Below are 57,177 nucleotides of genomic sequence, written 5' to 3'. Positions count from 1 at the left end.
CGACAACCCCGACGACATCGCCTGTTTCATCGCCGAACCGATCCAGGGTGAGGGCGGCGACCATCACCTCAGACCGGAATTTCTGCAGGCGATGCAGGAGTTGTGCCACGAAAACGACGCCCTCTTCATTCTCGACGAGGTGCAAACCGGGTGCGGAATCACCGGAACTGCCTGGGCTTACCAACAATTGGGTCTGCATCCGGATGTGGTGGCTTTCGGCAAGAAAACGCAGGTGTGCGGCATCATGGCTGGTGGTCGCGTGGATGAGGTGCGCGACAACGTGTTTCACGTCAGTTCCCGGATCAATTCGACGTGGGGTGGCAACCTCACTGACATGGTTCGTGCCCGGCGAATACTCGAAGTCATCGAGCAGGACCGACTGATCGACCGGGCGCGATTCACGGGTGCGCATCTCCTTGCCCGGTTGACCGAAGTCTGCGAACAGTACGCGGCGGCGACGGAGCCGCGAGGTCGTGGGCTGATGTGCGCGATCACGTTGGCAGACAGCGACCTTCGCGATCGCGTCGTGCAGCGACTACGAGAAGACGAGCACGTGATGATTCTGCCCACCGGGAAGAGGGGAATCCGATTCCGGCCCGCGTTGACCGTGACCACCGGAGAGCTGGACGACGCAGTCGATGCAGTCGAGCGCGTACTTGCTCGCGAGACTTAGGGTCTCTGCATCTCGCCCCACACCCGGTCCGGTGTCATCGGAGTGGAGTACATCCGAACTCCACACGCATTCGCGATTGCGTTTGCCAACGCCGGTGCCACCGGATTGAAGGGTGCTTCACTCATCGATTTTGCGCCGAAAGGCCCCAGCTTGTCGTACGTGTCCGCAAACAGTACTTCGGTGATCGGCAGATCCCCGATCTGTGGAACGTGGTAATTGCGCAGCTGCGGATTGATCACCCGGCCTTCCTCGATGACGATTTCCTCCGACAGTGCAGCGCCCAGGGCTTGTCCCACACCACCTTCCACCTGCCCTCGGAGCTGGGCCGGGTTCATGACGGTTCCGGCGTCGGCGGCCTGAACGGACTGTAGAATTTTCACCCGGCCGGTGTACGTGTCGACGGCGACGCGAAAACCGTGGACGTTGAAGGAGACCGAGCGGGGTGTTCCGTCGTGACGGCCGTCCGCGGTGAGCGGGCCGCCTTCGAGCAGTGTCGGGAAATCGATGCAACCGAGCGAGGATTCGACCCCGTTCGGCGAAAGATCGCGGACCTGCGCTCCGTGCCCGCTCACTCGTACAGCGCGGGTCAGTATCCGCTCACGGAGGCGTTCGCAGGCGATCAGGAGAGCCTTTCCGGCAACTACCGTTCCCGTCGACCCGAACGCTCCGGTGTCGTATCCACCGGCGTCGGTGTCGGATTGAACAATCCTGATGCGATCCACTGTCGTCCGCAATTCCGTGGCAGCGATCTGTTGATGAACCGTGGTGGTTCCGTTGCCGAACTCGGCGGTCCCGATGTTCACGACGTACCGACCGTCGGCCTCGAGTGTGACGGAGGTGTCGGAGAAGTGACCGCGCGGCGGAATCGTCGCAATCATCGCAATCGCCATGCCCTGGCCGGTCTTCCAACGGGACCCGGTCGGTGCCTGTTCTCCGCGTCCGCTCGAGAGCGCACCGTCGACGAGGTCGATGCACTGGTCCAGCCCGTAGCTGCCGAACTCGAGATCGCCGTCTTCGATGTGCCAGTCGACGAAGTCGTCTCCAGGCAGGACGACGTTGCGCCGCCGAAAATCGAAGGGGTCCATGCCGAGACGCTCCGCGAGCTGATCCATGGCCGACTCGACGGCGAAGATGATCTGACCGAGTCCATAACCACGGAAGGCCCCGGACGGAACGTTGTTCGTGTAAACCGCCTCGGCGTCGACGCGTTTTGTCGCAGCGCGATAGACCGCCATGGATTCGGCGCAACCGTGGAACATGACTCCGATCGAATGGTTCCCGTACGCCCCGGCGTCGGAAAGGACGTCGATGGCGAGCGCGGTGAGGGTGCCGTCGGCGTCGGCGCCGGCACGTACCGAGACCCGCATCGGGTGCCGCGACGGTGCGAGGGTGAACTGATCGCTTCGACTGAACTCGTAGGTCACGGGTCTGCCGGTTCGCAGGACGGCCAGTGCGACCAGATCCTCGGTGAGTAGTTCCTGCTTCCCGCCGAAACCTCCGCCCACCCGCTTGGCGAACACGCGGATGCGGCTGCGGTCGAGGTCGAAGATGTGGGCCAACTCGTCCCGAACCAGGAACGGCACCTGCGTGCTACTTCTGATGACGAGGCGGTCATCCTCGTCGAGCCATCCCACTGCGCCGTGGGTTTCCAATGCCACGTGCTGGACCCGTGCGGTTTGCCAGGTGCCCTCGACGACGGCAGCCGCATCCTGCAGCGCGCGATCCAGGTCACCGACACCATCGTGAAGTGCTGCAACCACATTGCGGGAGGCCGCGGCGATCCGGGAACTCTCGTCCTTGTCACCGTGCAGGAGCGGAGCGCCGGGGGAGCGCGCACGGTCGGGTTCGAAAACCGCGTCGACGACCTCGTAATCCACCTCGATCAGGGCGAGGGCACGCCAAGCCTGCTCAGGGGTTTCGGCGATGACCGCGGCGACGCGTTGGCCGCGGAAACGGAGAGTGCGATCGAACACCCGTGTGTCGTCGGGATCGTCGTTGCGGTCCTCGTGCCGAGCAGTCGAGAACAACACGTCCGGACTGTCACGGAAGGTGAGTACCGTCACGACGCCTGGCGCCGCTTCGGCTGCTGCCGTGTCGATCCCGGTGATGTGCGCGTGTGCGTGCGGACTCCCGAGCACCGCGGTGTGAAGCAAGCCGTTCGGCATCTCGCCCGGGGCGAAGTCCATCGTGAACTGCTCGGTACCCGTGACGATTCGAGTGGAAGCCGGCGCGGCGATCGAACGGCCTTGGGCCGAGCCCAACGCGGCCGTCTCCGTGTTCGCAGTACCCGCCAGGGCGTCACGAATCGATCTGTACCCAGTGCAGCGGCACAGGTTGCCCTTCATCGAGCAGGTGAGATCGGTCTTCTGCTCCGGAGACAGTGCCGATGCCGTGACCACCATTCCTGCTGTGCAGAAACCACATTGGAAGCCGCCCGCATCCACGAAGGCCTGTTGAGTGGGATGCAGACTCTCCGGTGTACCGAGACCGGCTGCGGTGACGATCTCGCGGCCGTCGACGCGATGGGCTGGAAAGATGCACGAGTGGGTCGGGTGCCCGTCCACGAGCACCGAGCACGCCCCACAGTCCCCGGCGTCGCACCCCTTCTTGACGGAGTTCGTTCCATGCTCGCGGAGGAGGGTTCTCAGGCACTGCCCAGGGCGGGGTTGGTCGTCGCGGGGAACTCCGTCCACCGAGTACTTCATTCCAGTTCACCTCGGATTTCTTCGGCGAGGAGCGCAGCCATCGCCTGCCGCCATGGCGCAGTTCCATGAACATCGGTGAAGTAGGCGTCTTCCGGAATCCTGATGCGCAACGCATTCGCGAGTGCAGCGGTGTCGGGGAGCTTGTCGAATTTCAGAGCGTACGGACGCCGGGTGGCAGCGGTGACCGCCAGGGTGAAACCGTCGACGCCGCACCGGCCGGCCACGGCGACGGCCGAGCGCCCGAGCGACGTCTGCGCCAGTTTCCGCATCGCGGTACGTGCGGTCAGTGCATGTGCGGGAATCCGGATACTGCGGATGATCTCGCCGGGGCCGAGGACGTTTCGAGAATCGTCGATGACGAATTCGACTACGGGTAACGAGTATTCGGTTCCGTCCGGGCGCCAGATCGTCAGATCGGCATCGAGGGCAGTGCACAGCGTCGTCATGGCGCCGGCCGGGAAGGACAGTGCGATGTTACCGCCGACTGTCGCGTATCGCAGCACTTTCCACGATGCGAGCAATGCGTCGGCGCACTGCCGGAAGAGCGGTGCGGCGGTCCACGACGCGGGTAGTTCGGCGCGGCAGAGTTCCTCGATGGTGCAGGTGGCCGCGATCTCGATACCGTGATCGCTGACCTCGACGGCTTCCCAGTCGAGGCCCGACAGGTCGACGAGCGTGGTCAGGTGTGGCTGCGGTTCCGAGTAGAGCCAGGTGCCACCGCCGATGAACCCGATTCCGGGTGATGCGCAGGGGATCTCGGCTCGGCTTCGCGGCACCAGTACTTCGTCGACACTGTGCAGATCCATCGCGCCGTCACGCCTTTCCGAGGAGGTCGCGGTGTGCTCGTGCGACATCCGAGGCCACGACATCCTCGTCGACGGTGGTGACTCGGCCGTCGGCAATGACGATTCGACCGTTCACGAGCAGTAACTTCAACGGGGGAGTCGAGCCGAGTACGAGCGCCGCCACCGGATCGGTGATGCCGGCATGGGCGACGGTGTCGAGCTTCCACACCGCCAGGTCGGCAAGCTTCCCGACCTCGATCGATCCGATCTCGCTCTCTCGGCCCAGAACTCGTGCGCCGCCGACAGTGCCAAGTTCCAATGCTTTTCGCACGGTCATCGCCTGCGGGCCGCCCTTGGCACGAGCGAACAGAAGTGCGTGACGCGACTCCTCGATCAGGCTGCACGCTTCGTTGCTCGCCGCACCGTCCACACCGAGGCCCACGGTGACCTCGCCGTTCACCAGATCCACGGCACGGGCAATACCGGCTCCCAGTCGCGCATTGGAGGTCGGGCAGTGCGCCGCCGCAGTTCCGGTTCGCGCCATCGTCTCGATACCGGCGTCGTCGAGATGGACTGCGTGTGCGTACCAGACGTCCGGGCCCACCCAGCCGACGCGTTCCATGTATTCGACAGGTGTGCAACCGAAGAGCTCTTTGCAGAAGCTTTCCTCGTCCAACGTCTCGGCCAGATGCGTGTGCATCCGAACACCTGCTTCACGCGCCAGCGTCGCGGACTCGCGGAGTAACGACTCCGTCACAGAGAAGGGTGAGCAGGGTGCAACCGCGATCTGCAGCATCGATCCGGGACTCGGGTCGTGCCAGCGATCGACGACGGCCTGCGTTCCGGTCAGGATGTCATCGAGGTTCTCCACGACGTGATCCGGTGGTAGACCGCCGGAACTCTGGCCGAGATCCATCGACCCACGGCACGGATGGAATCGGAGACCGACCTGTGCGGCAGCATTGATCTCGGCCTCGAAAACGTCCCCGGCATCGCGGGGAACGACGTAGTGGTGGTCGGTGGTGGTCGTGCACCCGGTCTTTGCCAGCCAGGTGAGCCCGCCCGTGGCCGCCACGTGTACGGCGTCGGCGTCGATACCCGCCCAGACGGGGTACAGGGTGGTCAGCCACTCGAAAAGCGTCGAGTCCGCGGCCAGGCCTCGGGTGATCCATTGGTAGAGATGATGATGTGTGTTGACCAGACCCGGCGTGATCAGGCAACCACTCCCGTCGACCACCTGCGCACCCGGGTATTCGGGTGGCTTTCCGGCGCCGACGTCGATGATCTTGTTGCCCGAGATCACCACATAGCCGTCGGAGTACTCGGAGCGGTCACCGTCCATCGTGACCACATGGGCGCCTGCGACGACGAGTGTTGCCCCTGGGGCTGATTCGGTCACGACAACCAACCGGCATAGGTGGTCCAGGACGGTCCCGCGTCCGGCGCGTCGGATCGGCTGACCGCAGCTTGGATCAGCCCGTAGGGACGATCCGCAGCGTGGAACACCTCGTTGTCGTTCTCCACACCGAAGCGGCCGAGTGCATATTCGAAATGATGCTTGTTGGGTGCCGAGAGTCGAACCTCCGCAATGATCGGGAATTCCTCGAGAATTGCCTTACCGATGTGGAAGAGCGTCTGCTGCAGGGCAAGTGAATGTACCTGTGCGAACTGTTTGACGATCTGTGCCTTGATGCCCACGTAGACCGATTCCCAATCGACGTCGGTGGTGACGAAGCGCCACTGGGCGACCAACGTCGTTGCCATGACCCGGTCGTCGGTCGGCTCGAGAACCGTGTACGGATCTTCGAGAAAACCCGAGAACTCACTACCGGTCGATTTGAGGATCACCAGGTCCTTCAAGCCGCCGATCACCCATGTCCCGGTATCGGAGATGGTGATCGACGCCGTTCGAACTTCCTGACCCTTCCGGATCCAGGTGTAGTCGTGCTCGCTCCCGTCGACAACCGCACGCTCCCAGGCATATTCCTCGATCTCGATCCGTGCGCCACTGACTGGTTCGATGTCGTCGACGAAATGACGGGCGAGTTCGAGTCCGTACGTCTCGATCGAGATCAGACCCTTTTCCTTGGCATAGGAATAGGCCGTTTGCTTCTGCGTGTCGGTCGGCAGAACTTTCGACTGATCGCCGGTGAGGTACGCGTCGGCGAAATCTCCACGCAGGCAGGTGGAGACGTTGATGTCGTGGATCTCGTGACGAGGAGTATCGCGATAGATTCGGACTACCCGATTTTCCGCTTTGCCGTACTGGTGGCCCGAGAGTTCGATGGATCCGCTCAACCGGTCGGTGTTCGTACTGCCAGTCGTCATGTTGCCGGTTGTGATGTTTTCGGTAGTCACGTGTTCAGCTCCCGCGATAGGTGGAATAAGCAAAGGGCGACAGCAACAATGGGACGTGATAGCCCCGTGCGGTGTCGTCCACCCGGAAGGTCACTGTCACTTCCGGGTAGAAGTTCTCTTGTCCGTTGGTCTCGAAATACGTTCCGGTGTCGAAAGTCAGGGTGTAGTGACCGGCGGTCAGGCCGCCCGGAGCAAGTTCGGGGATGCGGCCGTCGGAATCGGTCTCGGCAGTGGTGATCGTGGTGCCGCCTCGATCACGAAGTTCGACGCGAATCCCCGCCGCGGGATTGCCCGTCGTCGCGTCGAGAACGTGCGTGCTCAGGGACTTGCTCATGCTGCGCCTCCGGCGAGTGAATCGATCAGACGGGCAAGTCTGATCCGATTGATGGCGGCCAATTCGGTTCGAAGCACGGAACGCTCGGTCGCCGGGTCGTTTCGGAGACGACCTCGAAGGATGTCGAGGAGCTCCGTTCCAGATTTCCCCGACGCGCAGACCAGGTAAACATGGCCGAATTTGTCCTCGTACTCGGCGTTCTTCTGCCGAAGTTCCGCGAGTTCGTCTTCTGTCGCGGACGAAACGCCTGACTGTTCCCGGGTCGAGGACGCGCTCTCGCTTCGCTCACCGATTCGTGGGTGGCCGGACAGAGCGTCGTCGATCTCGGACTCGGCAAGCTCGGCCAGCACCGCATCTGCTTTGTCGAACAGAGCTTCCAGATCGGTGAACGGGCGAGACGAGGCGATTTCCTGTGCCCATACGGCGGAATGGCAACACTCGAGCAGCGCCGCGACTGCCTGGTGGTCACCGAGCGCATCGAAGGCTCCGAGACCACTGGAATTCGTTGTAGGCATGTCCACAGGATTACTTGAGCATGTTACGGATCTGTAGCGCAGCAATTACGGGAGATGATGTGTCTCGATCTTGTTTCTCCGGCCACCCTTTTCCTAATCACGCTATCTGGCGACCGATACATTCATAGGTATGACCGATACTCCGAACTTGTCTTCCGTCGTACCGTCACTGGCGAACCTTCGAGACATCGGTGGCCCCGAATCGAGCTTCGGTGGCACCGTTCGCACCGGGAGCGTGTTTCGTTCCACGGACCTGGCGTCGCTCAGTGCGGAGGGCGCACAGACCCTCGCCGATCTGGGAATCGTCACGATCTACGATCTGCGCACCGAATCCGAACGTGAGACGGCGCCGGACCTGACACCGGACGGTATCCGGGAACTCGGCCTGGACGTGTTGGCGGACAAGCAGTATCGCGCCATTCCAGCTCAGATGCAGCAGATGATCGCCGACCCGGCATTCGCTGCCGAAGCGTTGGGGAGCGGCCAGGCACTCGAATACTTCCAGGGAAGTTACCGCGATTTCGTGACCTTGCCGAGTGCAGTCGCGTCGTACCGGCAACTGTTCGTCGACTTGGCGCAGCCGTCCAGTTCGCCGGCACTAGTTCACTGCACCACGGGCAAGGATCGCACGGGTTGGGCAGCGGCCGCGCTATTGCTGTTCCTGGGTGCCTCCGAGGACGCGGTCTTCGCAGACTACCTCGAAACCAACAAGATTCTATTGCCGATGTTCGCGCCACTCCTCGAACGATTCGAGGCGAAGGGTATCGACCCCACCCTGCTCGAAGGTGTCCTCGGTGTCAGGCGCGAGTACCTGGAGGCGTCGATGGCAGAGCTTGCGCAGGTCCACGGATCGATCGAGGCCTACTTCACCGACGGCTTGAAGATCGACGCGTCGACCCAGGAACAATTGCGGAGCAACCTGCTCAGCTGATCAGGACCTGCTCGGCTCGTCGTCGCGGGCGCTTCGACGCCGCATCACGAGGCTGACGATACCGATTCCGATGGCAATGCCGAGCAGGTCGGCGGTGCCGTCCCAGATCGAACCCGAACGCGAAATGGGCAGCGCTGCTTGAAGAACCTCCGATGTCGCGGCAAAGATCACCAACCACACCGCCGTGAGCCACGCCGGGATCCGGGCGTGCAGCGAGGTGATCGCCAACACCGCGAACATCAACGTGTGGGTGATCTTGTCGGTGTTCTCCGGGCTCGACGGCACGGTGGAGCCCGGAGAGAACAGCATGATCAGAGCAATGACCACGGCTATCGCCAGCGGCCAGTATCGGCTGTTCTTCAATTCGTCTGCCCCTCGACGACAACGAGTCCGAGTGCACCTTCCGCGAACCTCGTGACGGCCTCGGCAGCTGTCGCGAGTGCCTCGGTGTGCCCGTCGCGGGCCCAGCCGGTGAGAAGGGCAGTGGAGTCGAGAGGCGTCAGAACGACCTCGGCGAGGAGCTCACCGGTGTTGGGTTGGCAGACGGCCCAGGAGTAGACGCTGTTTTCGTGCCACTGAACGCTCCGCTGACTCACGTACTCGGGGTTGGTGATACCGCCGTCGGCAAGCGCTGGGCGGTCGTCCACACGCTCGTCTGCGCGCAACGCCCGCAGATACCAGCCACCTGCGTTGATCTCGATCGGCTCCATCAGTCGGAGCCCCGCTCGCGGCGGCGCTTGGCTTTGCGTTCCCTGTCGGTGCCGAACAGCAGCGCACCGGCAAGGGGAATGGCGAGGAACCACAACCAGGTACCGGTGACGAAGAACAGGATCACCGCGAGAATCGGGATGACGGCCATGATCCGTCCGGACCAGTCGGGGTTGAACCCTCGCTCCGCCGGTGCGTAGGGAGGCGTCACCATCGACAGGGGAGCTGTGCCGGGGGCTTGATAGTTGCCCGGTAGATCGGCGAACACCGGCACGAGTTCACTGCGAGTTGTTGCGGCACTGACGATTCCGCTTCTCTCGTCGAATTCCGTGACGGTGAGGCGCCCTGCAGCGAAGTGCTCGCTCAGGAGATCGAGTGCCTGCTCGCGTTCTGCAGTGCCGATGCGAATGTCGGGGACGTCAGCCATCGTTACAGCCTACTCAAACGACTGTGCGCCTTTCCGGTAGTGGGGACTACCGGAAAGGCGCACGGGGCAGGAGGCCTTACTTCAGTTCAGCGAGAACCGTTCCCTGCGTGATTGCTGCACCCGGCTCGACGGACAGTCCGGTGACGACACCGGCCTTGTGCGCGTTGACGGGGTTTTCCATCTTCATCGCTTCGAGAACCGCGATCAGATCGCCTTCGGCGACTTCCTGGCCTTCGGTCACTGCGACCTTGACGACGGTGCCCTGCATCGGAGCGGTGACAGCGTCACCCGATGCTGCACCTCCGCCGGCGCCGCCGCGCTTGCGCGCCTTCGGCTTCTTGCGGATAGCACCGGAGGCAGCGCCGCCGCCGTTGCCGAGCGAGAACTGACCCGGGAGAGAAACCTCGACGCGACGTCCACCGACCTCGACGACGACGTTCTGACGCGGCAGAGCCTCGTCCTCGTCGTCCGCGGGAGCACCGGAACCGGCGTACGGTTCGATGGGGTTTTCCCAGTCGGTTTCGATCCACTTGGTGTAGATGTCGAACTTCTCGCCGTCACCGACGAATGCCGGGTTCTCGACGATGTGGCGGTGGAACGGGAGGACGGTCGCGAGGCCGTCGATCTCGAACTCGGCCAGGGCGCGCGAAGCCCGCTGGAGGGCTTCTTCACGCGTGGCTCCGGTGACGATGAGCTTGGCGAGCATGGAGTCGAACTGTCCGCCGATGACGTCGCCGGCGACAACACCGGAATCGACGCGAACGCCGGGGCCCGTGGGCTCGCGGTAGACGGAGACCGGGCCGGGGGCAGGCATGAAGCCGCGTCCGGCGTCTTCACCGTTGATGCGGAACTCGAAGGAGTGTCCACGCGGGGTGGGATCTTCCTTGATGGAGAGTTCTTCGCCGTTGGCGATGAGGAACTGCTGACGCACGAGGTCGATGCCCGCGGTCTCTTCCGTGACGGGGTGCTCGACCTGGAGGCGGGTGTTGACCTCGAGGAAGGAGATGGTGTCGCCCTGAACCAGGTACTCGACCGTTCCGGCGCCGTAGTAGCCGGCTTCCTTGCAGATGGCCTTCGCGGACGCGTGGATGCGTGCGCGCTGGTCGTCCGTCAGGAAGGGGGCCGGAGCCTCTTCGACGAGCTTCTGGAAGCGACGCTGCAGCGAGCAGTCGCGGGTACCGGCGACGACGACGTTGCCGTGCTGGTCGGCGATGACCTGAGCTTCGACGTGGCGGGCCTTGTCGAGGTACTGCTCGACGAAGCACTCGCCGCGACCGAAGGCTGCGATGGCCTCACGGGTTGCCGACTCGAACAGTTCGGGGATTTCCTCGATGGTCTGGGCGACCTTCATGCCGCGTCCACCGCCACCGAAGGCAGCCTTGATCGCAACCGGGACGCCGTATTCCTTGGCGAATGCGACGACCTCGTCGGCGCCCTTGACGGGATCTTTGGTGCCGGCCGCCATCGGTGCCTTCGCACGCTCCGCGATGTGGCGAGCGGTGACCTTGTCGCCAAGGTCGCGGATGGACTGCGGCGAGGGACCGATCCAGATCAGGTTCGCGTCGATGACGGCCTGGGCGAAGTCGGCGTTCTCGGAGAGGAAACCGTAGCCGGGGTGGATGGCGTCGGCGCCGGACTTCTTGGCTGCGTCGAGGATCTTGTCGAACACGAGGTAGGACTCGGCGGACGTCTGTCCACCGAGGGCGAATGCCTCGTCTGCGAGCTTCACGAACTGCGCTTCTGCATCGGGCTCGGCGTAGACGGCAACGCTGCCGTAGCCGGCATCCTTGGCCGCCCGGATGACCCGTACCGCGATTTCACCGCGGTTCGCGACAAGCACCTTCGTAATGTGCGCGCTGGCATGACTGGGCACTGAGCCTCCTGTGGTTCGCATAGTCTGTCTCCGCGGTGTATTCCTCTGGGATTTCACCATCGGGGGATTGGCATCACTTCGGAGTGTATGCATCGCTTCGGGGCTGGTTGTAACCGGATCGCTAAAGCCCACTCCGGCTTAGGAAACGGTTTCGAAAACTACCGATGAGTAGCTGTCGGGGGTGCCGGTGTCCGGTTCGGTGACGATTTCTTCGACGGTCCGGCGCAGTGCGGCCACGTAGGCGTGGACCGCGGCATTCGCCGTCTCGTTGCCTGGGTACCTGACTGCGAGGTTGAGGCCCTGGGGTGTGCGGTTGATCCAGATGTAGACGTCGTGCGTGTATGCCTTGCTTCGGAGTGCTCTGGCGTTCCACTCGGGCCATTGAGCGGCCTCGGGTACAAAGCGAACGTCCATGTAGGACACCACGAATCGCGGTCGGATGGGCGTTCCGAGGTGCTCGCCGATCCGATCGAACGGGACAGCGGCGGCAGGCTTGACCGAAGCGATCGAGTCGGCGGCGCGCTTCGCGAGGTCGCCGAACGAACAGTCCGATCCGACCACGAATTCGACTGGGCACAGTCCGACGAACCAGCCGAGCGCACCCGCCCATTCCTGGGCGCTACGGGTGTGAACCGGCGTCACGACCTCGAATCGATCGGCAGCCGCGACTTCACGACCCACGGCGGCAAGGCCGCCGAGCAGTCCGGCGAAATACCCCACGCCAGAGGCTGCGCACGTAGAACTGAAGGCCTTGGACTGGTCGGCGTCGAGAAGCCAGGTCGACAAGCCGTTCTGAGATTCGTTTCCACGTTCACCGATCGGTAGCGGGAACTGGGGTAATCCGTCACTGCCGAGCGCGCCGCGCCAGATCTCGACCGCAGCCTTTTCGGCCTCCATGTCGGCCATCTGCTCGCGTTCGACGGCACCGAAATCGACGTAGCTGCCCACGGGGAACAGATTCGCCGCACTGCCGGTCGTCGCCTCGCGGTACAGCGCTGCGATCTCGTGAGCGACGAGCACGATGGAAAACCCGTCGATGATCGAATGGTCCGCTGCGAAGAACACGGTGAACGGACCGTCGCCACCGCGCGGCGTCAACGTCGCGAAGACGTACGACGGCCAACTGTGCGGCGACGCGTAGTCGTCGAACAGGCGGTGAAGGTGATCGAAGTTGTCCTGGCTGGACGCGTCGTAGCCGTGGCTGACGACCCCGATGTCGATGCCGCCGATCGGGACGGTGTGCCGGGTGATCTCGCCGCTCGAGGGTTCGAGGACGGTATGCGAGCGCAGAACTTCATGACGGTCGATCCACCGGCCGAGTGCAACTCGGAAGGCGTCGACGTCGAGCGGGCCGGAAATCTCGAAAGCTGTTCCCAGCCAAGACTTGTCGCCTGCGCCGGCAGCGGAACGGTTGAGATGTGCCTCGTGAATGTAGGAGACGGGCCGCGGATCCGGAACCCAGGGCCCGGTTGCGCACGGCAACCATTCGACGAGTGCGCCGGCCGGAATCGCATAGTCGGCCAGTTCGGTGAACTCCATGTTTTCAGCCCCGCAAGTGCCGCTTGATGCGCGCGAGCATGGCCGACATTCCGCGCAGACGGAGCGGGCTCACAGCTTCTGCGAGACCGAGTGCCGAATAGAAGTCGTCGGGTACACCGAGAATCTCGTCGGCGCTGTGACCGTCGAGCCCCTGCGCGAGGATCGATGCGAAACCACGCGTGGTGGGAGCCTCGGGGGGAGCGCTGAAGTACAGGCGAACGTTGTCGCGGTCCGAATCGTCGACCGAGAGGAACAGCGGCGACTGGCATTCGGGGACCGGCTCCATCGCGCTCTGTTCGAGCTCCGCCGGCAACGGCGGCAGTTCTCGGCTGAACTCGAGGAGAAGGGTGAGCTTGTCCGAGGCTCCGACGGCTGCGAAGTCTTCGACGATTTCGGCCAGAGCCGAAGGTAGAGCGCTCATGACGCCGATACGGAGGAAGGAACGGCGCCGGGCTGTTCGCCCTGGACGATCGGGACGCGCACGGCATTGCCCCACTCGGTCCAGGAACCGTCGTAGTTCCGAACATTCGGGTAGCCGAGGAGATGGGTCAACACGAACCAGGTGTGACTGGAACGCTCACCGATGCGGCAGTACGCGACGATGTCGTCGTCGGCGGACAGGTCGCCGTAGATCTCGCCGAGTTCCGCGCGGGTGCGGAAGCGGCTGTCCGGGGCCGCTGCCTTCGCCCAGGGAATGCTGAGAGCGCTGGGGATGTGTCCACCGCGCAACGCACCCTCTTCGGGGTAGTCGGGCATGTGGGTGCGCTCGCCGGTGTACTCCTGCGGAGATCGCACGTCGATGAGCGGCCCGTCGCCCAAGTGTGCGAGGACGTCGTCCTTGAATGCGCGAATGGGAGCGTCGTTGCGCTCGACGACCGGGTAATCGGTCGACGTGATGTCGGGAACGTCGAAAGCGGTGTCGCGGTTCTCGGCGATCCACGCATCGCGGCCACCGTCGAGCAGGCGGACGTCCTCGTGGCCGAACAGGGTGAAGACCCACAGTGCGTACGCGGCCCACCAGTTGCTCTTGTCGCCGTAGATGACCACGGTGTCGTCGCGGCTGATGCCCTTGCGGTTCATCAACTCCGCGAACTTTGCGCCGTCGATGTAGTCGCGGGTGACCGGATCGTTGAGGTCGAGATGCCAGTCGATCTTGACGGCACCGGGGATGTGGCCGACGTCGTACAACAACACGTCTTCATCGGATTCGACGACCTTGAGACCCGGCGCACCGAGATTCGCCGAGAGCCATTCCGTCGAGACCAACCGGTCGGGATGCGCGAACTCGGCAAACGCGGTGGAGGGATCGGGGGCAACGGGCACGGGCGTACTCCTGAAGACGAATCGTTCGGTTCGAACACGGACTTGATCGATTCTATGCGCTGTGCGCAAGGCGAGACGCCTGGAAGCAGGTTCTGCCTGCTCGTACCCGTTGCCGAAACTAAATTCTCGGTGTTCCTGCTCCGACGCTCGAATCTCTCAATTGTTCGGTGACACTTCCGATCGGCGTCACGCCCCGGGCGCAGACCTCTCTCAGAATCCGGTCGAGTTCGGTGAGGAAATTCACCATGGTTTCGTTTGCGGTGTCGGTGTCCGGGAAGCGAGAGCGCAGCGAGAGACCGCGGTTCGTCCGCGAAATCCAGAACTGGGCATCGTCGGCGACCGTCACGTTGCTGATGTGATGAGCATTGAGGAGATCGTGATCGTCGGTGCCGGGAAGTTTGCGGTAGTCGATGTACGACACCATGAAGACGTCGGTGCGCGTGCGTCGAATCTTGTCGCCCAAAGCATCTCGGACCTGAGCCATGGTGACGCCTTCGAGCGTCAACGCAACTCGGAACGACGCGTGCGTATGTGCAAGGGATGCACCGAAATCCGTATCGGGAGTGATCTGCACCGTGATCGGCGCACTCGTGGTGAGCCAACCGATCGCGTCGGCCCATCGCGGATCTTTGCGGATGTGGAGCGGGAATTGCAGCGGAAGTGTCGACTGCCCAGTGTACGAGTGAACGGAAAGGCCCATCGCAGTGAGGATTCCGGTGAAAACGCTACCGCCGGCGGAGAGGCAGATCTCGTCGAACGTCGCCGTCAATTCCTCGTCGAGCAGCACGCGCACATCGGCGCCCTGCGGCGCGGGCTTTCCTCCTTCGACGCCGAGATCCAAGGGGAAGCTCGGCGATGTACCGCCGCAGATCTCGTAGAACCTGGCCCACTCGCGGATTCGGGGGTCGTTGTCGACGGGAAGCAGAGCGTCGGCCTCCAATTCGCAGTACCGCACGAAACTTCCCGGGTCACCCAGCCGGTTCATCACTGCGTCGACGGCCTCGCGGTCGCCGAGTTCGGGGAGGACGATCAGTCCCTCGTAGATCTGTCGCAGTTCCCCGAGGGCGATGACCAACGAATAGCCGTCGACGAGTGTGTGATCGAACGCGCTCAGAACCGTGTAGTGCTCTTCGCGTTCGACCGTGGCAAACGTGTAGGCAGGGAAGGTCAGGGGATCGCACACCGTCGTGAATCGCTTCTTGAGGTGCGCTCGTAGTTCTTCGGTGGAATCGAATTTCAGAGGCTCGGAAGTCTCGATGTGTGTGCCGTCAGGGTCGAGTCCCATTCGGGTGGTGGTGAACTCGCCCACCTCGAATCCCGTGTGCAGCGTGTCATGGCGACTGATGAACAGGCGCAGTGCGAGATCGAGTGCCGGCCGATTCAGTTCGCCGGGAAGGTCGAATGCGGCTGCCATCCACACACTCCGGCCCATGCCGTGTGTTCGCGCAGTTTCGAGATGAAAATGCTGGTTGTACGACGGTGGTACCTCCGACTCCGTGACGGCGCCGTCAGCGGGTTGGAGCGACCATTCGGTGACGATTCCGGGCTCGAGTCCGTATCGATCGATCGAGGTGACATGCATCAGGACACTCCCTCTGGTGCGGAGAACGAGTAGTCGCCCTGAGCTGCAACAGTTTTGATGATGTTGGAGACGTGCTCGGCGAAGCGGGTGGCCGACTCGTGGGCAATGGGGGTGTCGGGGTGTGACACGGCGATCCACGTACCGGTGTGCATCCGGTTGATCCACATCGACGCGATCTGAGTCTCTTTGCCGCCGACGATTCCCGTTGCCTTCGTCTCGACGTAACTGTATGGATCCGGCATGCGTCGACCGTCGATGTACGAGACGATCGGCGGCGGGGTGAGCGTTTTCGACAGTCCGCCGGGAGCGGAATCCGAGTCGGCCAAGCTCGACAGAACCAGGTCGATGACTTGCTGCACAGAGACATCGAGCAGTGCCTTGCCGTCGTGGTAACCCTGCTGCCCGACTTTCGCCAACTCGGTGAAACGTCGTTTGTCGTCGACGTCGATGCCGACGGGGATCAGATTGATGTACCAACCCTGCGCAAACGAGTCGGCCTCGGTTCGCGTGCTGACCGGCGAGAGAGCGATGTACTTGTCGCGCCCGGCCAGTTCGAATTCCGCGATCGCGAGGGCGGTGAAAATTCCGCCGATGAAGTTGGCGCCGTTGGCTTTACAAATCGCACCGAATTTTTCGCACTCGGTGTCGTCGGCCAGGTCGAATCGCGAACCGATAGCCGGTTTGGGGGCGTCGTCGGCGCCGAGCGGGAGGGGAAATCCGGGGAACGAGCCGCCGCTGCGCATGAGGTAACCGAGCCACTGGTGTACTTCGGGTGACTGCATCGTCAGCTCGGTTGTCCGTGCTTGCTCGACTCGGCCGAACTGCGCGTAACTTCCCGCAGGGCCTAGCTCGGGATGTGTCCCGGTCGTTTCCGCTGCATACAGCTGACGCAATTCTGCGTACATCAGGACCATCGAGTTCATGTCCGAGTGAGCGTGGTCGACGGCGTGAAACAGGGTGAAACTCGGCTCGGCTTCCGTGTGCGTGTGATCGTGCTCGACGGCGCCGAAAACGAATGCCGGCCACTGCAGCGCGCTGGTTTCCGTGGCGAATTTGGTGGCGACGAGCGCGCGAATCGCCTCGGCTTCGGAGACGTCGTCGCCGATGCGGTACTCGAGTTCGATGCTCTCGACCGGCACGACGTGTCGACGGACCTCGAACGAGGTGTCCGCTGCGTCGGTGGTGGCCTCGTCGAAGGAGAACCAGCTGTGCAGTGTGTCGTGGCGTCGGACGTATCGCTGCAGGGCTCGCGTCATGGCGTCGCGGTCGAGGGTTCCGGCGAAATCGAAGGCGATACCGATCCACGGAGACTGAGGATCGCCCTTTTCTGCGGTGACGCGGGCGCGTCGCAGGTGGCGATCCTGCATCGTGGTCGGGGGTAGTTCTCGGTCGATCTCGGCTTCGGCGGCTCGCTGAGCGGAAGCATGCGTGACGCCCCATTCGATTACCCGTCCAGGAAGCGGGTGCCAATGGGTGATCAAGTTCAGATCCATCGAGTAGAACTCCTGCGTGTGTCGTCGAGAAGCCTGCTCTGAAAATGGGCAGACGACGAACTATCCCATCTGCGGGACTGAATTGTCCGAAATACTACAATCTAAACAAGAACAGGTTCTAGAAGGGTCGTGTCGATTAGGATCATTCGGTGCTTCCGGACCCTTTAGGTGACGCTGTCGGCGCCGACCACAAGGGCGGACGGCGATCAACTTCTCTGACGCCCTGGCTCGGTTTGGCCACGAGTCTGGCGGCGGCGTTCATGCAGTTGCTCGACGCAACCATCGTCAATGTCGCGCTACCGAGCATCGCCGTCGATCTTCAAGCCGGCGTCTCAGCGCAGTTGCTCATGGTCAGTGTGTACATCCTGGCCTTCGCGTGTTCCTTGATCACCGCGGCCCGGCTGGGGGACCTGTTCGGTCGCAGGGTTGTGTTTCTGACCGCCCTGTCCGTATTCGTCGCAGCCTCGTTGCTGTGCGGGCTTGCTCAGAGCGCGACGATGTTGATCGTCTTCCGCGGCCTGCAAGGGCTGGCGGCCGGTTCGATGTCGGCGCAGACGTTTGCCATCATCTCGGGTCTGTTCCCGAAGGCGAGGCATCCGCGGGTGTTCGGGATCTACGGAGCGACGATAGGGCTGGCAACGGTCAGTGGACCCCTGGTCGGCGGGCTGCTCATCGAATGGAATCTCTTCGACTGGGGTTGGCGGCTGATCTTTTTCGTCAACGTCCCCATCGGTATCGCCGCCTTGATCCTCGGGTTCTTCCATCTCGTCGATGCTCGCGCCGAGCATGTGCGCTCACTCGACCTGATCGGCGCTGCGCTGTCGTCGCTGGCGCTGTTCCTGCTGATCCTTCCCCTGGCCGAGGGGAGGGCGCGTGGATGGCCGGCAGGGCTGGTGGTGATGCTCGCGATGTCTGTGCCGGTGGCATTGGCCTTTGTGCTCTACGAATCGCGTCTGGGGAAACGAGGCGGCGATCCCGTCCTTCGTCTCGAGCTTTTCCGCGACCGAGCCTTTGCCATCGGTGCGATTCTTGCCTTCGTGTTCTTCGGGACCTTGACTTCGCTAATCTTCACCATCAGCTTGACGCTCCAGTTCGGATTCGGATTCTCCGCGCTGAGAGCGGGAGTGATGACCCTGCCGTGGGCCGTCGGCATGGGTGTGGCGGCAGTTCTCTCATCGGCGGTGTACCGGATGCTCGGAAACCGTGTCCTGATTCTGGGGATGGTGGTTTTTGCCGGCTCGCTGATCGCATTGTCGGTCATCCTCGAACACGAGGGAACTGATCCGCGCTGGCTGGCGCTCGCCGGGCCACTGCTTCTGGGAGGCGCTGGGCTGGGACTGTTCGTGGCACCTCTGCAAACCGCGATCCTCGCGACGGTCGAGCCGGCGCACGCAGGTTCGGTGTCCGGGCTTCTCCCGACCGTTCAGCAGGTCGGTAGCTCCATCGGACTGGCATTGATCGGCGTGGTGTTCTTCTCGCTCGTGGCAGGGCAGGCTCCGCAAGCGGTGCAGGGGGAGCGGCCTGAATACGTTGCATACCTCGAAGCGGCCGGCGTGGCCCCTGGTCTCGTCGACATCGCAGAAAAGGCCTTTGTCGATTGTGCGACAAGTCAATTGGCATCGGGAACACCGATGGAGGTGGCGCCGCAATGTCGCCGCGACGGCTCCGCTGGTGCCGGGGGTCAATCCGTTCAGGTAGCAGTTGATGCCGCGTACGCATCCACTCGGGCCGCTGCCGGCGAAGCGTTTCTCGAAGCTCAGCGCCGTGTACTCGCGATCATCGCAGCAATTGCGCTCGGCATCGGATTGGCGTCGACTGCCCTACCTCGGGTCAATTCGCCAGTCTGAGAATTTGCCCTTGACTCGAACGGGTGTTCGAGTATCCTGTGTGTAGGGGATCGGGGGATTCTATGAGTGTCTTGTCATCGGAAGTGGTGTCGGGTTCTGCGGTGGGGTTACGCGGACGCCTGTGGCAGTTGTCTGCTGCCGAGTTGCGTAAGGCTGCTATCGAGGCGAGTGCGGAGATTCTGCGGCTGGAAGCCGTTCGGGTGGCGGTGGTCGACGAACTGGCGATGCGCCCCGATGATCAGGTGATCGCCAGCCGCGGAGTTGGGTCATGGTTGGCGGCGAACACGATGCTGCAGGTTCGGGACGGGAAGAAGATCGCCGCCCTGGGCGCCGCGCTGCGCCCGTTCCCGGCCGTGGCGGCAGGCTTCGATGATGGGGATTGCTCGTTCGATCACGCCGTCTTGATCGTCGCGTTCTGTGAATCCCCGCCGAAGGGGATGCCGGAGGAAGGGGATGCCGGAGGAAGCAATGCCACGCTGCATCGATTTGTTGTTGGCGGCTGCGTCGGGGGTGGAGGCGACGACGACGAAGGTGCGGCACGTGATCGCGACGTTGGAGCGCGTTTTCGAATCCGATGAGATTCCGCCGGCCGAAGATGTGGATCGCAACGAGCTCCGCATCGCTTCGACCTTGAACGGTCGGGTGGTGGTGCGCGGGGATTTCGACGCTCTCACCGGCGAAATGTTGCTGTCGGCGTTGTCGAACCTGACGATGCCGACCCCAGCACCGGACGGAACCCCCGACGCCCGGTCCGCAGCAAAGCGGACCGCGGACGGGTTCACCGAACTGATCCGCCGATATCTGGACTGCGCCAAGACCGGAACCGATGGTGGTCAACGACCGCATGTGAACGTGCACATCAACGCCCGTGATTTGGCTGAGCATCGGGATTGTGCCGCCGCGCCTTCTGATGGTGAAGAGTCTCCGTCGGATCTTGATGTCGGGCACATGCCATGGTTGGGACCGCTGTCGGTGTCTCAGACGAGGTTGTTGGGGTGTGATTGTTTCCTCTCGACCGTCCTGCTGGACGCTCACGGCGCGCCGTTGGATGCGAGACCCGGAAAACGGTTGGTCAACGCCGAACAGAGAGTGGCGTTGATTGCCCGCGACAAGGGCTGCGCGTTCCCAGGGTGTTCATGCGTACCGGCGTGGACCGATGCGCACCACATCCGGCACTGGGCTAACGGTGGTCCGACGGTGATGAACAACCTTGTCCTACTGTGCCGTTCACATCACCGCTTGATGCACCGGAAATCGGGGTTCGTCGGCAAGTGGGAAATCCGGATCGGCGTCGACAACAAACCGTGGTTCATCCCGCCGCTCTCCATCGACCCCGGGCAGCACCCGCGGCCGGCGAACACCACCTTCAAAACCTGAAGTCGCAAACCTCTTCAGGGACAACAAAAAGACCAGCTTCGCATCGGCATGGACCCGATGCGAAGCTGGTCAGTGGTGCTTGGAGAAAACGTGTTTGGGGAAAACGGGCTTGGAGAAAACGCGTCAGAAGATGCTCTGCGTACGCCAGAGATCCGAGACGGAAACTCCAACGCGCTCGAGAAGTGTTCGCACCAAAGGTAATCCGATACCGATGACGCTCGAGGGATCGCCCTCGATCCTCTCCACGAACCAGCCGCCGAGACTGTCGAGGGTGAATGCTCCGGCAACTTGGAGCGGCTCGCCCGTTGCCAGGTATGCCTCGAGGTCCTCGGTGGAAGGTTGCGCAAAATGAACGACCGTTGCGCTGTGATCCGAGGCCATGCGAACGATGCGCCCGTCGGCCACGCGCAGGACACAGTGCCCGGTCAAGAGGGTGGCGCTGCGACCGGCCATTGCAGCCCATCGCTTTCGGGCGATATCGACGCTGCCCGGCTTACCTTGAAGCTGCCCGTCGATCAGGAGCATCGAATCGCACCCGACAACCACGACGTCGGTGAGATTGTCGGCGGCGAGGCCGGGGACGATTTCGGCGGCCTTGGCTTCGGCCAACACCGTCACGACTTTTTCGGGAGCGGCGTCGGGGCCGAGGTTGTCGGCAATCTTGTCCTCGTCGACACCGGAGACACGGACAAGCGGCGAAACCCCGGCCGCCCGCAGAACTGCGAGGCGTGCCCGGGACGCGGAAGCTAGAACCAGTTGAGTCACGTCAGCAGATACTGATTGTCAGCTGCGACGGATCGCGGGGTTCAGGTACGCGTACGGCGAGAACGGCGCACGCGTGCGGTGGAACTGAGTCGGATCGCCCCAGGTCTCCGCGGGAACATTGGACTCGGGAGCCTGACCGCTGCCGGCAGCTGCAGCGAGCACGCTGACCAGTGCCGCGATCTCGACGTCGGTGGGCGAACCCTTGACGATCTTGATGACCGATGCGTCGGAGGTCGACGTCTCGGTCAGCTCGGTGAGCGAAACGTCCGTCGCGCTTCCCTCGACGACTGCACCGTTGGTCGGTGCAGTCTCCGCCAGTGCGACATCTTCGCTGAGAATGTCCTCGGTGGTTGCGGTCATAGGGGAATGTTCCCATGCTTCTTGGGCGGAAGGGAAACGGCCTTGCGCTCGAGCAGTCGCAATGCGGAAACGATTTGTCCGCGGGTGTGCGACGGGGGAATGACTGCGTCGACGTATCCGCGCTCAGCGGCGACGTACGGGTTGACGAGTGTGTCCTCGTACTCGTTCTGCAGCTTGAGGCGCAATGCATCGACATCTTCGCCGTTCTTGGCGGCTTCGAGAAGCTGCTTGCGGTAGACGAATCCGACTGCTCCGGATGCACCCATGACGGCGATCTGAGCGGTGGGCCATGCCAGGTTGACGTCGGCGCCCATGTGCTTGGAGCCCATGACGTCGTACGCTCCGCCGTACGCCTTGCGGGTGATGACCGTGATCTTGCCGACCGTTGCTTCGCCGTACGCGTAGAGGAGCTTCGCGCCGCGGCGGATGATGCCGTTGTATTCCTGCTCGGTTCCGGGGAGGAAGCCGGGAACGTCGACGAGGGTGATGATCGGGACGTTGAACGCGTCGCAGGTGCGCACGAAGCGAGCGGCCTTCTCGGACGCGTCGATGTCGAGGCAGCCGGCGAACTGGGTGGGCTGGTTGGCGACGATGCCGACCGAGCGTCCGTCGACGCGACCGAAACCGACGATGATGTTCATCGCGCGCTCGGCCTGGACCTCGAGGAACTCGTCGTCGTCGAGGATGCGACGGATGACCTCGTGCATGTCGTACGGCTGGTTGGCCGAATCCGGGATGAGGGTGTCGAGTTCGATGTCCTCGGCGGTCAGGCTTTCTTCGATCGAACCGACGATGGGGTCGGTGATCTCGCCGCGGGGAGCTGCTGCCTGGTTGTTGGACGGCAGGTAGCTGAGCAGGTCCTTGACGTAGTCGAGTGCGTCCTGCTCGCCGGAAGCGACGTAGTGGGCGACACCGGACTTGACCATGTGGGTGCGAGCACCGCCGAGGTCTTCCATCGTGACGTCTTCACCGGTGACCGTCTTGATGACGTCGGGGCCGGTGACGAACATCTGGGAGGTCTCGTCGACCATGACGACGAAGTCGGTCAGCGCGGGGGAGTAGACGTGGCCGCCGGCGGCGGGTCCCATGATCAGTGAGATCTGGGGGATGACACCCGAGGCCTGGACGTTGCGGTGGAAGATCTCGCCGTAGAGACCGAGCGAGACGACGCCTTCCTGGATGCGCGCGCCTGCACCTTCGTTGATGCCGACGAGGGGGCGACCGGTGCGGATCGCGAGGTCCATGACCTTGACGATCTTCTCACCGTAGATTTCGCCGAGCGATCCGCCGAAGACGGTGGCGTCCTGCGAGAAGACACAGACGTCGCGGCCGTCGATGGTGCCGTAACCGGTGACGACGCCGTCGCCGACCGGGCGGTTGTCAGCGAGACCGAAGTTCACACTTCGGTGCCGTGCCAGTGCGTCGAGTTCGACGAAGGAGCCCTCGTCGAGGAGGGCGGTGATGCGCTCGCGGGCGGTCAGCTTGCCTTTGGCGTGCACCTTGTCGATGGCGGCTTCGCCGCTCGGTGCCTGCGCCTGGGCTTGGCGATTCCGCAGGTCCGCGAGCTTTCCCGCGGTCGTGTGGATATCGGGTGCGGCCGCCGCCTCCGGCGCGTTCGGCTCTTGGACAGTGGTCATGGACGTGAGCTTAACGAGAGTGTGTGGGGGGCTTCGAAGGCAGGTCCGATTGTCGCGGTTTCGCGGGCTCAAGCTACTGACCAGTACATTCTCGCCGTCGTCATAGGCTGGGGCAATGTGGACCGACTTGAACCGACCGCCCCTCGACGGCAATGCCCTACGCCGCGCACTCGTGCGCAGCGACAACGACGACGCGCGCGTTTTCTGGAACCGCCTCGACGTGGTCGCGGAGACCGGTTCGACGAACGCGGATCTCCTTGCGCGAGCGGCAGATCCGGATGCCGACCGTCATGTTCTGATCGCCGAATATCAGGCGAGTGCGCGCGGCCGGCATTCGCGCACTTGGGTGAGTCCGCCCCAAGCGCAGATCTCGATGTCGGTTCTGTTGTCGATGCCCGGAATGAATCTCGCAGACATGGGCTGGCTCCCGCTGCTGTCGGGAATCGCGGTCGTCGATGCATTGCGCAACGTGGCGGAAGTGCCCGCAGAACTCAAGTGGCCGAACGACGTTCTCATCGGTGACAAGAAGGTGGCCGGAATTCTGGCCGAGGTGGCAAGGACGGCGCCCGATCCCGCGGTGGTGGTGGGCATCGGACTGAACGTGAGCTTGGGTGTCGAGGAACTGCCCGTCCCGACCGCCACATCGCTCCTGATCGAAGAAGCATCGACCGTCGACCGTGACACCCTCGTTCGAGCAATCGCCCGTGAGTTGGCGACGCAATTCCGTGCTTGGGAATCATCGAAATGGGATACATCTGTGTTGGCTGCCGAGTACCGGCAGCGCTGCGGGACGCTGGGTAAACGAGTCCGCGCGGTTTTGCCGGGCGACAAGGAGGTGTTCGGTATCGCGACCGACGTCGACACTTCCGGCCGCGTCGTCATCGAAATCGAGGGAGCAGAAGGAGAGACCTTTGCGGTCGCAGCGGGTGACATCACACACCTTCGGGCCGCCCCGGTAACCGAATCGTGAGCCTTGCCGGATTTTCTGGCACCAAAGTGCTAATTTTTGGCCCGGACCTGTTTCGAACCAACCGTCCGTCCTTCATTTCACTCGACTGCGGGATTTACTTAGCTGCCTAGGGGCGTCATGACCACACCGATCGTTGTTCCGACCGAAGCCGAGACGGCCGAGAGCGCCCGCCGCGTACTCACCGGCGTGACGGTGCTGCTCGGTGTCCTCACCTTGGGCCTGGGTATCGCGGTACTCGCGTGGCCGGACGCCACCCTGTTCGTGGTGGCGGTTGTCATTGCGATTCAGCTGTTCGGATTCGGACTCGTCCAGATCATCCGTTCGTTCGCGGACGTGACGGCTACGGGTGGAACCCGGACGTTGGTCGCGATCTCCGGAGCGTTGGCAGTGCTCCTCGGATTCCTCGTTCTCCGAAGCCCTTTGCAGACCGTGGTCCTGATCGCATTGGTGATCGGCGCGTGGTGGGTATTCCGAGGCGTGCTCGACCTGGTCGATGCGGCATCCGGCCACACGGTTGATCGCGGGCTCTCGATAGTGCTCGGAGTCATCAGCATCGTCGCCGGCGCAATCGTCCTGTTGCAGCCGGAACTTTCACTCGACGTTTTCCGCATCGTGGTCGGTGTGTGGATGGTGCTGTACGGCATCATCATCGTCGTGACCCCGCTGGTGCTGCGAAAGATCGCGCAGCCCTGAGCGTCCGCCCGAAAGTCGGTGTGCCTGAAAGTCGGTGTGCCTGAAAGTCGGTGCGGGATGGCAGACTTCCCGTCATGGGATATCCCGAAGACGCCCTCGCTCAGGACGAGGAACTGATACTGCATCGCCATCCTCATTGGAAGATGTTGGTGCTTCCGGCGCTGACGTTCGTGCTTGCCACGGCCGTCGCCGGGTTCTTGTTGGGCCTCGCTCAGACGAGATTGGACGGCACGGCTCGGGCCGTGTCGTCCATCGCCGTCGGAATCGTCTGGCTCGCCGTCGTGGCGTGGAGATCGATTGCGCCGTTCACGGTCTGGAAGTTCACGCATTTCATCGTCACCGATCGACGTGTACTCATCCGCCACGGAGTGCTCACGCACACCGGTATCGACATTCCCATGGGGCGGATCAGCAATGTTCAGTTCCGCCACGGCCTGATCGATCGAATGCTCAAGACCGGAACTCTGGTCATCGCTTCTGCTAGTGACGATCCGCTCGAGTTCGACGACATTCCGGACGTCGAGCACGTTCACGCCCTGCTGTATCACCAGGTTTTCGATTCCACGCAGCAGCCACCACCGCCTCCGCCACAGCGGCCGCCAGGTGAAAACGACGACCCGAACGATCGAAATGGCTGGTAATCAACGTGCAAAGGCGTGTTGTCCGTAGTCTGTTCGTGTGACTGCCGTATTGCTAGCCGAAGACGACGAGGCCATTGCTGCACCCCTCTCCCGCGCATTGGGGCGTGAAGGGTATTCGGTGACGGTCGAACCGACCGGACCCGCTGCGTTGCAGCAGGCGCTCGAAGGTGATTTCGATCTGCTGATTCTCGATCTCGGCCTTCCCGGTATGGACGGCCTCGAAGTGTGTCGACAGATTCGTGCGCATCGCACCTCGCTCGCCGTGCTGATGCTGACCGCCAGGACCGACGAAGTCGACTTCGTGGTCGGCCTGGACGCCGGCGCTGACGACTACGTCAGTAAGCCGTTTCGTCTCGCCGAGTTGATGGCACGTGTGCGAGCACTCTTGCGTCGCCACGGTGGCCGCGAGGACACGATCGTCGAGGTCGGTGGCATCAGGCTCGAGCCGGCGGCGCGTCGCGTACTCGTCAACGGCTCCGAAATCGCCTTGGCCAACAAGGAATACGAACTTCTGCGAGTCCTCCTCGAGCATGCCGGGGAAGTAGTCTCGCGCGATACGATCCTTCGCGAGGTGTGGGGCGACGTCGAGCTACGTGGATCGAAGACACTCGACATGCACATGTCGTGGCTGCGCCGAAAGATCGGTGACGAAGGCCCGGCCGTGGAACGCAGAATCGCCACCGTCCGCGGTGTCGGTTTCCGAATCAACACCGATTAGCTTCTCGAGAATCAGGAACTGCCGGCATGCGGCGTCGCATATTGCAGTCGATTCTCGCTGTCGTGATCATGACGGCGTTGCTGCTGGGGGTTCCGCTGATCTACACGGCGTGGCTCTGGGTGGAGGACGTCACGCGGAGTGATCTCCGGGTGCGACTCGACCGGATGGCCGCCGAGGTCATTGCGCAAGAGGGGACCAACGGACTCGTCGAAGGTGCGTTGAACACCGATTCGCTCAAGGTCCTCACTCCCAACGACGGGCGCCTGGTTGTCGTGTATCCGACTGCCGTCGACGGAGCTGCGCGTGTCGACGTCGGCGAGGCGACGGTCAAGAACGCGCTCGTCGAATCGCTCGCGATGGGCACCTCCGGCTCGTTGCGCCTCGAGGTGCCGTCGGAGAACCTGCGCACCCAGCAGAAGCAGGCGGTGATGGCGGTCGGCGTACTTGTGCTTCTGTCCATCACGGCAGGCACCGTGGTCGCCGTGGTCACTGCGCGTCGGCTTGCCGATCCGCTGCAGGATGTAGCAGACAGGGCGGCGCGCCTCGCCGAAGGTGACTTCCGTCCAGATCCTCGTCGGCACGACATCCCCGAACTCGACCGCGTTTCCGACGTCCTCGACGCGGCAACCGTGGAGATCTCCGTGCGGCTGCAACGAGAGCGCGCGCTGGTCGCGGACGTGTCGCATCAACTGCGCAGTCGACTGACCGCGGTGCGGCTGCGCCTGGACGAGTTGTCCGTTCACGAAGATCCTGACGTTGTGAACGAGGCAGAGGAAGCCATGGCTCAAGTCGACAGGCTCACCGACGGAATCGACGATCTGATTCGCTCGTCGCGTACCAGCGGGTCATCGGCGAGTTTGGTGTCGGTAGTCGGCGAGCTGGAACAGGTGACCCGCGACTGGCAGGCTCAGTTCGACGGAGAGGGGCGCAGGCTCCGCCTACGAGGCGATCGCACGGTGATGGCCGCGACCACCGGTTCGCGTCTGCGTGAAGCTGTTTCCGTTCTGGTCGACAACTCGTTCGAACACGGTGAAGGCACATGCACGGTGTCTGTCCGATTGATCGACGGTGCCGGGCGCAGTTCGTCTCGTCGTGACTCGATGGTGTGCGTCGAGGTCACCGACGAGGGCGCCGGCGTGGAGAACGATCTTGCGCCCCATATCTTCGACAGAGGGTTCTCGGGGGCAGGGTCCACCGGCGTCGGGTTGGCGCTCGCACGCGCTCTGATCGAAGCCGACGGGGGTCGATTGGAACTGCAGCGGCGTAAGCCTGCCCTGTTCGCGGTCTTCCTGCCGGTGGCCAACACTGCTCCGCCCGCGGACGTCGTTCCGCACCGCGAACCGCGTTGACCGAAAACTCAGGAGTGCCCGAGCTCCTCTTCGGCCTCAGGAATAATCGGGTCAGGCGCTGTGGTTTCGGACAATCCTGTGGTGTCGGACAGTTCGAGCGGTTCGGGATTCTCGTCGGGAAACACGAACTTGCGGAAGGCCCAGAATCGGAACGCCATCTGCAGCAAGTTTCCGATGACGTACGCACTGATGAAGTCGGCAATGTTCTCCGTCGCCAAGCTCACTTCGGGTACGCGCAGGTTGAAGACGTAGCTGGAGATGTACAGCGGGATGAAGCTGATGACCACACCGATGGCGCTGATGATGAAGAACAGCGCAGCTTCGTGCGCTGGTTCACGGCCGCCGCGGTTCTTGAACGACCACTCGCGGTTGAGAATGTACGACGCGATGACCGCGACGACGCCGGCGATGATCTTGGCCGTGATCGGCTTGGATTCGAGGATCGACAGCTTGAGTGTGTAGAAGATGCCGGAGTCGATCAGGAAGGTCGTGCCGCCGACGATCGCGAATTTGATCAGCTCGCTGTGACGCAGAGCGATGTCACGAAACGGTTGGGGTATGCGGGCAATGACCCCGTCGACAAATGGCACAACAGATGAGTTTACGAAACGAAACCGCTTTACCACCAATTTGCCGCGGAATCATCAGCAGAATCACAGATTGGGAACGCTGAATGAACGGGCGAACGCGGCACATGACAACATAGAGAGCCGTGACCGGCAACAACGATCCCGCGCAGATCCCCGCCCGACCGACCACCCCTCGACCGGCAAAAGCATCCATGCCCGTCGTCACCATGATCGGTGGCGGACAGTTGGCCAGGATGACGCACCAGGCGGCGGTGGCCCTGGGCCAGACGCTCCGAGTGCTCTCCGGGACCGCGGACGAACCGGCGGCTCAGGTCAGTCCCGACGTCGTATTGGGAAGCCACACCGACCTCGATGCTCTCCGCCGTGCAGCGGTCGGTTCCAATGCACTCACCTTCGACCACGAGCACGTGCCGACCGAGCACCTCGAGGTTCTTGTTGCCGAAGGCGTGAACGTTCAGCCGCCGCCGCAGGCTCTGATCTTCGCTCAGGACAAACTGCTCATGCGTCGCAAACTTGCCGAACTGGGCGCACCCGTACCCGCGTACGCCGAAGTGACGTGGGCGGAAGACGTCGTGCGTTTCGGCTCCGAACACGGTTGGCCGCTCGTCATCAAGGCAACACGCGGAGGCTACGACGGCCGCGGCGTCTGGATCACCGACGATCAGGACGAAGCAGAAGCCATCGTCACTGAGCAGCTCAACAAGGGTGTTCCGCTGATCGTCGAGGAAATGGTCTCGATGCGTCGGGAGCTGTCCGCCATGGTGGCGCGGTCGCCGTTCGGGCAGGGCGCTACGTGGCCGGTCGTGGAAACGGTTCAGCGCAACGGCCAGTGCGCTGTCGTGATCGCACCTGCCCCCGAGCTTTCGAGTGCCGTTGCCGAGGAAGCCGAACAGTTGGCGCTGCGCATCGCGTCGGAGCTCGGTGTGGTCGGCTCGATGGCCGTCGAACTGTTCGAGACGACCGACGGCACTCTCGTGGTCAACGAGTTGGCGATGCGCCCGCACAACTCCGGCCACTGGACGATGGACGGCGCCCGCACCTCTCAGTTCGAGCAGCACCTGCGCGCGGTTCTCGACTACCCGCTCGGCGATACGTCGCCGATCGCGCCGGTCACCGTGATGGCCAACGTTCTCGGTGCGCCGGAAGCTCCCGAGATGACGATGGACGAGCGTGTCCATCACCTGTTCGCGCGGATGCCTGACGCAAAGATCCACCTGTACGGCAAGGGTGAGCGCAAGGATCGCAAGATCGGACACGTCAACATCGTGGGCGGCGCCGGATCCATCGACGATCCGAATTACGTTGCCGCAGTTCGGGAACGCGCCGAGCGCGCAGCACATTGGCTTTCGTACGCAGTTTGGACCGACGGATGGGATGTACACGGTGAGTGAGAGCGCGCAGGTCGGCCTGATCATGGGCAGCGATTCGGATTGGCCGACCATGGAAGCTGCAGCCGAAGCTCTTGCGGAGTTCGGTATCCGCTTCGAGGTCGGTGTCGTCTCGGCGCACCGCACGCCTCAGCGGATGCTCGACTACGCCAAGGAAGCTTCCGGCCGCGGAATCAAGGTCATCATCGCCGGTGCCGGCGGCGCCGCGCATCTTCCGGGCATGGTTGCCTCGGCTACGCCGTTGCCCGTCATCGGTGTTCCGGTGCCGCTCAAGTACCTCGACGGTATGGATTCTCTGCTCTCGATCGTCCAGATGCCGGCCGGCGTCCCGGTGGCGACAGTGTCGATCGGTGGCGCTCGCAACGCCGGTCTGCTGGCTGCTCGGATTCTCGGTGCTTCGGATCCCGCACTGCAGCAGCGGATGGTGGCGTTCCAGGAGAGCCTTGAGTCGATGGTCCTCGACAAGGACAAGGCGCTCCGCGAAAAACTGCTGGGCTGATCTTCTCGTGTGTGCACGACGCGGGCTGCCGCTGATCCGAGCGAGTCGGGGCACCGCGCAGTCCGCGTTCGTCACCCGCGTCGCCCTGCTGTACGCCGGGATTCTCGGCGCGGACATCAGCTTCGACGACGAGTCCGGAATCTTTGTCGCCTCCGGACTGCGCCGCGGGTTCGCCAGAGGCGGAACAACTCTCGGTGGTGTATATCTCACCCAGCGGAACACGACTCGATCCGTCCTTCGGCACGAGGCCGTTCACGCAGACCAATGGGCCAGGTACGGAATCGCATTCGGGTTGTTGTACCTCCGTGAGGAACTGCGTCACAGGGGGCCGCGGAACCGATTCGAAATCGAGGCCGGACTCGAAGACGGCGGTTACCGCACCTGAGTTGAAGTTGCCGAAGCTGAGTAAAAGCTACTGTTGGCGGCATGGCTCGTTTTCCGACTAGTGAGCGCTTCGTCCGTTGGAGCGCGGATCATGCTCGCGGTGTGGACATCTGCATTGCGACGGTTGCCGCACTGTTCAGCGTTGTCGTTGCGGTCGAGGCGAGTCCGCTTGCGGTGTTCATCTCGCTGGGCATGACCGTTCCGCTGGCATGGCGACGCTCACGGCCGGAACTCTCCGGCATGGTCATCGCGGCGTTCGCGGTTCTGCACGTGATCGTCATCGGCAATACGCTGCTCGCGTCCGCCGTCGTAGTTCCCATCTCTCTGTACGCACTTGCTGCTTACGGCGCACGGTGGAGTTCTCTCACAGGCCTGGTGCTTGCGTTGCTCGGCTCGATTGCCGGGACCGTTCGATACTTCGGCTACGACGGAATCCCCGTGTCCTCGCAGGTCATGCAGTCCGTTGCCGTCATGATCTTCATGCTCGCGGTCTGGGCGTTCGGTGATCTGCGCCGAGTGCGCACCAAGCAACTGGAAGGTCTGACCGAGCGTGCTCGGCTTCTCGAACTCGAGCGTGCGCAGGAAGCGGAGATCGCGACGATCAGCGAACGGTCGAGGATTGCGCGCGAGATGCACGACATCGTCGCCCACTCGTTGACGGTCGTCATCGCCCAAGCCGACGGCGGACGCTACAGTGCGGCCAAAGATCCTCAGGCTGCAATTCAGGCACTCGAAACCATCGCCTCCACCGGGCGCCAGGCGTTGACCGACATGCGATCGCTTCTGTCAGTCCTGCGTGAGGACACACCACGCGATTTCTCGGTGATCCCGGGTGCCGGCGACATCGACAGTCTCTTCCACGAGTTGCGCAGCAGCGGACTCGATATCACCGTCAGTGTCAGCGGGGAACCGCGTGAACTCTCCGCCGGCGCGGGGTTGACGGCGTACCGCATCGTTCAGGAATCGCTGACGAACGTTCTCAAGCACGCCGGGCCGGGAGCTCAGGCGAGCGTCGAGATGACGTGGAGTGACACCGAACTCGTTCTCGGTATCACCGACGACGGACGAGGCGGCAGCGCCGCGCTGGTCGAATCGTCACCAGGCGGACAGGGACTGATCGGGATGGCCGAGCGAGCCAAACTGCACGGAGGCAAAGTAACCGCCGGACCGAAATCGGGCGGCGGATACAGCGTCCGGGCCGTCCTGCCGTACGAACGAACGTCTGGGTAGGTCTTGAAACGTCCGAAGGTCTTAAGGTGAGTGGCATGGACGAAAACGAGGCTCCGATCGCAGTGGCACTGATCGACGATCAGCAGCTGGTCCGCGCAGGTTTTCGAATGGTCATCGACTCACAGCCGGATCTGTCGGTGGTGGTCGAGGCTTCGGACGGTCAGCAGGCGTTGACCGAGTTGGCCGCCCGTCATGTAGACGTTGTCCTGATGGATGTCCAGATGCCGAAGATGGACGGCATCGAGGCGACTCGTCGGCTCCTGGCCGACCCCGATGCGCCGAAGGTCGTGGTGCTCACCACCTTCGACAACGACGAGTACGTGATGTCGGCCATCAGGGCGGGCGCCAGCGGATTCCTGCTCAAGGACGTGCCACCGGAGCAGTTGCTCGACGCCATCCGCACCGTGCACCGCGGGGACGCGGTGATCGAAGCCCGGGCCACTCGGCGACTGCTACAACACGTCGGACCGCTCCTGGAAGGCTCGGCGCCCGAAGCGCAGTTGCCCGAAGAGTTGACACCGCGCGAGGTCGAGGTGCTCGAGGCCATGGCGTACGGGCTGTCCAATTCGGAGATCGCCGCGAAATTCCACGTCTCTGAGACGACAGTGAAAACCCATGTCGGACGGGTTCTTTCGAAGACCCATTCACGTGATCGTGTGCAGGCAGTCGTCTTCGCTTTCCAGGTCGGACTTGTCCGGCGCGCTGATCTCCTCGGTACCGAGGGCTGACGAGCAGCTCTGTTCAGTCCTACCCCGGGATGACTCCGGGCTTTCCAAGATCGCCCCGCGCTCCGACGCGGAGACCACTTGCGCTGCAATAACGTCGATTCCGTCATAGCGAGAAGCTTTACGGAGGGCAAAAGAATGCATGCGCACACCACGACGGAACCAGCCGAAGTGTCGGCGATCACTGCCCGCGGCGTCACCAAGGTGTACGGCACCGGTGAGACCACGGTGCACGCGCTCGGCGGAGTCGACGTGGACTTCGGGCGCGAGCGCTTCACCGCGATCATGGGCCCGTCCGGCTCCGGAAAGTCGACGCTCATGCACTGCCTTGCCGGACTCGACACGGTCTCGGGTGGGCAGGTTTTCCTGGGCGACACCGAGGTCACGAAACTCGGCGACACCGAACTCACCGAACTGCGGCGCGAGCGAATCGGGTTCGTCTTCCAGGCGTTCAACCTGCTACCGGTGCTCACTGCTCGGGAAAACATGCTGCTGCCGATGAAGTTGGCGGGCAGTGAACCCTCGCCCGAGTGGATGGACGAGGTGATCGGCAAGCTGGGCCTGTCGCAGCGTCTCGATCACCTGCCGCACGAGTTGTCGGGCGGTCAGCAGCAACGCGTAGCCGTCGCCCGCGCACTACTGCCGCAGCCCGACGTGATCTTTGCCGACGAGCCCACCGGCAACCTGGATTCCCGTTCCGGGACAGAGGTTCTGGGTCTCTTGCGCACCAGTGTCCGGGAGACCGGTCAGACCGTCGTCATGGTGACGCACGATCCGGTGGCGGCGTCGTACGCGGACCGCGTCGTGTTGATCGCAGACGGGCGCATTGCCGGCGAGATCGACGCTCCCACTGTCGACTCGGTGATCGGTGCCATGCGAGCCCTCGGTGCCGACGACCTGGCCGATGTTCCCGTAGCTTCGGGCGCACTGCGATGAAGGGTCTGGCGTTTGCCCAGGCGCGGGCGCATGCCGGGCGCTATGTGGCGTCGATACTTGCCGTGGTGATCGCGGTCGGATACATCGTCGCGACTTTGACATTGAGCTCGACGGTTGACGCGAGTGTGAGTAAATCACTTGCGTCGCAATACGAAACCACGGACGTTGTCGCCTCCGGTCCAGGCGTGACGGAAGCCTTGCTGAGCGCAGTGCCGGGTGTCTCGGCGGTGGCCGAGGACGTGTCGACGTACGTTCGTGTCGATTCCGAGGCGAAGGGTGCGTCCTACGGGGACGCGCTCTCGATCGCCGACAACCCCGAATTGCGTTGGGAGAAGCTGTCGGAGGGTTCGCTCCCTGTCGGTCTCGGTCAGGCGTTGGTGAGTGCGGACTCCGGTATACCGGTGGGTGCCCGAATCACTGTCACGGCACGGGATTCGACGGTCGCTGCCGCTGCACCTACTGCGCAGGTTGTCGGACTGGTCGATCTCTCCGGTTCGGCGCAGCGCCTGGGCGGGATGAAAGTGTTCACCACTGCCGAGCAAGTGAGCGCGTGGGCCGGAGACAGTGCCGAACGTGAATTCCGCGTAGCCGGTGACGGCTCTCGCTCGCAGCAGCAGTTGGTGGATTCGGTTGAGAGCGCGTTGCCTGCGGACTCCACGGTGCTGACCGGCGAAGAAGCTACCGACAACGCGGCAGCGAAGTACATGGGCGGCACCAAGATCCTCAGCACGGTACTGCTCGCCTTCGGCGCTATCGCCGTTGTTGTTGCCGCGCTGGTGATCGCCAATACGTTTGCCGTGCTCCTCGCGGCGCGCACTCAGGAACTCGCGTTGCTCCGATGCGTCGGCGCCACGGCCAAGCAGGTTCGCCGGAGCATTCGCAGCGAAGCCGCGGCGGTCGGCGTGATCGCCTCGGTGATCGGCGTCGGGCTCGGTATCGGACTCGCCTGGGCGATCGGTCGCGTGGCCACGGCTGCGGATGTGCCGGTTCCACTTTCGTCACTCAGCGTCACTCCGTTGACCGTGGTGGTCGGCCTTGCGGTCGGCATCGTGATGACGTTGCTCGCTGCATCTGCGCCCGGTCGGGCGGCAACGAGGCTGTCCCCGTTGGCAGCACTGCAGCCGATGGAGTCCAAGCCCGAGAGCGTTCAGGTATCGGTGGTCCGACGGGTTCTCGGCATAGTGATCCTGCTCGCGGGCATCGCGATGACCGTCTTGGGCGTGACGAATCAGCAGGTGCTGGCGGCAACCGCCGGTGGACTGTTCTCGTTCCTGGGGATTGCAGCCCTGTCCGGTCGAATCGTGCCTGCACTGATCAATGCAGCCGGCGGAGTGTTGGCGAGGGTGATCGGTCCCGTGGGCAGCCTGGCAGCAGGCAACGCCGGCCGGAATCCACGCCGGACCTCGGCAACTGCCACGGCGCTGCTGATCGGCGTCGCCTTGACGAGCACGCTCGTCGTGGGAATCGCGACGGTCAAGGAAGCTGCACCCGCGGCGATGGACAGCCAATTCCCTGTCGACGTGATGGTGAGCAGTTCCGGTTCGGCGCCCCTTCCGGCCGGTTTGGGGACCGACATCGCCGCCGTCAACGGGGTCGGCGCAGTGAGCGGTCTGGAAAAAGCCGAGCTGACGATCGACGGGCGCGGCTCGTTGGCCGGATTCGGTGTCGACGCTGCCCAGGTGAAAGATGTTCTGCGTACCGAGATCTCGGCACCTGCTGCCGGTCAACTGGTGCTCTCTCCGGCCGATCTGAGCGGATACAACCTCTCGGCGGGCGATACGGCAACGGTGCGCGGGGATCGCGGCGCCGTGAACGTCAGCGTGATCGAAGGGGTGAAAGGTCAACCAGCACTGCTGGATCGAGGAGATCTCGGTGTAGCGGCCTCCGCGCCCACCACCGATTCGTACTGGGTCAGGTTGGGCACGGACACTGACGAACAGGCTTTGGCCACCACCGACCGCATCACCGAACTCGCACGCCAGGAAGCTCCGGGCAGCGAAGTTCAGGGAATGACCGAAATGCGTTCGGCCCTCGATTCGATCCTCGACACCATGCTCATGGTGGTTGCCGGGTTGCTGTCGGTAGCGGTGTTGATCGCCTTGATCGGCGTCGGAAACACCATGGCGTTGTCCGTTCTCGAACGGCGCCGCGAATCCGGACTGCTTCGCGCACTCGGACTGACCAGGAAGGGAATTCGAGCCATGTTGATCTGGGAAGCACTGCTGGTGGCAGGAGTTGCATCGGTGATCGGAGTGCTGTTCGGGATGGTGTTCGGTGTAGCCGGTACCGCATCGGTGTTCGGGATCGAGGACGTCGCCCTCAGCGCAGTCCCGTGGGTGCAGTTGGTGGCCATCGTGTTGATCGGCGGAATCTGCGGCGTGATCGCGTCACTGCTCCCCGCTCGGCGGGCGGGATTGGTCTCGCCGGTGACAGCTCTCGCGAGCTGACACTCAGAACTGCTTCGTGACCTTTTCGGTGCCCACTCGGCGCGCGGTAGCTTCCGCGTCCGGGTGGGCCACTTGCACGAGTGAGGCGCCTGCAGCGAGAACTGCCAGAAGTCCGTCGATCAACTCGTCTGCCGTCTCCCACGTGCGGCTCGAGAGGACACGATCTGTCGATGCCAGTGCGGAGTTCTTCGCCGATTCCCGGGCCGCGTCGATCGTGTCCGCAACAGACCGGCCTTCCAGTGCCGAACCGGCTCCGGCGCTACGGAATTGGTCGCCGTGTACTCGAATGGAGGTCGCGTAGTCGGCAACACCGAGCGGAAGATCGCTCAGGCCCTTGCCGAACGCGTCGAGCGAGAGCGCGGCGACTTCGGGTACGTCCGCAACATCTTCCAGGCGGTCGGCAGTGACAAAAGCGAGTTCGGCATCAGCGTCGGGGGAGAGGACCACCTCGCCGCCTGCCCACCACACACCCAACAGCACAGCGACGCTCTGCCAGTGCGCGGGAAGCAGCACGGCAACCTTGCCGCCGGGCTCGAGAGCGAACTCGTCTCGAACCATGTTCGCTGTCTTTGCCGCCCAGTTGGCCAGCGTGCTCGCAGACAATTCGATGCGCTCGCCGGTGGCGTCGTCGTAGTAGGTCACGCGAGGCCCGGCCGGGTCGGCAGTCAAGATCGGTCCGAGAAGGGCATCGGTCAGGTTGTCTACAGGCGAAGGCACGTAATCAGCTTACGCAGCGGTTCAGTTCACACAGCGCGGGCCGTTGGAGGCTGCGTCGATCGGGGGACCGGGAGGGGCCGGGGTGGGGCTGGTCTCGGTGGTGCTCGCCGATTCAGTGGTGGTTGACACCCCGCCGGACGGGGACACCGCGTCGGCGGACTGCGGTCCGCTGTAGTCCTCGGCGATGACAACACGAACCTTGCCGGAGGACAGTGACGAATCGGCCTTGACCGTCAGGCCGCCGAGTGCCTCGGCGACTGCGAGTGCAGCGTCGTCGTCCGCAGACTTTGCGAACACCGTGGATTCGGTGACGTCCGCTCCGGTGTTGTTGCCGACCTGACCCTGCTTGTACCCGAGGGCGCTCAAGGCCTCGGAGACCCCACTGGCCAATCCTGCGATGTCACTGGCGTTTGCGACGTCGACCGTGATCGAGGACGCATTCACCGTGGTCGGTGCCTCGGAGGTCTCGTCCGAGTCCTCGCTGTCGGCGCCGACCAATCCGGCGATGTACTTCTTGACGGCCTTCGGGTCGACCTTGACGATGGACTCGCCGTAGTCCGTCATGCCGTTGATGTCGAGGACGGGAATCGTCTCGAACTGCACCTTGCCGCCGGCCAGATTCTGCAACTGCTTGGCGAATTCGATGATGTCCCAGTCGTCGTCGATCACAACGGAACGCTGAACGGCCGAGGTCAACTGACTGAGCTTGCCGGGGTCACTGAGGGTTTTCGCGCTGAGCACCTTGCTGACGAGGGACGCCATGAACACCTGCTGGCGCACGATCCGGTCGAGGTCGCCGCGGGGGAGGTCGTGTCGTTGACGGACGAAGCTCAGCGCGTCGGCACCGTCGAGTGTCTGTTTCCCGGCTGCGAAGTTGGCTCCGGACATCGGTTCGTCGACCGGCGCGTTGAGGCAGACGTCGACTCCGCCCACTGCGTTGGTCAGCAGGACGAATCCGAGCAGACCGACTTCGGCGTAGTGATCGACGGTGATTCCGGTCAGATTCGCCACGGCTCCGATGAGCGCGGTCCGGCCGGCTTCCGTCGACTTCTTGTCGGCGTCGCTGTCGGACGACCCGTTGTTGACCAACTTCAGTCGCTCGGTTTCCTTGGTGGCACCGAACGCGGCGTTGATCTTCGACATACCGATACCGGGGACGTTGACGTACGCATCGCGGGGAATCGAGATCGCGGTCGCGGAACTTCCGTCGTTGGGGACGCGGATCAAGATGATGGTGTCGGTGTTGGACGCAACTTCCTCGCCAGCGCGCAACGAGTCGAGCTCGCTTTGTGAGAGCGGGTTGCCGTGTGCGTCCGTGCGACTGTCGGTTCCCACCATCAGGATGTCGATGGCGCCGTCCTTGCCGCCACCGAGGCCGAGGCCGCTGGCAGTGGCAAGGCTGTTCCTCAACGAGTCCACACCCCGCCATGCGAACCCGGTGACCAGCAGTACGAGCACGGAGAGCACCGCGACCGCTACGCGAGCCGGGCTCGTCTTGGTCCGAATCGGCGCAGGTCGTGGACGCGCGCGGCGCTGCGGTTGCTGGTGGGACACCCCTTCAGGTTACTGGTCCGATGCTCGGCCGCGGGTACCTCGACGCGGCGTGCCAGACTGAACCGTGTGACGAATATCCTGCTCACCGGCGCCCGAGGGCAGCTCGGGACCCGTGTCGAAACCCTCGCTACCTCGGCGGGTCTTCCCGTCACGGCCGTCGGATCCGACGAGCTGGACATCACCGACAGCCATGCCGTCGACGAATTCGTCTCGCCCGGTTCGGTGCTGATCAACTGCGCCGCGTACACGGCTGTCGACGCCGCAGAGGCCGACCAGGAGGCAGCGAAGGCCGTCAACGAGATCGGACCGGGAAATCTCGCGCAAGCCTGTGCGCGGGTGGGTTCGCGATTGATCCACGTCTCGACCGACTACGTGTTTCCCGGCGACGCGAGCACACCGTACGACGTCGACGCAGCCACCGGTCCGGCGACGGTATACGGACGAACGAAACTGGCCGGCGAGGTAGCTGTCCGGAAGTCCGGGGCAGACGTGGCGGTTGTCCGTACCGCGTGGGTGTATTCCGGTGTCGGCTCGGATTTCGTCGCCACGATGCGAAGGCTCGAAGCCGAACGTGAATTCGTGAACGTCGTGGACGATCAGGTCGGGTCACCTACTTACAGCCTCGACCTGGCGGGCGGGATCGTCGAACTCGCGCTGCGGGACTTCACGGGTTCGTCGACATTCCACGTGACCAATGGTGGGCAGGCAAGTTGGTACGAGTTGGCACGCGCTGTGTTCGAGGAGATCGGCGCAGACCCGGCTCGGGTGCGGCCGTGCAGCAGCGCGGACTTCGTGCGCCCTGCTCCCCGCCCGGCATATTCGGTCTTGTCCGAGCGCGCGTGGGTTACCGCGGGAATGACGCCACTGCGTCCGTGGCGAGAGGCTCTGCACGCCGCTCTGGCGTGAGCTTTGTTCGGGGCAGTGCCCGCGGACGGCTAGGCTGACCGGCGTGAGTCCCAAGCTGGCCGTGGTAACGGTGACCTACTCGCCAGGCGAGCATCTCGAGAATTTCTTGAGCACGCTCGCCGTGGCGACGACAGAAAAACCCCAGGTCATCATGGCCGACAACGGGTCGACCGATGGCGCCCCCGAGGCCGCTGATGCCAAGTACGAGCATGTTCGTCTGCTTCGAACCGGTGGAAACATTGGCTACGGCGGAGCGATAAATCGGGCAGTGGCGGAGATCGATTCGTCTATCGAATTTGTCGTGATTTCCAATCCAGACGTCCAATGGGCACCCGGTTCACTCGACGAATTGGTCGCCGCGGCAAATCGGTGGCCAAGGGCCGGTGCACTCGGGCCGAAGGTCCTCGAACCGGACGGCAGCGTCTATCCGTCGGCGCGAACCGTGCCCGACATCACCTCGGGCGTCGGGCACGCATTGCTCGGCACGGTGTGGCCGAAAAACCCGTGGACTGCTCGGTACCGTCAGGAGAACGAGGCCGTCACCGAGCGCGCAGTGGGCTGGCTTTCCGGCTCGTGCCTGCTGGTACGACGCGACGCCTTCGACTCCATCTCCGGGTTCGACTCGCGATACTTCATGTACATGGAGGACGTCGATTTCGGTGACCGCCTCGGAAAAGCCGGGTGGCTAAACGTCTTCGTCCCCTCGGCCGTCGTCACGCATGCCAAAGGCCATGCGGCAGGACGTCATCCGGAACTGATGTTGCCCGCTCATCATCGCAGCGCCTATCAGTTCCAGGCCGATCGCCATCCGCACTGGTGGCAGGCTCCGCTGCGACTCGCGTTGCGCGGTGGCCTGGCCGTGCGGTCCAAGATCGCCGTAGCTTCTGCTGTTCGCGAGCGCGCTCGCACCGACAACTCCACCGACAACCCATCAGTTTCGAACCACGGGGGAAAATGATGTCCGATCCGAATCCGACCGACGCCGTAATCCTGGTAGGCGGCAAGGGCACTCGGCTGCGTCCGCTGACGTTGTCTGCGCCCAAGCCGATGCTTCCGACCGCCGGCCTGCCGTTCTTGACACACCTGCTCGCCCGGATCGAGGCGGCCGGTATCAAGCACGTGGTGCTCGGAACGTCTTTCAAGGCAGAGGTATTCGAGGATTACTTCGGCGACGGCTCCAAGATGGGCCTCGAGATCGACTACGTCTTCGAGACCGAACCGCTGGGCACCGGCGGCGGAATTCGCAACGTGCTCCCGAAGTTGCGCGGCGACAACGTCATGGTGTTCAACGGTGACGTGCTCGGTGGCACAGACCTGAACGCCATTCTCGAGACCCACGAGAAGACGGACGCCGACGTGACCCTGCATCTGGTTCGCGTGGGAGACCCGCGTGCATTCGGTTGCGTTCCGACCGACGAGGACGGACGAGTCTCGGCATTCCTGGAGAAGACCCAGGATCCGCCGACGGATCAGATCAACGCCGGCTGCTACGTCTTCAAGCGCGAGATCATCGAGCAGATCCCCGAGGGACGACCGGTGTCGGTCGAGCGCGAGGTGTTCCCGAATCTGCTTGCCGAGGGCAAGCGGGTGTTCGGCCACGTCGACTCGTCGTACTGGCGTGACATGGGAACCCCCGAGGACTTCGTCCGCGGTTCCGCCGACCTGGTGCGAGGTATCGCGCCCTCACCCGCACTCGAAGGTCCGCGCGGCGAGTCGTTGGTGCACCCCGGAGCCGGAATCGCACCCGGCGCCGTCCTGATCGGCGGCACGGTTGTCGGTCGAGGCGCAGAAGTCGGCGCAGGTGCGCGCCTCGACGGTGCGATTCTCTTCGACGGCGCCGTAGTGGAAGCCGGTGCGGTGGTCGAGCGATCGATCCTCGGATTCGGCGTCCGTATCGGACCCAGAGCGCTGGTCCGCGACGCCGTCATCGGTGACGGCGCGGACATCGGTGCGCGGTGCGAATTGTTGCGCGGCGCACGCGTGTGGCCGGGCGTGACGCTGCCGGACGGTGGCGTGCGCTTCAGCACAGATGTGTGATCGTTAGCTGACCTACTGGAATACTGGCGGGTATGACTTCTCTTCCGAGCCGTTACGTTGCCCTCGGTGACTCGTTCACCGAGGGCGTCGGCGACGCCGACGAACGATTCCCCAACGGTCTGCGCGGGTGGGCAGACCGAGTGGCCGAGCAGTTGGCGGTGAACAACCCCGAGTTCCGCTACGCCAACCTGGCGATTCGTGGTCGCCTGCTCGGACCGATCATCGACGAGCAGGTGGAACCGGCTCTGGCGTTGAAGCCCGATCTGGTGACCATCTACGCCGGCGGAAACGACATGATGCGTCCCAAGCTCGACATCGACGCGGTCGTCGCCCGTTACGATTCGGCAATCGGCCAGCTCACGGCTTCCGGCGCGCGGGTTCTCATGTTCACCGCGTACGACACCGGATGGTCCGCCTTCTTCGGCAAGCTCCGCGGACGCTTGGCGATCTACAACGAGCTTGTTCGCGAGGTCGCGGACCGTCACGGTGCGACGCTCGTCGACTTCTGGCGATTCTCCGAGTATCAGGACCTGCGGATGTGGGACTGGGACCGACTGCACATGTCGCCCGCCGGGCACGAGAACATGGCGATGCGGGTGCTCGACGTCCTGGGCGTCGAACACGGTTTGATCCCACCCGATCTGGGGCCCGCGCCGGTTCTCACCAAAGCCGAAACTCGCCGCGAGGATCGTCAATGGGCGCGAGAGTTCTTGGTGCCGTGGGTAGCTCGGCGAGTGAAGGGAACGTCGTCGGGCGACGGCGTGAGTGCCAAGCAACCCGAACTGTCTCCGTTTCAGTCCTGATTCTTGCGCTGATGTGCGAGCGCGACCAGGTGGTCGATGGTCTCGCGTTCGGCAGTCGGCGGCAGCGCGTCCACCGGCCACCATCGGAGGTCGGTGGACTCCGCGCTCCGGACGATATGCGAATTGTCCGGTGCCACAACAAGAAACCGTAGATCGAGATGGCGAGTCGGAACGCCGAGCGAGCACGTGATCGGATGTGTGTGGGCGGAGAGTAGGTCCGCCTCTATCCGAACGTCGTGGATACCTGACTCTTCGCGAGCTTCACGCAAGGCCGCATCGACCACCGTCTCGTCGTCGGGCTCACAATGACCGCCGAGCTGAATCCACCTGCCCACCTTGGGATGCAGGGTCAACAGGACGTGGCAGCCACTCTCGTCGAGAACCAGAGACGACGCGGTGATGTGTCCCGGTGCATGGCGACGAAGGCATCCGTCCGGAGCCGAATCGAGGAACGCGAGCATCGTGTGCCGCAGTGACTCGTCCGCTTCGGAGGATGTCGCCCAGTCCTCCAGAACGCCCTTGGCCGAGGCGTGCAGCGATTCGGCTGACATGACTTACAACTCCACCAACGCGTCCCCGGGGGCGGAGACGGTGCGCGGAGTCAGGGGCTCGAGTGGGTGCCCGATTGCGACCGCGCCGAGTGGCTGCCAGTCCGCCGGGAGATCGAGCTGTTCTCGTACGAGGTCGGCGGCGAATATGGTCGAGCCGATCCAGCAGCTTCCCACGCCGCGTGTGGCCAGCGAGACCAGCAGGCCCTGCACTGCCGCGCCGGCGGCAACCGTGAACATCGTGGACTCCGCTGCGGTGCGTCGGGCATCCGGGTAACTGTGTGCGCCGTCGGGCACGCAGAAGGGAATGACGACCTCGGGGGCGTCGAACAGGATGTTTCCGCGTGCAACCCTGGCGTCGACGGATTCGTCACTGCGACCGTCGGCGCGAAGATCGGCGGCCCACTGCTCACGCATCTTCTCGAGGAGAGCCGAGCGGACGGACTCGGTACGCAGCCACACGAATCGAACCGGTCTCGTGTGGTGCGGTGCGGGAGCGGTCAATGCCTCGGCGATCGAGCTGCGAATGAGCTCCGCGTCGACGGGGTCAGCTGCGAACTGCCGAACCGACCGGCGCAGCAGCAGTGCCTGGCCGCGGCCCATCACCGTGGCCTCCTCGGTGCCCAGCCAGAACAGATCGTCCGGGCCGCGGCGGATCAGATCCTGGCCGCTCGAACCGTCGTCCTCGAACCGAAGCCCGCGAACAACGGCGACGGGAACGCCGCCCAGCTTGCCCTTGACCAGATCGCCGGCCGCGGCGATCTCGTCCGCGATCGCGATCTCGGTGACGATCAGATCGTTGCCCTGGCTGTCCTGTGCTCCGAGGTAGCCGTGCAGGACCGGAATGCCGGACGAACCGATTGCGGCGTCGGTCTGCCCGTTGCGCCACGCACGACCCATCGTGTCGGTGACGACGACGGCGACGGACTTGCCCGTGCTCTCGAGGATCCGGGCGCGCAGACCCGCAGCGCTTGCATCAGGATCCACGGGGAGCAGAGCCAGCTCGCCACCGTCGACGTTGGAGCCGTCGATGCCCGATGCGGCCTGCACGATCCCGAGTTTGTTCTCGGTGATCAGAGTGCGGCCCTTGCGCGCCACGACGCGGACGGCTTCCTGATCCACCAGGAGACGTCGCGCTGCGTCGCGCTCTTCCGGATCGGTCGGCGAGGAAACGATGCGACCCTCGACTTTGGAGAACACCTTGCTCGTGACGACAACGACGTCGCCGTTCTCGATCCACGGCGTTGCGTCGACGACAGCGGCGGCCAAGTCGTCTCCGGGCCGGAACTCGGGAAGGCCGAGCACGGGAATGATTTCGATTGCGGCGCCGGGGGAGTGATCGCCGGGGGAGTGATTTCTGTCGCGGCTTGCTTCGGTTCGGGGTTCGGTCACAGTTCGACTCCGGCGATCTCGAAAGCCGTTCGAACCATTTTTGCGGTCTCTTCGGGGGAGGTCATCAAAAGTGGGATGCTTCGCACGTCCACCCCGTCGATGTCGGCCGTGTCACCTTCGTCGACGAGCCAGCCGTCGAGAATGCCGTTGATCGAACGAGCTCCGTAGTGGCGACCGATCGCCTCGGAAGTCGTGTCGACTCCGATTACGTCGAGGCACTCGTCAGCCATGCCGCGCAACGGTTTTCCGCCGATGACGGGGGAGAGTCCGACAACCTTCGCTGCAGTGGTTCGCAGGGCTCCGCGAATTCCGGGCACCGCGAGGATCGCGCCGACGCTCACGACGGGATTGGACGGTGCGATCAGCACGATGTCGGCATCGTCGATCGCCTCGACCACCCCTGGCGCGGGCTTGGCCTGCTCGGCGCCGACGTGAGCGAAGCTGTGAGTTTCCACCTGTGCTCGATGGCGTACCCACCACTCCTGGAAATGAATCGCCTTCTGCTCACTGTCTTCCGGATCGGTGATCACAACGTGTGTTTCGCTGCGGTCGTCGCTCACGGGAAGCAGTGCGACACCTGGATTCCAGCGATTGCACAACGCTTCGGTGATCGCGGACAACGGATATCCCGTGCGGAGCATCTGGCTGCGAATCAAATGTGTTGCGATATCGCGATCTCCGAGACCGAACCAGTCCGGCTTCGCTCCGTATGCCGCGAGTTCTTCTTTCGCATTCCAGGTTTCGCCGGCGTGCCCCCACCCGCGTTCGGTGTCGATACCGCCGCCGAGTGTGTACATACAAGTGTCCAGATCGGGGCAGATACGCAGACCGTGCATCCAGACGTCGTCCCCGACGTTGACGACGGCCGTGATGCGATGTGGGCCTTCGTATTTCTCGAGGGATTCACCACCGACGATTCCGAGCGCATTTTGTACACCTTGAAGGAAACGGGCCCCGCCGACGCCGCCAACCAATACAGTCACGTTCACGACAACAGAGCCTAGGCGGTCGGCGCGTCGCCGTGTCTGGCGGGCAGAAGGTCCCGTCAATTGGGGGCCGGAATACTAATGGATTCATCTCGTTTAGCTTGACCGCGACACGCTGGACGTGTGTAATCTCAAATGTGTCATTCCAACCGCTACTTGTGAGTTCACTTGCAGCGGGGCCGGTTTCGAACACAGTTTCGAACGGTCGACGGGGTGGGGTTGAAGATGGAGTGAAAATTCTGCGCTATTACAGGTGAGGAGGCGGAACGATGCCCAATGAAAATGTCGAGATCAGTTCTCTCGCAATGACAGTAAGCGACGAACCGCAGACCGATTCCCGAGCAGGCGCAGCAGAAGGTGCCTGCAGCAGTGAGTTCGACGGTATGAGTACTCGGCCAGTGCTGAGTCTCGTCACCGGCTTCGAAGAATTGTTCGACACCATCGAGGATCAGTGGCAGGAGCGTGCTCTCTGCGCGCAGACCGATCCCGAAGCGTTCTTTCCTGAAAAGGGCGGATCGACGAGGGAAGCAAAACGGATCTGCCTCGGTTGTGAAGTTCGTGACGAGTGCCTCGAGTACGCGCTCGCGAACGACGAACGGTTCGGAATCTGGGGAGGGTTGTCCGAGCGCGAGCGTCGGCGACTCAAGCGGGGGATCATCTGATCTGCTGCTGAATCGGTTCTGTCAGCGTCGGGGCTGACGGGCGGTCTTCGAAAGTCTGACCTGCAACGGGGAATTGCAGGTCAAGCAACGACTGTTTTGTTCTTCGTGTGGATTTACATCTTCGTGTGACATCAGTTTTTTTCGTCTGACAGTGCGTCAGTCCTCGTCAGGCAGTATCAGTCCTGTTCAGGAAGTTTCAGTCCTCGTCGGGCAGTGTGGGGTCGATGACCTGTGGGTCGACGCCCAGATATGTGCCGACTTGATGGACCAACACGTCGTGCACCAGATCCGTGAGTTCTTCCGGATCCTTCGCACGCTGCTCCAGCGGGCGGCGAAACAGCACAATTCTTGCGCGAGTGGTATTTCCGTGACGGTCGATTCCGGCCGGAATCAGTCGTGACAGTGGAACCGGGCCGTCTGCGATGACCTCCGGTGGCCACGTCACGGACTCCGGATCGTGGGCGTGAATCTTCGGAACTTCGTCGACTGCGATGTCGAGTTTCGTCAGCCGGTCGTGCCACGCGAGGTCGACGGGCGAGAAGGCGTCGAGCACCAGGAGATCGAACTTCTCGGCCCGGGTACGCCGTGCGGGCACCTCCGGGGGAAGTAGCGGTCCGCGCAGGCCACGGCCGTGTCGCTCGATGGAACGAGTGGTGACCGAGCGTCGGCGGCGGGCTTGTGGCATGGCGCCCAGATTACGACAGAAGAAACTGCTCGGTGTGTCCGAGTAGGTTCCGGACGTGGGGAGGGCTAGGCTCCGTACCTGTGAGATCTCTGCGTCGCTGCTGCCGCCCCGGGTGCAAGAACCCCGCCGTCGCGACGCTTACGTATGTCTACTCGGACTCCACTGCGGTTGTCGGGCCGCTGGCAACCGTCGCCGAGCCTCATTCGTGGGATTTGTGTGACACGCACGGTTCGCGAATCACTGCCCCGAAGGGCTGGGAACTCGTCCGCCACGAAGGCGGATTCGCGTCGAGCACTCCCGACGAAGACGATCTGACCGCTTTGGCCGAAGCTGTACGTGAAGCTGGTCTCGGAGATCGCAGCAAGTCCAACGTCGACGCAGATGAGGACATACGTCCCGCAGCTCCGAGTACTGCCCGTACAGGGCGTCGTGGCCACCTCCGCGTTCTGCCCGACCCGTCCAACTGACGCGAGATTCGTCGCCGCAGACGCTAGGCTCGACCGAGTACTTCCACACCCGAGTACTGCGAATCTCCGGACGCCATGCGCCCGGACGTTCCCGTCTGTGAGGGTGCATGCACAAGGAGAGTTTTCAGTGGGGCGAACAGCCGAGTCGGTTGCTGCAATCATCAAGGCGTACGACGTGCGCGGCGTGGTCGGTGAGCAGATCGACGAAGATTTTGTCCGCGACGTCGGTGCATCGTTCGCCCGTCTGGTCCGCGACGAGGCCGGCGCCGCCACGACGGTTGTGATCGGCTACGACATGCGTGCATCGTCGCCCACACTGTCTTCGGCTTTCGGTGACGGCGTGCTCGCTCAAGGGCTCGACGTCGTCTACATCGGATTGGCGTCGACGGACGAGCTCTACTTTGCATCCGGTTTGCTGAACTGCCCGGGCGCGATGTTCACAGCGAGTCACAATCCGGCCAAGTACAACGGCATCAAGATGTGCCGGGCGGGCGCCAAGCCGGTCGGTCAGGACACCGGTCTCGCGACCATCTCCGCCGAGGTCGTCTCGGGTGTGCCCGCGTACGACGGGCCGGCAGGCACCGCCACCACCAAGGACGTCCTCGAGGAATACGCGAGCTACCTACGCGGATTGGTCGAACTGGCTGCGTTGCGTCCGCTGAAGGTCGCAGTCGACGCGGGCAACGGCATGGGTGGACACACCTCTCCGGCCGTATTCGGGCCGATGCCTCTCGAGGTTCTCCCGCTGTATTTCGAGCTCGACGGCACGTTCCCCAACCACGAAGCCAATCCGCTCGATCCGGCCAACCTCGTCGACCTGCAGGCCTACGTGCGTGAAACCGGAGCAGACATCGGCTTGGCGTTCGACGGTGACGCAGACCGTTGCTTCGTCGTCGACGAGAAGGGTGACCCGGTCTCGCCGTCCGCGGTGACGGCACTCGTCGCCAAGCGCGAACTCGCGAAGGAACCGGGCGCGTCGATCATCCACAACCTGATCACGTCACGGGCAGTGCCCGAACTGGTCGAAGAACTCGGCGGCGTCGCAATTCGTACCCGAGTCGGCCACTCGTTCATCAAGCAGGAGATGGCCGAGACCGGTGCCGTCTTCGGCGGCGAGCACTCCGCTCACTACTATTTCCGCGACTTCTGGGGCGCCGACTCCGGCATGCTCGCGGCGTTGCACGTACTCGCTGCGCTGGGCGAGCAGGACCGCCCGCTGTCGGAGTTGATGGCGGAGTACACGCGCTACGCGGCCTCGGGCGAGATCAACTCCACGGTGGCGGACGCAGCCGATCGCACGGCCGCCGTCCTGGCAGCATTCGCGGACCGCACCGAGTCGGTGGATCGCCTCGACGGAGTCACGGTCAGCCTCGAGGGAAATGCCTGGTTCAACCTGCGCGCGTCCAACACCGAACCCTTGCTGCGACTCAACGTCGAAGCACCCACGTCCGCCGATGTCGACGCATTGGTGAACGAAGTTCTGGCGATCGTCCGGGCTTGAATCCGAGTCTGATCGGTTTGTCGGTGAGCCGAAGCCCTGGGATAGTTGAGGGACTGTTTCGGGAACGACGGCGTCGGGAACGAAGGCTTTGCCACCACGAACCGCGTAGAGCTGGAATGCTGGATGGTGCGGGAACTGCTAACGGAGAAGGGGGTGCGGTGAGATGACAGCGCCGATGCCGCTTCTCGACCTCGACGACAGCGAGGGTTTGTCGGCTGCCGATTCGGAGGGGCTGCTGCGGTCTGTAGCCATGGGGGGCGCACAGATTCGAGCCACCGCGTCGGCCGTCGGGGAGGGTGTGATCTCTCGGCTCGCCGGTCTGCGTCCGCGCAGCGTCGTGCTGATCGCCGGCGCCGGTGGCGCTCGACACGGAGCCAGGATCGCGCTCGCCCTCGTCGGAGATTCGATCGGGTGTCCGCTCATCGTGCTCGACCGGACGCCGTCGTGGGCCGGACCGTTGGACGTGATCGTCGTCGCCGGTGACGATGCCGGTGATCCACGCCTGGTCGAATCGGTCGACAGTGCCGTTCGCCGTGGCGCCGAAGTTGTTGTCGCCGTTCCGGACGAGGGGCCCATGCGAGCTGTGGCGGCCGGGCGCACCATGCCGTTGCCGCCGCGGCTCTACGCCTCGCCGAGGCACACGATGACGCGGTTCCTCGCCGTTTTCCTCGCGGTTGCCGCCGAAATCGAGGGCAAGGGATCGATCGAGGACCGTTCGGCGGTGCTCGGTCGAATCGCCGACGCGGTTGACACGGAAGCGTTGCGGGACGGGCCGGCCAACGAGGTATTCCACAACCCGGCCAAGTCGTTGGCCACCAGAATGAGCGGTCGACGCGTCGTTCTGTGTGGAAGTGGTTCCGTGACAACAGCACTCGCAGAGTTTTCGAGTGTTTCGCTGATGAGCTCGGGCCTGAACGCCGCTGCCGCCGAGATGTCGGAGGTGATCCGTTCGGCACGAGCGTTGTTCGCGCCCGACGCAGCTTCGCGTGATTCGGTTTTCCACGACCCGTTCTTTCACGATCCGCAACTGGACGGCGCACTGCCGACCGCGCCGGCGCGGGCGTTCGTTTTCGCGACCGAATCCACGCGCGGGGAGGCGAAACGGCGGATGGACGCACTGGCCGACGCGGATCTGGTGGTGGCGGCAGACGAAGACCAGACCAACGTGGTGATATCGGAGATGGAGCAGGTGTTCGTGTTGGCGTCTCGAGTAGACATGGCTGCGGCGTACGTGCAGTTGACGGGTGGTGCGAAGTAAGTGCGTGAACTCGAAGGTGCACTTCGTTCTTACGCGTGGGGTTCGCGAACGGCAATTGCCGAACTGCGCGGCCTCGCGACCCCGTCGAATCATCCCGAAGCGGAGTTGTGGTTGGGCGCGCATCCGGGTGACCCGGCGCGCGTGATCACCGAATCCGGAAGCGAGTCGTTGCTCGAGGTCCTGCACCGCGAACCCGAGCGTGAACTCGGGCGTGAGAACCTCGAGGCTTTCGGTGAGCGACTCCCGTTCCTGCTCAAGTTGCTTGCGGCGGAAGAACCGCTGTCGCTTCAGGCTCATCCCAGTGCGGTTCAAGCCGACGAGGGCTTTCGTCGTGAGAACGCTCTCGGCGTTCCCATGGAATCGCCGATTCGCAACTACAAGGATGGCAGTCACAAGCCCGAACTCGTTGTCGCGCTGAGCAGATTCGAAGCTCTTGCCGGATTCCGTGAGCCGACGCGCACCGTCAAACTACTGCGCGCTCTGGCCGTCGACGAGTTGGAGCCGTACATCGGTCTGCTCGAAGGCCAACCCGATTCCGACGGGCTCCGGGCGTTGTTCACCACATGGATCACGCTGCCGTCCACGGTGCTCGGGACGTTACTCCCTGCCGTACTTGCCGGGTGCATCACCTACGTCGCGCATCACGACGCCGAATTCGTGACCGAGATCCGCACCGCGTTGGAATTGAGCGAGGCATACCCCGGCGACGCCGGCGTACTGGCGGCCCTGCTGCTCAACCGCGTCACACTCGAGCCTGGACAGGGACTGTTCCTCGCTGCCGGCAATCTCCATGCGTATCTCCATGGACTCGCGGTGGAGATCATGGCCAACTCCGACAACGTGCTACGCGGGGGACTGACGCCCAAACACGTCGACGTGCCCGAACTGCTGAGGGTTCTGGACTTCGTCGGGGCGGATATCGAAGTGCTCGATCCGGCCCCGTCATCAGGATCAGGTCAGTCAGGTTCGGGTAGATACGAGTACGTCACGCCGGCGCCCGAATTTCGTCTGACGCGTCTGGAGTTCGACTCGAATTCCACCGACCTCGTGGTCGATTCTTCCGGCCCGCGGATTCTGATCTGCACCGACGGCGCGGTCACTGCGACGTGCGGCGCCGACACTCTCGACCTCGATCGAGGCCGAGCGGCGTGGATCGCGGCCGACGAGCCCGCGATACACCTGAGCGCACGGACTCCGACTGCGCAGGTTTTCAGTGCAGTAGTCGGGAACTAGGAGAGCGTGTGTCGGCTCATGGTGGCAAGAAGGCAATTCTGGCGGCTCTCGCAGCCAACGCCGGAATTGCCGTAGCGAAGTTCGCCGGATTCTTGATCACCGGATCGTCGTCGATGCTCGCCGAATCGGTGCACTCGGTGGCCGACACGTCCAATCAAGGTTTGCTGCTCCTGGGACAGAAGAAGGCAGAACGTGAGGCAGATCAACTGCACCCGTTCGGCTACGGGCGTAACCGATACTTCTATTCGTTTGTCGTGGCACTGGTGCTCTTCACCCTCGGCTCGCTGTTCGCGATCTACGAAGGTATTCACAAGATTCAGCATCCGGAAGAACTCAATTCGGCCTTCGTGGCAATTGCGATTCTTGTCATCGCGATTTGTCTGGAGGGCTACAGCTTCCGGACCGCAGCGAAGGAATCACGACCGCTCAAGGGAAACGCGTCGTGGTGGAACTTCATCCGAACCTCTCGTAGCCCGGAACTTCCGGTTGTGCTGCTCGAGGACACCGGCGCATTGATCGGTCTGGTCCTTGCACTCGGCGGCGTCGGCCTCACGATGGTGACCGGAAATCCGGTCTTCGACGGCATCGGAACTCTGTGCATCGGTGTCCTGCTCGGCATCATCGCGATCATTCTGATCATCGAAATGCAGTCGCTCCTGATCGGTGAGGGCGCAACGGCGGTGGAGACCGAACTGATCCTGAACGCCCTGGTCGACGGAACTCGTATCGAACGCGTCATTCATTGCAAGACGCAGTACCTCGGTCCCGAGGAGATTCTTGTTGCTGCCAAGGTTGCGGTGCCGGTCGGATCGACGATCTCGGATGTGGCCACGGCGATCGACGAGGCAGAGTCTCGCGTGCGCGCTGCCGTACCTGCGGCGCGGGTGATCTACCTCGAGCCGGACCTGGATCGTCTCAGGACAGATCGACCTGGGACAGATCTACAGGCTCCCGACAAACCCTGAACAAAGCCGCGCCTGCGGGCTTAGGCTGATGCCATCTCTCTACTTGCCCATAGTGGGACCTGCTGGTCCCCAGCAAGGAGGCGGCAATGGCTGTCAAGGACGAGCAGGCCGGATCTGGACGGTCGAAGCTGTTTCGAACGAAATCGATCGAGCAGTCCATCAAGGACACGGACGAACCGGAAACCAAACTCCGGAAAGAACTGAACTCGTGGGATCTCACCGTGTTCGGCGTCGCGGTGGTCATCGGCGCGGGCATCTTCACACTCACGGCTCGGACGGCGGGAAATGTCGCCGGGCCGTCGGTCTCCCTTGCGTTTGTCATTGCCGCCATCGCCTGCGGACTTGCAGCGCTGTGTTATGCCGAGTTCGCATCGACGGTGCCGGTCGCCGGGAGCGCCTATACATTCTCGTACGCGACGTTCGGCGAATTCGTCGCCTGGATCATCGGCTGGGATCTCATCCTCGAATTCGCCTTGGCGTCTTCGGTGGTCGCAAAAGGCTGGTCGCTGTACCTCGGCGAAGTGATGGGCTCGCGGAGTCCGATCGTCGAGTTGGGGCCGATCTCCTTCGACTGGGGAGCGGTCCTGGTGATCGTGGTCATCACGGTGCTGCTCGCGACCGGAACCAAACTCTCGTCGAGGGTTTCGCTGGTGATCACGGCGATCAAGGTCGCGGTGGTGTTGCTGGTGATCATCGTCGGTCTCTTCTACATCGACACCGACAACTACTCGCCGTACATTCCGCCGTCTCAGCCGGGATCGACGGGGGAGGGCATCCACCAGTCCTTGTTCTCGTACGTGACGGGGGCCGGTGGCAGCACGTTCGGGTGGTACGGATTGCTCGCGGCGGCCAGTCTGGTGTTCTTCGCGTTCATCGGCTTCGACGTCGTCGCCACGACGGCGGAGGAGGCGAAGGAACCGCAGAAGGCGTTGCCACGCGGCATCCTGGGCTCCCTCCTGATCGTCACGGTTCTGTACGTGGCGGTGACACTCGTGCTGACGGGGATGGTGAAATACACCGAACTCGAGGGCGATACCTCCAACCTGGCAACGGCGTTCGCCTTCCACGACATCACGTGGGCGAAAAACGTCATCTCGTTCGGTGCGTTGGCCGGCCTGACGACAGTGGTGATGGTGCTGATGCTCGGTCAGACCAGGGTGCTCTTCGCGATGGCACGCGACGGTCTGATGCCGCGACGCCTGGCGCCGACAGGCAAGCACGGAACGCCGGTGCGGATCACCGTGTTGGTCGGTGTTGTGGTCGCGGTGCTCGCCGGAGTGTTTCCGATCGGAACCCTCGAGGAAATGGTCAACATCGGCACGTTGTTCGCGTTTGTTCTCGTGTCGTTGGGGGTTCTCGTGCTTCGTCGGACGCGGCCGGATCTACCCCGCGGTTTCAGGGTGCCGCTGGTCCCGCTGGTCCCGATCCTGGCCGTACTCGCGTGTCTTTGGTTGATGTTCAACCTGTCGGTGGAGACCTGGATCAGGTTCGTGGTCTGGATGACCCTCGGTGTGGTCATCTACTTCGCCTACAGCAGACAGCATTCGTTGATCGGAAAGCGTGAACGCGGCGAAATAGAGTAATTGTACAAAGTTTGCTATTTGTCTACCATTTGTACAAATCAAGTAGTACTGTCTACCTCATAGTGAACTGACTCACAGTTGTCGAGTCGGTCCGAATCGAGGAGGTAGACCGTGTCGACGCACGTGAACTCGCACTCCGGGCAAACGCTCCCGCCGGAGCAGTGGCGGGACAAGAAGAGGTATCTCTGGCTGCTCGGCCTGGTGCCGCCGACGGCAGTTTTCATCGCCGTCGGATTGGTCGCGTTGTTCAACAGCCTCGGCTGGAATGCGGTCGCCCCGGTGTGGTGGTGGATCGGGCCACTGCTCGTCTACATCCTGCTCCCGATCCTCGACATCTTCTTCGGCCCCGACGGCGAGAATCCGCCGGACGAGGTGATGGAGCGTCTCGAGAACGACAGGTACTACCGGTATTGCACGTACATCTACATACCGTTCCAGTTGGCCAGCCTCGTCCTGGCCTGCTATCTCTGGTCGGCGACGGATCTGGCCTGGCTCGGAATCGACGGGGGACTGGGGCTGATCTCGAAGATCGGTCTGGCGATCAGTATCGGTTGTGTCGCGGGAATCGGGATCAACACCGCACACGAGCTCGGTCACAAGAAGGACGATCTCGAGCGCTGGTTGTCGAAGATCACTCTGGCGCAGTCGTTTTACGGCCATTTTTACATCGAGCACAATCGCGGACACCACGTGCGTGTCGCCACGCCCGAGGACCCGGCGTCGTCTCGCTTCGGTGAGAGTTTCTGGACCTTCCTCCCGCGCAGTGTGTGGGGATCTCTGCGCTCGTCGTGGTCACTGGAAAAAGCCAGACTGGATCGACTGGGTAAGAAGCCGTGGACAATTCGCAACGACGTCCTGCATTCGTGGATGATGTCCGTTGTACTCTTCGGTGTCCTCGTCGCCGCCTTCGGGCTCTCGGTGCTGCCGTTCCTGGTGCTGCAGGCCGTGTTCGGGTTCTGCCTGCTCGAAACGGTCAACTACCTCGAGCACTACGGACTGAAGCGTCGTCGCTTGGACAGTGGGCGGTACGAGCGCGCTGCACCGGAGCACAGTTGGAACAGCGATCACATCTGCACCAACATTTTCCTGTATCACCTCCAACGTCACAGTGACCATCACGCGAACCCGACGCGTCGATATCAGACGCTACGAAGCATGGACGGTGCGCCGAACCTGCCCAGTGGGTACGCGAGCATGATCATGCTCGCCTACGTTCCGCCGTTGTGGCGAAAAGTCATGGACCCCAAAGTGCTTGCCCATTACGACGGTGACATCACCCGAGTCAACGTTCAGCCGTCCAAGCGCGATCGCATCCTTGCCCGATACGGGGCAGCGTGATGAGCAGCTACCGATGCCCGGTGTGCGAATACGTCTACGACGAGTCCAAGGGTGCACCACGAGAAGGGTTTCCGGCGGGAACGCCGTGGGATGCCGTTCCGGACGACTGGTGCTGTCCGGACTGCGGCGTGAGGGAAAAGCTGGACTTCGAGCCTATGCCGGCAACGGCGGGGAGTGAATCATGAACGACTACAAGCTGTATCAGTGCGCGCAATGCGGATTCGAGTACGACGAGGCGGTCGGCTGGCCGGAGGACGGTATCGAACCGGGGACTCGCTGGGACGACATTCCCGAAGACTGGAGTTGCCCCGACTGTGGGGCGGCGAAGTGCGACTTCTTCATGGTGGAGGTCGAGCGGCAGTGAGATGCGTCGGCGTCGAACGGACCTAGGTGCGGCGGTAATGTCGTCACCATGACTTCGACGCCCACTCGCCTGCCGCAGAAAGAAGCGTCGCGACTGCTGCTGCGTACCTCGGTGCTCGATTCGATGCGTGAATTGTTGACCGAACGCGACTGGTCCGAGGTGACCCTGACTGTTCTAGCCAAGCATGCAGGTGTGAGCCGTCAGACGCTCTACAACGAGTTCGGTTCGAGGCAAGGGCTCGCCGAGGCGTACGCGCTCAGGCTCGCCGACGGCTTCGTCGACGCGGTGGACGAGGCGATGGTGGCGCACGAGGGGCGTGCAGTCGAGGCATTGATGGCGGGCTTCGGCTCGTTTTTCGCCTCCAGTGCCACCGACCCGCTGGTGATCTCGTTGCTCACCGGTGAGGCCAAACCGGACCTGCTTCGCCTGATCACGACCGACAGTGCGGTCATCATCGAGCGGGCGTCGTCGCGGCTTGCGGAGAGTTTCCAGCGAGGGTGGATTCAAGCGTCACCCGCTGATGCCGGGATTCTGGCGAGGGCGATTGCGCGCCTCGGGCTGAGCTACATTTCGATGCCGCCGGAGTCCGGAGCTTCGGTCGCGGAGGATCTGGGTACTTTGCTCGGACCGTTCATCGACGTGGCGCGCGCGGGCCGGGCGGGAGAGGGCCGCGCAGTAGAGGGGCGGGCGGGAGAGGGCGTCTAACCGATAGCCTGGTACACCGATAGGCTTGTGCAGAGTATGCATGTCAACCAGGAGAGGCAGATGACGACCTCAGTTTCAACAACGCCCGTGGCCGAGAGCCGTAACGGCATCGACTTCAAAGTTGCAGATCTTTCGCTCGCGGAGTTCGGTCGCAAGGAAATCCGTCTGGCAGAGCACGAGATGCCCGGCCTCATGGCGCTTCGTCGCGAATACGCAGAGGTGTTGCCGCTCAAGGGCGCTCGCGTTTCCGGCTCGCTGCACATGACCATTCAGACCGCGGTTCTGATCGAGACGCTGACCGCGCTCGGTGCCGAGGTGCGCTGGGCTTCGTGCAACATCTTCTCCACGCAGGACCACGCTGCCGCCGCTATCGTCGTCGGTCCGCACGGCACCCCGGAAGAGCCCAAGGGCGTTCCAGTTTTCGCCTGGAAGGGTGAAACCCTCGAGGAGTACTGGTGGGCAGCGGAGCAGATGCTGACCTGGCCGGGTGAGCCTGCCAACATGATTCTCGACGACGGTGGCGACGCCACCATGCTGGTGCTCAAGGGCGCACAGTTCGAGAAGGCCGGCGTCGTGCCGCCGACGGACGACGACCAGGATTCCGACGAGTACAAGGTCTTCCTTGCACTTCTGCGTCAGTCCCTCGAGTCCGACAAGGGCAAGTGGACCGCGATCGCCGAGTCCGTCCAGGGCGTCACCGAGGAGACCACCACGGGCGTTCTGCGTCTGTACCAGGTTGCCGCTGCCGGTGAACTCACGTTCCCCGCGATCAACGTCAACGACTCGGTCACCAAGAGCAAGTTCGACAACAAGTACGGCACGCGCCACTCCCTGCTCGACGGCATCAACCGCGGCACCGACGTTCTGATCGGCGGCAAGGCTGCGCTGGTCTGCGGTTACGGCGACGTCGGCAAGGGTTGTGCCGAGGCACTTCGTGGCCAGGGCGCTCGCGTCGCGGTCACCGAGGTCGACCCCATCAACGCCCTTCAGGCGCTCATGGACGGCTTCGAGGTCAAGACGGTCGAGCAGGCCATCGGCTGGGCCGACATCGTGATCACGTCCACCGGTAACAAGGACATCATCACGTTCGAGCACATGAAGGCCATGAAGCACCAGGCCATCCTGGGCAACATCGGTCACTTCGACAACGAGATCGACATGGCCGGCCTCGAGAAGTCCGGCGACGTCACGCGGATCAACATCAAGCCGCAGGTCGACGAGTTCACGTTCGCCGACGGACACTCGATCATCGTGCTGTCCGAAGGCCGCCTGCTCAACCTCGGCAACGCGACGGGCCACCCGTCGTTCGTGATGAGCAACAGCTTCTCCAACCAGGTCATCGCGCAGATCGAACTGTGGACGAAGCCGGACGAGTACGACAACGAGGTCTACCGCCTCCCCAAGCACCTCGACGAGAAGGTCGCCAAGATCCACGTCGAGGCACTCGGTGGCACGCTGACCAAGCTCACCAAGGATCAGGCAGAGTACATCGGCGTCGACGTCGAAGGCCCGTACAAGCCGGAGCACTACCGCTACTGACCCGGTGATTCATCGCTGAGAATGTAGTGCCCGCCGTCCCCCGGTCTGTGCAAGCAGGCCGGGGGATAGGCTTGTCCGCCGTGGGAACACTGGTGGCATTGGAAGGCCTCGACGGAGCTGGAAAGCGGACGT

At 63.3% G+C, this 57,177-nt stretch carries 57 protein-coding genes and 1 pseudogene (2 of these 58 cut by a window edge); 33 read left to right on the top strand and 25 right to left on the bottom strand.

Features of this window, described 5'->3' with window-relative positions; genetic code table 11:
- Positions 1–673, top strand: the 3' portion of a protein-coding gene (lat, locus tag ACFWAD_RS15005; RefSeq protein WP_378544981.1) for an L-lysine 6-transaminase. The gene continues 656 nt to the left of window position 1, outside the view; 673 of the gene's 1,329 nt are visible here — the last part of the coding sequence; the start codon falls outside the window, past its left edge; the stop codon is at positions 671–673.
- On the opposite strand, the gene ACFWAD_RS15000 is transcribed toward lat, so the two are convergent.
- From ACFWAD_RS15000 to uraD, 6 genes are read right to left on the bottom strand one after another with little or no spacing between them, the layout of a single operon-like run.
- Positions 670–3,378: a molybdopterin-dependent oxidoreductase gene (locus ACFWAD_RS15000; protein WP_378544978.1), complete on the bottom strand. Its 2,709-nt coding sequence runs from the start codon at positions 3,376–3,378 to the stop codon at positions 670–672. The genes lat and ACFWAD_RS15000 overlap by 4 nt on opposite strands.
- On the bottom strand, positions 3,375–4,184 hold the full coding sequence (locus tag ACFWAD_RS14995) for an FAD binding domain-containing protein (RefSeq protein WP_378544975.1): 810 nt from the start codon (positions 4,182–4,184) through the stop codon (positions 3,375–3,377). The genes ACFWAD_RS15000 and ACFWAD_RS14995 overlap by 4 nt, the downstream gene beginning before the upstream one ends.
- A 7-nt stretch (positions 4,185–4,191) precedes the next feature.
- Positions 4,192–5,505 (bottom strand): 8-oxoguanine deaminase, encoded by a 1,314-nt coding sequence (locus tag ACFWAD_RS14990; protein ID WP_378545361.1) that lies wholly within the window; start codon positions 5,503–5,505, stop codon positions 4,192–4,194.
- Positions 5,506–5,558: 53 nt separating this feature from the next.
- Entirely contained in the window at positions 5,559–6,491 is a 933-nt protein-coding gene (pucL, locus tag ACFWAD_RS14985; RefSeq protein WP_378534573.1) for a factor-independent urate hydroxylase, read from the bottom strand.
- Between the two features lie 34 nt (positions 6,492–6,525).
- The gene (gene uraH / locus ACFWAD_RS14980) at positions 6,526–6,855 is read right to left on the bottom strand and encodes a hydroxyisourate hydrolase (protein ID WP_378544972.1); all 330 of its coding nucleotides are present in this window, start codon (positions 6,853–6,855) and stop codon (positions 6,526–6,528) included.
- Positions 6,852–7,370: a 2-oxo-4-hydroxy-4-carboxy-5-ureidoimidazoline decarboxylase gene (gene uraD, locus ACFWAD_RS14975; protein ID WP_378544969.1), complete on the bottom strand. Its 519-nt coding sequence runs from the start codon at positions 7,368–7,370 to the stop codon at positions 6,852–6,854. The genes uraH and uraD overlap by 4 nt, the downstream gene beginning before the upstream one ends.
- A gap of 130 nt (positions 7,371–7,500) precedes the next feature.
- Here uraD and ACFWAD_RS14970 point away from each other — a divergent pair, with 130 nt between their 5' ends.
- Positions 7,501–8,301: a tyrosine-protein phosphatase gene (locus tag ACFWAD_RS14970; protein ID WP_378544966.1), complete on the top strand. Its 801-nt coding sequence runs from the start codon at positions 7,501–7,503 to the stop codon at positions 8,299–8,301.
- On the opposite strand, the gene ACFWAD_RS14965 is transcribed toward ACFWAD_RS14970, so the two are convergent.
- From ACFWAD_RS14965 to ACFWAD_RS14925, 9 genes are all read right to left on the bottom strand, one after another.
- Entirely contained in the window at positions 8,302–8,664 is a 363-nt protein-coding gene (locus ACFWAD_RS14965) for a VanZ family protein (RefSeq protein ID WP_378534119.1), read from the bottom strand.
- Positions 8,661–9,011 carry a hypothetical protein gene (locus ACFWAD_RS14960; RefSeq protein WP_378544964.1) on the bottom strand — a complete coding sequence of 117 codons (351 nt, stop codon included), beginning with the start codon at positions 9,009–9,011 and terminating at the stop codon, positions 8,661–8,663. The genes ACFWAD_RS14965 and ACFWAD_RS14960 overlap by 4 nt, the downstream gene beginning before the upstream one ends.
- Positions 9,011–9,436, bottom strand: a complete 426-nt coding sequence (locus ACFWAD_RS14955; protein WP_378544961.1) for a DUF1707 domain-containing protein — start codon at positions 9,434–9,436, stop codon at positions 9,011–9,013. Before ACFWAD_RS14955 ends, ACFWAD_RS14960 begins: the two co-directional genes overlap by 1 nt.
- A gap of 76 nt (positions 9,437–9,512) precedes the next feature.
- Entirely contained in the window at positions 9,513–11,309 is a 1,797-nt protein-coding gene (locus ACFWAD_RS14950; protein ID WP_378534113.1) for an acetyl/propionyl/methylcrotonyl-CoA carboxylase subunit alpha, read from the bottom strand.
- A gap of 138 nt (positions 11,310–11,447) precedes the next feature.
- On the bottom strand, positions 11,448–12,848 hold the full coding sequence (locus tag ACFWAD_RS14945; RefSeq protein WP_378544958.1) for a condensation domain-containing protein: 1,401 nt from the start codon (positions 12,846–12,848) through the stop codon (positions 11,448–11,450).
- A gap of 4 nt (positions 12,849–12,852) precedes the next feature.
- The gene (locus ACFWAD_RS14940) at positions 12,853–13,269 is read right to left on the bottom strand and encodes a SufE family protein (RefSeq protein WP_317553297.1); all 417 of its coding nucleotides are present in this window, start codon (positions 13,267–13,269) and stop codon (positions 12,853–12,855) included.
- Entirely contained in the window at positions 13,266–14,171 is a 906-nt protein-coding gene (locus tag ACFWAD_RS14935; RefSeq protein WP_378544955.1) for a sulfurtransferase, read from the bottom strand. Before ACFWAD_RS14935 ends, ACFWAD_RS14940 begins: the two co-directional genes overlap by 4 nt.
- A 118-nt stretch (positions 14,172–14,289) precedes the next feature.
- A complete protein-coding gene (locus tag ACFWAD_RS14930; protein WP_378544952.1) occupies positions 14,290–15,753 on the bottom strand; it encodes a condensation domain-containing protein in 1,464 nt (487 codons plus the stop codon).
- A complete protein-coding gene (locus ACFWAD_RS14925; RefSeq protein WP_378544949.1) occupies positions 15,753–17,246 on the bottom strand; it encodes a condensation domain-containing protein in 1,494 nt (497 codons plus the stop codon). The genes ACFWAD_RS14930 and ACFWAD_RS14925 overlap by 1 nt, the downstream gene beginning before the upstream one ends.
- 149 nt (positions 17,247–17,395) lie before the next feature.
- Here ACFWAD_RS14925 and ACFWAD_RS14920 point away from each other — a divergent pair, with 149 nt between their 5' ends.
- Complete coding sequence (locus tag ACFWAD_RS14920) at positions 17,396–19,093, top strand: MFS transporter (RefSeq protein ID WP_378544946.1); 1,698 nt, start codon at positions 17,396–17,398, stop codon at positions 19,091–19,093.
- 62 nt (positions 19,094–19,155) lie between these two features.
- A pseudogene (locus tag ACFWAD_RS14915) lies at positions 19,156–20,470 on the top strand (DUF222 domain-containing protein).
- Between the two features lie 123 nt (positions 20,471–20,593).
- On the opposite strand, the gene ACFWAD_RS14910 reads toward ACFWAD_RS14915, so the two are convergent.
- From ACFWAD_RS14910 to ACFWAD_RS14900, 3 genes are read right to left on the bottom strand one after another with little or no spacing between them, the layout of a single operon-like run.
- A complete protein-coding gene (locus tag ACFWAD_RS14910; protein ID WP_378544943.1) occupies positions 20,594–21,235 on the bottom strand; it encodes a Maf family protein in 642 nt (213 codons plus the stop codon).
- An 18-nt stretch (positions 21,236–21,253) separates the two neighbouring features.
- Positions 21,254–21,595 (bottom strand): acyl-CoA carboxylase subunit epsilon, encoded by a 342-nt coding sequence (locus ACFWAD_RS14905; protein WP_230812517.1) that lies wholly within the window; start codon positions 21,593–21,595, stop codon positions 21,254–21,256.
- Positions 21,592–23,232, bottom strand: coding sequence for an acyl-CoA carboxylase subunit beta (locus ACFWAD_RS14900; protein ID WP_378544939.1), 1,641 nt, complete (start codon positions 23,230–23,232; stop codon positions 21,592–21,594). Before ACFWAD_RS14900 ends, ACFWAD_RS14905 begins: the two co-directional genes overlap by 4 nt.
- Positions 23,233–23,347: 115 nt before the next feature.
- On the opposite strand from ACFWAD_RS14900, the gene ACFWAD_RS14895 reads away from it, so the two are divergent.
- From ACFWAD_RS14895 to ACFWAD_RS14875, 5 genes are all read left to right on the top strand, one after another.
- Positions 23,348–24,202 carry a biotin--[acetyl-CoA-carboxylase] ligase gene (locus ACFWAD_RS14895; protein WP_378447640.1) on the top strand — a complete coding sequence of 285 codons (855 nt, stop codon included), beginning with the start codon at positions 23,348–23,350 and terminating at the stop codon, positions 24,200–24,202.
- A 117-nt stretch (positions 24,203–24,319) separates the two neighbouring features.
- The gene (locus tag ACFWAD_RS14890) at positions 24,320–24,895 is read left to right on the top strand and encodes an HdeD family acid-resistance protein (RefSeq protein ID WP_230812521.1); all 576 of its coding nucleotides are present in this window, start codon (positions 24,320–24,322) and stop codon (positions 24,893–24,895) included.
- Positions 24,896–24,969: 74 nt separating this feature from the next.
- Positions 24,970–25,536: a PH domain-containing protein gene (locus tag ACFWAD_RS14885; protein WP_317825425.1), complete on the top strand. Its 567-nt coding sequence runs from the start codon at positions 24,970–24,972 to the stop codon at positions 25,534–25,536.
- A 37-nt stretch (positions 25,537–25,573) separates the two neighbouring features.
- A complete protein-coding gene (locus ACFWAD_RS14880) occupies positions 25,574–26,254 on the top strand; it encodes a response regulator transcription factor (RefSeq protein WP_003940916.1) in 681 nt (226 codons plus the stop codon).
- Between the two features lie 26 nt (positions 26,255–26,280).
- Entirely contained in the window at positions 26,281–27,603 is a 1,323-nt protein-coding gene (locus ACFWAD_RS14875) for a HAMP domain-containing sensor histidine kinase (protein WP_283303545.1), read from the top strand.
- Between the two features lie 8 nt (positions 27,604–27,611).
- Here the strand turns inward: ACFWAD_RS14875 and ACFWAD_RS14870 are convergent, their stop codons facing one another.
- Positions 27,612–28,193 carry a GtrA family protein gene (locus tag ACFWAD_RS14870; protein WP_378544935.1) on the bottom strand — a complete coding sequence of 194 codons (582 nt, stop codon included), beginning with the start codon at positions 28,191–28,193 and terminating at the stop codon, positions 27,612–27,614.
- A 191-nt stretch (positions 28,194–28,384) separates the two neighbouring features.
- Between ACFWAD_RS14870 and ACFWAD_RS14865 the strand changes: the two genes are divergently transcribed.
- From ACFWAD_RS14865 to ACFWAD_RS14835, 7 genes are all read left to right on the top strand, one after another.
- Positions 28,385–29,584 carry a 5-(carboxyamino)imidazole ribonucleotide synthase gene (locus ACFWAD_RS14865; protein ID WP_378447830.1) on the top strand — a complete coding sequence of 400 codons (1,200 nt, stop codon included), beginning with the start codon at positions 28,385–28,387 and terminating at the stop codon, positions 29,582–29,584.
- The gene (gene purE, locus ACFWAD_RS14860) at positions 29,568–30,080 is read left to right on the top strand and encodes a 5-(carboxyamino)imidazole ribonucleotide mutase (RefSeq protein WP_039973205.1); all 513 of its coding nucleotides are present in this window, start codon (positions 29,568–29,570) and stop codon (positions 30,078–30,080) included. Before ACFWAD_RS14865 ends, purE begins: the two co-directional genes overlap by 17 nt.
- A 7-nt stretch (positions 30,081–30,087) precedes the next feature.
- The gene (locus ACFWAD_RS14855; RefSeq protein WP_378544932.1) at positions 30,088–30,465 is read left to right on the top strand and encodes a hypothetical protein; all 378 of its coding nucleotides are present in this window, start codon (positions 30,088–30,090) and stop codon (positions 30,463–30,465) included.
- A gap of 41 nt (positions 30,466–30,506) precedes the next feature.
- Complete coding sequence (locus ACFWAD_RS14850) at positions 30,507–31,694, top strand: sensor histidine kinase (protein WP_347872076.1); 1,188 nt, start codon at positions 30,507–30,509, stop codon at positions 31,692–31,694.
- 35 nt (positions 31,695–31,729) lie between these two features.
- Entirely contained in the window at positions 31,730–32,422 is a 693-nt protein-coding gene (locus ACFWAD_RS14845) for a response regulator (protein ID WP_378534088.1), read from the top strand.
- 135 nt (positions 32,423–32,557) lie between these two features.
- Positions 32,558–33,355, top strand: coding sequence for an ABC transporter ATP-binding protein (locus tag ACFWAD_RS14840; protein ID WP_378544929.1), 798 nt, complete (start codon positions 32,558–32,560; stop codon positions 33,353–33,355).
- Positions 33,352–35,802: an ABC transporter permease gene (locus tag ACFWAD_RS14835; RefSeq protein ID WP_378544926.1), complete on the top strand. Its 2,451-nt coding sequence runs from the start codon at positions 33,352–33,354 to the stop codon at positions 35,800–35,802. Before ACFWAD_RS14840 ends, ACFWAD_RS14835 begins: the two co-directional genes overlap by 4 nt.
- Positions 35,803–35,805: 3 nt before the next feature.
- Here the strand turns inward: ACFWAD_RS14835 and ACFWAD_RS14830 are convergent, their stop codons facing one another.
- The gene (locus ACFWAD_RS14830; RefSeq protein ID WP_378447633.1) at positions 35,806–36,519 is read right to left on the bottom strand and encodes a TIGR03089 family protein; all 714 of its coding nucleotides are present in this window, start codon (positions 36,517–36,519) and stop codon (positions 35,806–35,808) included.
- 21 nt (positions 36,520–36,540) lie between these two features.
- Positions 36,541–38,025, bottom strand: coding sequence for an LCP family protein (locus tag ACFWAD_RS14825; protein ID WP_378534571.1), 1,485 nt, complete (start codon positions 38,023–38,025; stop codon positions 36,541–36,543).
- A 114-nt stretch (positions 38,026–38,139) separates the two neighbouring features.
- Here ACFWAD_RS14825 and rfbD point away from each other — a divergent pair, with 114 nt between their 5' ends.
- Genes rfbD through ACFWAD_RS14805 form a run of 4 tightly spaced genes read left to right on the top strand, consistent with a single transcriptional unit; the run spans position 38,140 to position 41,819 of the window.
- Entirely contained in the window at positions 38,140–38,979 is an 840-nt protein-coding gene (gene rfbD / locus ACFWAD_RS14820; RefSeq protein WP_378534080.1) for a dTDP-4-dehydrorhamnose reductase, read from the top strand.
- 43 nt (positions 38,980–39,022) lie between these two features.
- The gene (locus ACFWAD_RS14815) at positions 39,023–39,937 is read left to right on the top strand and encodes a glycosyltransferase family 2 protein (protein ID WP_378534079.1); all 915 of its coding nucleotides are present in this window, start codon (positions 39,023–39,025) and stop codon (positions 39,935–39,937) included.
- Positions 39,934–41,016 carry a sugar phosphate nucleotidyltransferase gene (locus ACFWAD_RS14810; RefSeq protein ID WP_019747766.1) on the top strand — a complete coding sequence of 361 codons (1,083 nt, stop codon included), beginning with the start codon at positions 39,934–39,936 and terminating at the stop codon, positions 41,014–41,016. The genes ACFWAD_RS14815 and ACFWAD_RS14810 overlap by 4 nt, the downstream gene beginning before the upstream one ends.
- Positions 41,017–41,048: 32 nt before the next feature.
- A complete protein-coding gene (locus tag ACFWAD_RS14805) occupies positions 41,049–41,819 on the top strand; it encodes an SGNH/GDSL hydrolase family protein (RefSeq protein ID WP_378534078.1) in 771 nt (256 codons plus the stop codon).
- Here ACFWAD_RS14805 and ACFWAD_RS14800 read toward each other — a convergent pair.
- From ACFWAD_RS14800 to cofD, 3 genes are read right to left on the bottom strand one after another with little or no spacing between them, the layout of a single operon-like run.
- Positions 41,810–42,370, bottom strand: coding sequence for an NUDIX hydrolase (locus tag ACFWAD_RS14800; RefSeq protein ID WP_378534077.1), 561 nt, complete (start codon positions 42,368–42,370; stop codon positions 41,810–41,812). The genes ACFWAD_RS14805 and ACFWAD_RS14800 overlap by 10 nt on opposite strands.
- A 3-nt stretch (positions 42,371–42,373) precedes the next feature.
- A complete protein-coding gene (locus ACFWAD_RS14795; RefSeq protein WP_378544923.1) occupies positions 42,374–43,759 on the bottom strand; it encodes a coenzyme F420-0:L-glutamate ligase in 1,386 nt (461 codons plus the stop codon).
- On the bottom strand, positions 43,756–44,748 hold the full coding sequence (gene cofD, locus ACFWAD_RS14790; RefSeq protein WP_378544920.1) for a 2-phospho-L-lactate transferase: 993 nt from the start codon (positions 44,746–44,748) through the stop codon (positions 43,756–43,758). The genes ACFWAD_RS14795 and cofD overlap by 4 nt, the downstream gene beginning before the upstream one ends.
- Positions 44,749–45,128: 380 nt before the next feature.
- Between cofD and ACFWAD_RS14785 the strand changes: the two genes are divergently transcribed.
- Positions 45,129–45,407, top strand: a complete 279-nt coding sequence (locus tag ACFWAD_RS14785) for a WhiB family transcriptional regulator (protein WP_020907098.1) — start codon at positions 45,129–45,131, stop codon at positions 45,405–45,407.
- Positions 45,408–45,603: 196 nt separating this feature from the next.
- Here ACFWAD_RS14785 and ACFWAD_RS14780 read toward each other — a convergent pair whose 3' ends face one another.
- The gene (locus ACFWAD_RS14780; RefSeq protein ID WP_003940797.1) at positions 45,604–46,092 is read right to left on the bottom strand and encodes a metallopeptidase family protein; all 489 of its coding nucleotides are present in this window, start codon (positions 46,090–46,092) and stop codon (positions 45,604–45,606) included.
- A gap of 80 nt (positions 46,093–46,172) precedes the next feature.
- Between ACFWAD_RS14780 and ACFWAD_RS14775 the strand changes: the two genes are divergently transcribed.
- From ACFWAD_RS14775 to ACFWAD_RS14720, 12 genes are all read left to right on the top strand, one after another.
- Positions 46,173–46,559 (top strand): DUF3499 domain-containing protein, encoded by a 387-nt coding sequence (locus ACFWAD_RS14775; RefSeq protein WP_007731177.1) that lies wholly within the window; start codon positions 46,173–46,175, stop codon positions 46,557–46,559.
- A gap of 127 nt (positions 46,560–46,686) precedes the next feature.
- Positions 46,687–48,060: a phosphomannomutase/phosphoglucomutase gene (locus tag ACFWAD_RS14770; RefSeq protein ID WP_378544917.1), complete on the top strand. Its 1,374-nt coding sequence runs from the start codon at positions 46,687–46,689 to the stop codon at positions 48,058–48,060.
- A gap of 163 nt (positions 48,061–48,223) precedes the next feature.
- Positions 48,224–49,318, top strand: coding sequence for a tobH protein (locus ACFWAD_RS14765; protein WP_378447623.1), 1,095 nt, complete (start codon positions 48,224–48,226; stop codon positions 49,316–49,318).
- Positions 49,319–50,551, top strand: coding sequence for a mannose-6-phosphate isomerase, class I (gene manA, locus ACFWAD_RS14760; RefSeq protein ID WP_378534071.1), 1,233 nt, complete (start codon positions 49,319–49,321; stop codon positions 50,549–50,551). It begins immediately after the preceding gene.
- Between the two features lie 8 nt (positions 50,552–50,559).
- Positions 50,560–51,516 carry a cation diffusion facilitator family transporter gene (locus tag ACFWAD_RS14755; protein WP_378544914.1) on the top strand — a complete coding sequence of 319 codons (957 nt, stop codon included), beginning with the start codon at positions 50,560–50,562 and terminating at the stop codon, positions 51,514–51,516.
- Positions 51,517–51,602: 86 nt separating this feature from the next.
- Positions 51,603–53,099 carry an amino acid permease gene (locus ACFWAD_RS14750; protein WP_378544911.1) on the top strand — a complete coding sequence of 499 codons (1,497 nt, stop codon included), beginning with the start codon at positions 51,603–51,605 and terminating at the stop codon, positions 53,097–53,099.
- A gap of 111 nt (positions 53,100–53,210) precedes the next feature.
- Entirely contained in the window at positions 53,211–54,437 is a 1,227-nt protein-coding gene (locus tag ACFWAD_RS14745) for an alkane 1-monooxygenase (protein ID WP_378544908.1), read from the top strand.
- Positions 54,437–54,622: a rubredoxin gene (locus ACFWAD_RS14740; RefSeq protein ID WP_003940827.1), complete on the top strand. Its 186-nt coding sequence runs from the start codon at positions 54,437–54,439 to the stop codon at positions 54,620–54,622. The genes ACFWAD_RS14745 and ACFWAD_RS14740 overlap by 1 nt, the downstream gene beginning before the upstream one ends.
- Complete coding sequence (locus tag ACFWAD_RS14735; protein ID WP_378544905.1) at positions 54,619–54,801, top strand: rubredoxin; 183 nt, start codon at positions 54,619–54,621, stop codon at positions 54,799–54,801. The genes ACFWAD_RS14740 and ACFWAD_RS14735 overlap by 4 nt, the downstream gene beginning before the upstream one ends.
- Positions 54,802–54,849: 48 nt before the next feature.
- Positions 54,850–55,506 carry a TetR family transcriptional regulator gene (locus ACFWAD_RS14730; RefSeq protein WP_378544902.1) on the top strand — a complete coding sequence of 219 codons (657 nt, stop codon included), beginning with the start codon at positions 54,850–54,852 and terminating at the stop codon, positions 55,504–55,506.
- Between the two features lie 60 nt (positions 55,507–55,566).
- Positions 55,567–57,045 (top strand): adenosylhomocysteinase, encoded by a 1,479-nt coding sequence (gene ahcY / locus ACFWAD_RS14725; RefSeq protein ID WP_003940766.1) that lies wholly within the window; start codon positions 55,567–55,569, stop codon positions 57,043–57,045.
- 80 nt (positions 57,046–57,125) lie between these two features.
- Positions 57,126–57,177: the 5' end (the start) of a dTMP kinase gene (locus ACFWAD_RS14720; protein WP_378534063.1), read on the top strand. Its footprint extends 590 nt past the window's final position; the window shows 52 of its 642 coding nt (coding positions 1–52); the start codon lies at positions 57,126–57,128; its stop codon lies off the right edge, out of view.

It is taken from the genome of Rhodococcus sp. NPDC059969 (genome assembly GCF_042738325.1).
Taxonomy (GTDB): Bacteria; Actinomycetota; Actinomycetes; order Mycobacteriales; family Mycobacteriaceae; genus Rhodococcus_F.
This window is presented reverse-complemented; position numbering and strand designations above follow the sequence as displayed.

Bases quoted from the DNA above. Each gene is read 5' to 3' on its own strand.
- ACFWAD_RS14890 (WP_230812521.1), top strand. From the start codon at position 24,320: ATGACCACACCGATCGTTGTTCCGACCGAAGCCGAGACGGCCGAGAGC.
- ACFWAD_RS15000 (WP_378544978.1), bottom strand. From the start codon at position 3,378: ATGAAGTACTCGGTGGACGGAGTTCCCCGCGACGACCAACCCCGCCCT.
- ACFWAD_RS14730 (WP_378544902.1), top strand. From the start codon at position 54,850: ATGACTTCGACGCCCACTCGCCTGCCGCAGAAAGAAGCGTCGCGACTG.
- purE (WP_039973205.1), top strand. From the start codon at position 29,568: ATGTACACGGTGAGTGAGAGCGCGCAGGTCGGCCTGATCATGGGCAGC.
- ACFWAD_RS14885 (WP_317825425.1), top strand. From the start codon at position 24,970: ATGGGATATCCCGAAGACGCCCTCGCTCAGGACGAGGAACTGATACTG.
- pucL (WP_378534573.1), bottom strand. From the start codon at position 6,491: ATGACGACTGGCAGTACGAACACCGACCGGTTGAGCGGATCCATCGAA.
- ACFWAD_RS14990 (WP_378545361.1), bottom strand. From the start codon at position 5,505: ATGGACGGTGACCGCTCCGAGTACTCCGACGGCTATGTGGTGATCTCG.
- ACFWAD_RS14895 (WP_378447640.1), top strand. From the start codon at position 23,348: ATGTGGACCGACTTGAACCGACCGCCCCTCGACGGCAATGCCCTACGC.
- ACFWAD_RS14930 (WP_378544952.1), bottom strand. From the start codon at position 15,753: ATGCATGTCACCTCGATCGATCGATACGGACTCGAGCCCGGAATCGTC.
- ACFWAD_RS14995 (WP_378544975.1), bottom strand. From the start codon at position 4,184: ATGGATCTGCACAGTGTCGACGAAGTACTGGTGCCGCGAAGCCGAGCC.
- ACFWAD_RS14750 (WP_378544911.1), top strand. From the start codon at position 51,603: ATGGCTGTCAAGGACGAGCAGGCCGGATCTGGACGGTCGAAGCTGTTT.
- ACFWAD_RS14900 (WP_378544939.1), bottom strand. From the start codon at position 23,232: ATGACCACTGTCCAAGAGCCGAACGCGCCGGAGGCGGCGGCCGCACCC.
- ACFWAD_RS14810 (WP_019747766.1), top strand. From the start codon at position 39,934: ATGATGTCCGATCCGAATCCGACCGACGCCGTAATCCTGGTAGGCGGC.
- ACFWAD_RS14955 (WP_378544961.1), bottom strand. From the start codon at position 9,436: ATGGCTGACGTCCCCGACATTCGCATCGGCACTGCAGAACGCGAGCAG.
- ACFWAD_RS14940 (WP_317553297.1), bottom strand. From the start codon at position 13,269: ATGAGCGCTCTACCTTCGGCTCTGGCCGAAATCGTCGAAGACTTCGCA.
- ACFWAD_RS14875 (WP_283303545.1), top strand. From the start codon at position 26,281: ATGCGGCGTCGCATATTGCAGTCGATTCTCGCTGTCGTGATCATGACG.
- ACFWAD_RS14780 (WP_003940797.1), bottom strand. From the start codon at position 46,092: ATGCCACAAGCCCGCCGCCGACGCTCGGTCACCACTCGTTCCATCGAG.
- ACFWAD_RS14840 (WP_378544929.1), top strand. From the start codon at position 32,558: ATGCATGCGCACACCACGACGGAACCAGCCGAAGTGTCGGCGATCACT.
- ACFWAD_RS14805 (WP_378534078.1), top strand. From the start codon at position 41,049: ATGACTTCTCTTCCGAGCCGTTACGTTGCCCTCGGTGACTCGTTCACC.
- ACFWAD_RS14945 (WP_378544958.1), bottom strand. From the start codon at position 12,848: ATGGAGTTCACCGAACTGGCCGACTATGCGATTCCGGCCGGCGCACTC.
- ACFWAD_RS14765 (WP_378447623.1), top strand. From the start codon at position 48,224: ATGACAGCGCCGATGCCGCTTCTCGACCTCGACGACAGCGAGGGTTTG.
- ACFWAD_RS14970 (WP_378544966.1), top strand. From the start codon at position 7,501: ATGACCGATACTCCGAACTTGTCTTCCGTCGTACCGTCACTGGCGAAC.
- ACFWAD_RS14865 (WP_378447830.1), top strand. From the start codon at position 28,385: ATGCCCGTCGTCACCATGATCGGTGGCGGACAGTTGGCCAGGATGACG.
- ACFWAD_RS14835 (WP_378544926.1), top strand. From the start codon at position 33,352: ATGAAGGGTCTGGCGTTTGCCCAGGCGCGGGCGCATGCCGGGCGCTAT.
- ACFWAD_RS14800 (WP_378534077.1), bottom strand. From the start codon at position 42,370: ATGTCAGCCGAATCGCTGCACGCCTCGGCCAAGGGCGTTCTGGAGGAC.
- ACFWAD_RS14735 (WP_378544905.1), top strand. From the start codon at position 54,619: ATGAACGACTACAAGCTGTATCAGTGCGCGCAATGCGGATTCGAGTAC.
- ACFWAD_RS14905 (WP_230812517.1), bottom strand. From the start codon at position 21,595: ATGACCGCAACCACCGAGGACATTCTCAGCGAAGATGTCGCACTGGCG.
- ACFWAD_RS14960 (WP_378544964.1), bottom strand. From the start codon at position 9,011: ATGGAGCCGATCGAGATCAACGCAGGTGGCTGGTATCTGCGGGCGTTG.
- ahcY (WP_003940766.1), top strand. From the start codon at position 55,567: ATGACGACCTCAGTTTCAACAACGCCCGTGGCCGAGAGCCGTAACGGC.
- ACFWAD_RS14850 (WP_347872076.1), top strand. From the start codon at position 30,507: ATGGCTCGTTTTCCGACTAGTGAGCGCTTCGTCCGTTGGAGCGCGGAT.
- uraH (WP_378544972.1), bottom strand. From the start codon at position 6,855: ATGAGCAAGTCCCTGAGCACGCACGTTCTCGACGCGACGACGGGCAAT.
- ACFWAD_RS14785 (WP_020907098.1), top strand. From the start codon at position 45,129: ATGAGTACTCGGCCAGTGCTGAGTCTCGTCACCGGCTTCGAAGAATTG.
- ACFWAD_RS14925 (WP_378544949.1), bottom strand. From the start codon at position 17,246: ATGGATCTGAACTTGATCACCCATTGGCACCCGCTTCCTGGACGGGTA.
- ACFWAD_RS14740 (WP_003940827.1), top strand. From the start codon at position 54,437: ATGAGCAGCTACCGATGCCCGGTGTGCGAATACGTCTACGACGAGTCC.
- uraD (WP_378544969.1), bottom strand. From the start codon at position 7,370: ATGCCTACAACGAATTCCAGTGGTCTCGGAGCCTTCGATGCGCTCGGT.
- ACFWAD_RS14845 (WP_378534088.1), top strand. From the start codon at position 31,730: ATGGACGAAAACGAGGCTCCGATCGCAGTGGCACTGATCGACGATCAG.